The 55,697-nt window shown below is 70.8% G+C and carries 52 protein-coding genes and 5 pseudogenes (2 of these 57 cut by a window edge); 21 read left to right on the forward strand and 36 right to left on the reverse strand.

Translation table 11 applies throughout. From position 1 onward, the window contains the following. On the reverse strand, positions 1-517 hold the 5' portion of the coding sequence (locus OG520_RS03590; RefSeq protein WP_406012142.1) for an ABC transporter permease. 470 nt of this gene lie to the left of the window's left edge; the window shows 517 of its 987 coding nt (coding positions 1-517); it begins with the start codon at positions 515-517; its stop codon lies off the left edge, out of view. Then, positions 517-2,127, reverse strand: coding sequence for an ABC transporter substrate-binding protein (locus OG520_RS03595; RefSeq protein ID WP_406012143.1), 1,611 nt, complete (start codon positions 2,125-2,127; stop codon positions 517-519). Before OG520_RS03595 ends, OG520_RS03590 begins: the two co-directional genes overlap by 1 nt. 239 nt (positions 2,128-2,366) lie before the next feature. On the opposite strand from OG520_RS03595, the gene OG520_RS03600 reads away from it, so the two are divergent. Beyond that, complete coding sequence (locus tag OG520_RS03600; RefSeq protein WP_406012144.1) at positions 2,367-2,933, forward strand: DUF4291 domain-containing protein; 567 nt, start codon at positions 2,367-2,369, stop codon at positions 2,931-2,933. Between the two features lie 63 nt (positions 2,934-2,996). Here the strand turns inward: OG520_RS03600 and OG520_RS03605 are convergent, their stop codons facing one another. The 3 genes from OG520_RS03605 to OG520_RS03615 form a co-directional block, all read right to left on the reverse strand. Continuing rightward, the gene (locus OG520_RS03605; protein ID WP_406012145.1) at positions 2,997-3,233 is read right to left on the reverse strand and encodes a hypothetical protein; all 237 of its coding nucleotides are present in this window, start codon (positions 3,231-3,233) and stop codon (positions 2,997-2,999) included. A gap of 337 nt (positions 3,234-3,570) precedes the next feature. Then, complete coding sequence (locus tag OG520_RS03610; RefSeq protein ID WP_406012146.1) at positions 3,571-4,011, reverse strand: NUDIX domain-containing protein; 441 nt, start codon at positions 4,009-4,011, stop codon at positions 3,571-3,573. Between the two features lie 131 nt (positions 4,012-4,142). Beyond that, positions 4,143-4,652, reverse strand: coding sequence for a DUF664 domain-containing protein (locus tag OG520_RS03615; RefSeq protein ID WP_406012147.1), 510 nt, complete (start codon positions 4,650-4,652; stop codon positions 4,143-4,145). 205 nt (positions 4,653-4,857) lie between these two features. Here OG520_RS03615 and OG520_RS03620 point away from each other — a divergent pair, with 205 nt between their 5' ends. Then, positions 4,858-5,802, forward strand: coding sequence for an aminoglycoside phosphotransferase family protein (locus OG520_RS03620; protein WP_406012148.1), 945 nt, complete (start codon positions 4,858-4,860; stop codon positions 5,800-5,802). A gap of 50 nt (positions 5,803-5,852) precedes the next feature. On the opposite strand, the gene OG520_RS03625 is transcribed toward OG520_RS03620, so the two are convergent. Next, positions 5,853-6,962: a hypothetical protein gene (locus OG520_RS03625; protein ID WP_406012149.1), complete on the reverse strand. Its 1,110-nt coding sequence runs from the start codon at positions 6,960-6,962 to the stop codon at positions 5,853-5,855. A 451-nt stretch (positions 6,963-7,413) separates the two neighbouring features. On the opposite strand from OG520_RS03625, the gene OG520_RS03630 reads away from it, so the two are divergent. Next, positions 7,414-7,725: a hypothetical protein gene (locus tag OG520_RS03630; RefSeq protein ID WP_399329944.1), complete on the forward strand. Its 312-nt coding sequence runs from the start codon at positions 7,414-7,416 to the stop codon at positions 7,723-7,725. Positions 7,726-7,752: 27 nt separating this feature from the next. Here OG520_RS03630 and OG520_RS03635 read toward each other — a convergent pair whose 3' ends face one another. From OG520_RS03635 to OG520_RS03655, 5 genes are all read right to left on the reverse strand, one after another. Continuing rightward, complete coding sequence (locus OG520_RS03635) at positions 7,753-8,790, reverse strand: MsnO8 family LLM class oxidoreductase (protein WP_406012150.1); 1,038 nt, start codon at positions 8,788-8,790, stop codon at positions 7,753-7,755. A 98-nt stretch (positions 8,791-8,888) separates the two neighbouring features. Continuing rightward, the gene (locus OG520_RS03640) at positions 8,889-9,080 is read right to left on the reverse strand and encodes a DUF6381 family protein (protein ID WP_399329942.1); all 192 of its coding nucleotides are present in this window, start codon (positions 9,078-9,080) and stop codon (positions 8,889-8,891) included. A gap of 69 nt (positions 9,081-9,149) precedes the next feature. Next, positions 9,150-9,611: a hypothetical protein gene (locus OG520_RS03645; RefSeq protein ID WP_399329941.1), complete on the reverse strand. Its 462-nt coding sequence runs from the start codon at positions 9,609-9,611 to the stop codon at positions 9,150-9,152. A 179-nt stretch (positions 9,612-9,790) separates the two neighbouring features. Then, on the reverse strand, positions 9,791-10,609 hold the full coding sequence (locus OG520_RS03650) for a hypothetical protein (RefSeq protein WP_406012151.1): 819 nt from the start codon (positions 10,607-10,609) through the stop codon (positions 9,791-9,793). 12 nt (positions 10,610-10,621) lie between these two features. Continuing rightward, positions 10,622-10,903 (reverse strand): hypothetical protein, encoded by a 282-nt coding sequence (locus OG520_RS03655; protein WP_406012152.1) that lies wholly within the window; start codon positions 10,901-10,903, stop codon positions 10,622-10,624. Between the two features lie 593 nt (positions 10,904-11,496). On the opposite strand from OG520_RS03655, the gene OG520_RS03660 reads away from it, so the two are divergent. Beyond that, positions 11,497-12,561, forward strand: a complete 1,065-nt coding sequence (locus OG520_RS03660; RefSeq protein ID WP_406012153.1) for a tetratricopeptide repeat protein — start codon at positions 11,497-11,499, stop codon at positions 12,559-12,561. Beyond that, entirely contained in the window at positions 12,558-13,610 is a 1,053-nt protein-coding gene (locus tag OG520_RS03665; protein WP_406012154.1) for a polyprenyl synthetase family protein, read from the forward strand. Before OG520_RS03660 ends, OG520_RS03665 begins: the two co-directional genes overlap by 4 nt. Before the next feature lie 73 nt (positions 13,611-13,683). Here OG520_RS03665 and OG520_RS03670 read toward each other — a convergent pair whose 3' ends face one another. Further along, complete coding sequence (locus tag OG520_RS03670; RefSeq protein ID WP_399329936.1) at positions 13,684-14,565, reverse strand: LysR family transcriptional regulator; 882 nt, start codon at positions 14,563-14,565, stop codon at positions 13,684-13,686. Positions 14,566-14,640: 75 nt separating this feature from the next. Between OG520_RS03670 and OG520_RS03675 the strand changes: the two genes are divergently transcribed. After that, on the forward strand, positions 14,641-15,354 hold the full coding sequence (locus OG520_RS03675) for a glutamine amidotransferase-related protein (RefSeq protein WP_406012155.1): 714 nt from the start codon (positions 14,641-14,643) through the stop codon (positions 15,352-15,354). After that, positions 15,354-15,545 (forward strand): hypothetical protein, encoded by a 192-nt coding sequence (locus OG520_RS03680; protein ID WP_406012156.1) that lies wholly within the window; start codon positions 15,354-15,356, stop codon positions 15,543-15,545. Before OG520_RS03675 ends, OG520_RS03680 begins: the two co-directional genes overlap by 1 nt. On the opposite strand, the gene OG520_RS03685 is transcribed toward OG520_RS03680, so the two are convergent. Together OG520_RS03685 and OG520_RS03690 are read right to left on the reverse strand one after the other, a co-directional pair. Continuing rightward, positions 15,515-16,147: a hypothetical protein gene (locus OG520_RS03685; RefSeq protein WP_406012157.1), complete on the reverse strand. Its 633-nt coding sequence runs from the start codon at positions 16,145-16,147 to the stop codon at positions 15,515-15,517. The two genes, OG520_RS03680 and OG520_RS03685, sit on opposite strands and share 31 nt — an antisense overlap. Beyond that, on the reverse strand, positions 16,144-16,884 hold the full coding sequence (locus OG520_RS03690; RefSeq protein WP_406012158.1) for a 2OG-Fe(II) oxygenase: 741 nt from the start codon (positions 16,882-16,884) through the stop codon (positions 16,144-16,146). Before OG520_RS03690 ends, OG520_RS03685 begins: the two co-directional genes overlap by 4 nt. Before the next feature lie 803 nt (positions 16,885-17,687). Between OG520_RS03690 and OG520_RS03695 the strand changes: the two genes are divergently transcribed. Then, positions 17,688-18,179 carry a hypothetical protein gene (locus OG520_RS03695; RefSeq protein WP_406012159.1) on the forward strand — a complete coding sequence of 164 codons (492 nt, stop codon included), beginning with the start codon at positions 17,688-17,690 and terminating at the stop codon, positions 18,177-18,179. Between the two features lie 295 nt (positions 18,180-18,474). Here the strand turns inward: OG520_RS03695 and OG520_RS03700 are convergent, their stop codons facing one another. After that, positions 18,475-19,260, reverse strand: coding sequence for a hypothetical protein (locus OG520_RS03700; RefSeq protein ID WP_406012160.1), 786 nt, complete (start codon positions 19,258-19,260; stop codon positions 18,475-18,477). A gap of 332 nt (positions 19,261-19,592) precedes the next feature. Between OG520_RS03700 and OG520_RS03705 the strand changes: the two are divergent. Both OG520_RS03705 and OG520_RS03710 read left to right on the forward strand, forming a co-directional pair. Then, positions 19,593-19,802 (forward strand): annotated as a pseudogene (locus OG520_RS03705) (GNAT family N-acetyltransferase); the annotation flags it as partial. Further along, positions 19,705-20,166 carry a GNAT family N-acetyltransferase gene (locus OG520_RS03710; protein WP_406016416.1) on the forward strand — a complete coding sequence of 154 codons (462 nt, stop codon included), beginning with the start codon at positions 19,705-19,707 and terminating at the stop codon, positions 20,164-20,166. The pseudogene OG520_RS03705 and the gene OG520_RS03710, both read left to right, overlap by 98 nt. A 213-nt stretch (positions 20,167-20,379) precedes the next feature. Here the strand turns inward: OG520_RS03710 and OG520_RS03715 are convergent, their stop codons facing one another. Next, positions 20,380-21,174 carry an SDR family NAD(P)-dependent oxidoreductase gene (locus OG520_RS03715; protein ID WP_399329928.1) on the reverse strand — a complete coding sequence of 265 codons (795 nt, stop codon included), beginning with the start codon at positions 21,172-21,174 and terminating at the stop codon, positions 20,380-20,382. Positions 21,175-21,337: 163 nt separating this feature from the next. Between OG520_RS03715 and OG520_RS03720 the strand changes: the two genes are divergently transcribed. Then, positions 21,338-22,939 carry a hypothetical protein gene (locus OG520_RS03720; RefSeq protein ID WP_406012161.1) on the forward strand — a complete coding sequence of 534 codons (1,602 nt, stop codon included), beginning with the start codon at positions 21,338-21,340 and terminating at the stop codon, positions 22,937-22,939. Positions 22,940-23,017: 78 nt separating this feature from the next. Here OG520_RS03720 and OG520_RS03725 read toward each other — a convergent pair. Further along, positions 23,018-23,311, reverse strand: a pseudogene (locus OG520_RS03725) (amidohydrolase family protein); the annotation flags it as partial. Between the two features lies 1 nt (position 23,312). Between OG520_RS03725 and OG520_RS03730 the strand changes: the two are divergent. Then, positions 23,313-23,579 (forward strand): annotated as a pseudogene (locus OG520_RS03730) (cytosine permease); the annotation flags it as partial. A 321-nt stretch (positions 23,580-23,900) separates the two neighbouring features. Here the strand turns inward: OG520_RS03730 and OG520_RS03735 are convergent. Then, positions 23,901-24,815, reverse strand: coding sequence for an NADP-dependent oxidoreductase (locus OG520_RS03735; protein ID WP_399329925.1), 915 nt, complete (start codon positions 24,813-24,815; stop codon positions 23,901-23,903). Between the two features lie 45 nt (positions 24,816-24,860). Here OG520_RS03735 and OG520_RS03740 point away from each other — a divergent pair. Then, positions 24,861-25,285, forward strand: a pseudogene (locus tag OG520_RS03740) (hypothetical protein); the annotation flags it as partial. 89 nt (positions 25,286-25,374) lie between these two features. Then, positions 25,375-26,022: a class I SAM-dependent DNA methyltransferase gene (locus OG520_RS03745; protein WP_406012162.1), complete on the forward strand. Its 648-nt coding sequence runs from the start codon at positions 25,375-25,377 to the stop codon at positions 26,020-26,022. A 251-nt stretch (positions 26,023-26,273) separates the two neighbouring features. On the opposite strand, the gene OG520_RS03750 is transcribed toward OG520_RS03745, so the two are convergent. Beyond that, positions 26,274-27,500 carry an MFS transporter gene (locus tag OG520_RS03750; RefSeq protein WP_406012163.1) on the reverse strand — a complete coding sequence of 409 codons (1,227 nt, stop codon included), beginning with the start codon at positions 27,498-27,500 and terminating at the stop codon, positions 26,274-26,276. Between the two features lie 784 nt (positions 27,501-28,284). Between OG520_RS03750 and OG520_RS03755 the strand changes: the two genes are divergently transcribed. Both OG520_RS03755 and OG520_RS03760 read left to right on the forward strand, forming a co-directional pair. Next, complete coding sequence (locus OG520_RS03755; RefSeq protein WP_266430446.1) at positions 28,285-28,440, forward strand: hypothetical protein; 156 nt, start codon at positions 28,285-28,287, stop codon at positions 28,438-28,440. Positions 28,441-29,094: 654 nt separating this feature from the next. Beyond that, positions 29,095-29,430: pseudogene (locus OG520_RS03760) on the forward strand (phosphotransferase); the annotation flags it as partial. Positions 29,431-29,670: 240 nt separating this feature from the next. On the opposite strand, the gene OG520_RS03765 reads toward OG520_RS03760, so the two are convergent. After that, positions 29,671-30,750, reverse strand: a complete 1,080-nt coding sequence (locus OG520_RS03765; RefSeq protein ID WP_406012164.1) for a CU044_5270 family protein — start codon at positions 30,748-30,750, stop codon at positions 29,671-29,673. Then, on the reverse strand, positions 30,747-31,427 hold the full coding sequence (locus OG520_RS03770) for an RNA polymerase sigma factor (protein WP_406012165.1): 681 nt from the start codon (positions 31,425-31,427) through the stop codon (positions 30,747-30,749). The genes OG520_RS03765 and OG520_RS03770 overlap by 4 nt, the downstream gene beginning before the upstream one ends. A gap of 142 nt (positions 31,428-31,569) precedes the next feature. On the opposite strand from OG520_RS03770, the gene OG520_RS03775 reads away from it, so the two are divergent. Beyond that, complete coding sequence (locus OG520_RS03775; RefSeq protein ID WP_406012166.1) at positions 31,570-33,135, forward strand: serine protease; 1,566 nt, start codon at positions 31,570-31,572, stop codon at positions 33,133-33,135. Positions 33,136-33,489: 354 nt separating this feature from the next. Further along, positions 33,490-34,524: a metallophosphoesterase family protein gene (locus OG520_RS03780; RefSeq protein ID WP_399329919.1), complete on the forward strand. Its 1,035-nt coding sequence runs from the start codon at positions 33,490-33,492 to the stop codon at positions 34,522-34,524. A gap of 118 nt (positions 34,525-34,642) precedes the next feature. Here OG520_RS03780 and OG520_RS03785 read toward each other — a convergent pair whose 3' ends face one another. The 5 genes from OG520_RS03785 to OG520_RS03805 all read right to left on the reverse strand — a co-directional run bounded on the left by OG520_RS03785 (position 34,643) and on the right by OG520_RS03805 (position 41,863). Beyond that, positions 34,643-35,611 carry an ABC transporter substrate-binding protein gene (locus OG520_RS03785; protein ID WP_406012167.1) on the reverse strand — a complete coding sequence of 323 codons (969 nt, stop codon included), beginning with the start codon at positions 35,609-35,611 and terminating at the stop codon, positions 34,643-34,645. Next, a complete protein-coding gene (locus OG520_RS03790; RefSeq protein WP_406012168.1) occupies positions 35,604-37,562 on the reverse strand; it encodes an ABC transporter permease in 1,959 nt (652 codons plus the stop codon). The genes OG520_RS03785 and OG520_RS03790 overlap by 8 nt, the downstream gene beginning before the upstream one ends. Before the next feature lie 85 nt (positions 37,563-37,647). Further along, positions 37,648-38,697 carry a glycine betaine/L-proline ABC transporter ATP-binding protein gene (locus OG520_RS03795; RefSeq protein ID WP_406012169.1) on the reverse strand — a complete coding sequence of 350 codons (1,050 nt, stop codon included), beginning with the start codon at positions 38,695-38,697 and terminating at the stop codon, positions 37,648-37,650. After that, positions 38,697-40,220 (reverse strand): GMC family oxidoreductase, encoded by a 1,524-nt coding sequence (locus tag OG520_RS03800; RefSeq protein ID WP_406012170.1) that lies wholly within the window; start codon positions 40,218-40,220, stop codon positions 38,697-38,699. Before OG520_RS03800 ends, OG520_RS03795 begins: the two co-directional genes overlap by 1 nt. Before the next feature lie 155 nt (positions 40,221-40,375). Continuing rightward, positions 40,376-41,863, reverse strand: a complete 1,488-nt coding sequence (locus tag OG520_RS03805) for an aldehyde dehydrogenase family protein (protein ID WP_399329914.1) — start codon at positions 41,861-41,863, stop codon at positions 40,376-40,378. Between the two features lie 461 nt (positions 41,864-42,324). Between OG520_RS03805 and OG520_RS03810 the strand changes: the two genes are divergently transcribed. Beyond that, positions 42,325-42,648: a hypothetical protein gene (locus OG520_RS03810; RefSeq protein WP_406012171.1), complete on the forward strand. Its 324-nt coding sequence runs from the start codon at positions 42,325-42,327 to the stop codon at positions 42,646-42,648. Here OG520_RS03810 and OG520_RS03815 read toward each other — a convergent pair. From OG520_RS03815 to OG520_RS03850, 8 genes are all read right to left on the reverse strand, one after another. Beyond that, positions 42,634-43,290: an SGNH/GDSL hydrolase family protein gene (locus OG520_RS03815; protein ID WP_406012172.1), complete on the reverse strand. Its 657-nt coding sequence runs from the start codon at positions 43,288-43,290 to the stop codon at positions 42,634-42,636. The genes OG520_RS03810 and OG520_RS03815 overlap by 15 nt on opposite strands. Before the next feature lie 40 nt (positions 43,291-43,330). Then, on the reverse strand, positions 43,331-44,182 hold the full coding sequence (locus tag OG520_RS03820) for a sugar phosphate isomerase/epimerase family protein (protein WP_399329911.1): 852 nt from the start codon (positions 44,180-44,182) through the stop codon (positions 43,331-43,333). 111 nt (positions 44,183-44,293) lie between these two features. Continuing rightward, the gene (locus OG520_RS03825) at positions 44,294-45,721 is read right to left on the reverse strand and encodes a chondroitinase-B domain-containing protein (protein WP_399329910.1); all 1,428 of its coding nucleotides are present in this window, start codon (positions 45,719-45,721) and stop codon (positions 44,294-44,296) included. Between the two features lie 125 nt (positions 45,722-45,846). Then, the gene (locus OG520_RS03830; RefSeq protein ID WP_406012173.1) at positions 45,847-47,280 is read right to left on the reverse strand and encodes a polysaccharide lyase 6 family protein; all 1,434 of its coding nucleotides are present in this window, start codon (positions 47,278-47,280) and stop codon (positions 45,847-45,849) included. A 46-nt stretch (positions 47,281-47,326) separates the two neighbouring features. Further along, on the reverse strand, positions 47,327-48,649 hold the full coding sequence (locus tag OG520_RS03835) for an alpha-L-fucosidase (protein ID WP_399329908.1): 1,323 nt from the start codon (positions 48,647-48,649) through the stop codon (positions 47,327-47,329). Between the two features lie 97 nt (positions 48,650-48,746). Further along, positions 48,747-49,613 (reverse strand): carbohydrate ABC transporter permease, encoded by an 867-nt coding sequence (locus OG520_RS03840; RefSeq protein WP_399329907.1) that lies wholly within the window; start codon positions 49,611-49,613, stop codon positions 48,747-48,749. Next, a complete protein-coding gene (locus OG520_RS03845; RefSeq protein ID WP_399329906.1) occupies positions 49,610-50,572 on the reverse strand; it encodes a carbohydrate ABC transporter permease in 963 nt (320 codons plus the stop codon). Before OG520_RS03845 ends, OG520_RS03840 begins: the two co-directional genes overlap by 4 nt. Further along, positions 50,569-51,897 (reverse strand): extracellular solute-binding protein, encoded by a 1,329-nt coding sequence (locus tag OG520_RS03850; RefSeq protein ID WP_406012174.1) that lies wholly within the window; start codon positions 51,895-51,897, stop codon positions 50,569-50,571. The genes OG520_RS03845 and OG520_RS03850 overlap by 4 nt, the downstream gene beginning before the upstream one ends. Before the next feature lie 481 nt (positions 51,898-52,378). On the opposite strand from OG520_RS03850, the gene OG520_RS03855 reads away from it, so the two are divergent. Further along, on the forward strand, positions 52,379-53,389 hold the full coding sequence (locus OG520_RS03855; protein WP_406012175.1) for a hydroxyacid dehydrogenase: 1,011 nt from the start codon (positions 52,379-52,381) through the stop codon (positions 53,387-53,389). Positions 53,390-53,744: 355 nt separating this feature from the next. Then, entirely contained in the window at positions 53,745-53,885 is a 141-nt protein-coding gene (locus OG520_RS03860; protein ID WP_406012176.1) for a hypothetical protein, read from the forward strand. A gap of 132 nt (positions 53,886-54,017) precedes the next feature. Here OG520_RS03860 and OG520_RS03865 read toward each other — a convergent pair whose 3' ends face one another. Then, a complete protein-coding gene (locus OG520_RS03865) occupies positions 54,018-54,254 on the reverse strand; it encodes a hypothetical protein (protein ID WP_406012177.1) in 237 nt (78 codons plus the stop codon). Between the two features lie 344 nt (positions 54,255-54,598). After that, positions 54,599-55,697 carry the final stretch of a cobaltochelatase subunit CobN gene (cobN, locus tag OG520_RS03870; protein WP_406016417.1) on the reverse strand. It continues 2,498 nt past the right edge of the window, so 1,099 of the gene's 3,597 nt are visible here — the last part of the coding sequence; the start codon falls outside the window, past its right edge — the gene reads right to left on this strand; it ends in the stop codon at positions 54,599-54,601.

A 55,697-nucleotide genomic window follows, 5' to 3' on the forward strand; every position in this document is an offset into this window, starting at 1 on the left:
CGATCAGGCCCACCGCCAGCAGGAATTCGGGCACCGCGCCCAGGAACCCGGTGACCCCGGTGAAGGCGAGTTCACCGCGTCGCCTCCGGCCGTCCTTGGTCAGTACCGCGGCCGTCATGCCGACGGGAACGGCGATCAGCAGGATCAGCACGAACGCGGGGACGGCGATCTGCAGGGTGGCCGGGAGCCGGCTGGAGATGATCTCGGACACTGGCATCTGGGCGCCGATCGACTCGCCGAGCCTGCCCTGGAGGAGGTTCCCGACGAAGTCGCCGTACTGCTTCAGGAGCGACTGGTCGAGGCCGAGCGACTGTCTGCGGGCGGCGACCAGGGCCGGGTCGGCGGTGGTGCCGAGAGCCGCCCGGACCGGATCGCCGGGGATCAGGTGGATCATCGCGAATGCGGCCGTGACCAGCGCCGCGAGCGACACCAGCAGCCGCCAGGTGCGACGCAGGGCGAATCCGATCCACGGGTTGCGGACCCTCGCCCCCAGGGAGTCCAGGGTGATCGTCGCCATCAGTCGGCGCTCCGGCGCAGGGTGCTCGGGACGATGCCGCTGCCGTCCACCTCGAAGGTGACGCCCTTGCCGTAGTACTGGTTCGCCTTGCTGACGATCGGCACGATGTCGACGTTCTTCACCAGGGCGGCGTCGGCCGCGTCCCACAGGGCGCAGCCGGCGGCGCCGGGCTCGGCCGCGGCCTGGGCGGTGATCCGGTGGTACTCGGGGTTGGCGATGGAGCCGAAGTTGTTGCCCTTCGGCGGCGGCGGACCGTCGTAGAACTGGGTCAGCTGGTCGGGGAGCGTGACTCCGATGGGCGCCCAGGCGATGTCCCAGTCGCCGCCGCCGAGGGTGCTGACGATGCTGCCGGAGCCCTTGGGTTCCGCCTTCGCCTTCACGCCGAAGGACGTCCACTGCTGAACGGCCAGTTCGACCGCCGAGCCGACCTGCGGCCCCTGATTGGTCGCGTAGCTGAGCCCGACGGTGAGCGGTTTGCCGTCCTTGGTCCAGGTGCCGCCGCTCTTCACCCAGCCCGCCCCGGTGAGTGCGGCGGCTGCCTTCGCCGTGTCGTGGGCGGGGAGGTTGCCCTTCACCGTGTCGCCGGAGCAGGGGGTGGGGGCGATCTCGCCTATGCCGGTCGCCGGCCTGCCCTTCCCGCCGGTGGCGACGTTTCCCAGCTGTTCGAGATCCAGCACGGAGACCAGCGCCTTGCGTACCGCGATATCGGCGGTCGGACGGCCGGCGGCCTGGTTGAACAGGAGCTGTCCGAACAGCGCCTGCAGGCTCCGCTTCTTCACCTTGGCCGCGTCCAGCCGGTCCTGGTCGGCACCGTTGATGAGGGCGACATTGATCTGACCGGCCATCAGGAGGTTGGCCGCGGTCGACTCGTTGACGACCACCTTGACCACCACCTTGCCGGGAAGGCCGGCACCGGTGGATCCACGGGGCCCCCAGCTGTACTCGTCACGCTTGACGTACGTGTAGTGGTCGCCCGGGACCGCCTCGGTCAGCCGGTAGGGGCCGCTCGCGTCGGTGGCCCTGGCCAGTGCGGTCGGCGTCGCCAGGCTCTTCTTGCACAGCAGCGGCAGCAGCCGGGCCATCTGCACGATGAACGGGGCGGGCTTCGTCGTGGTGACGGTGACCGTCCGGGCCGCCTTGTCGGCCTTGGCCACAGCGGTGACGGGGACGGAGAGGCCGAGCATCGGCGACTGGTTCTTCGGATCGGCGATGTGGTTGTACTCGGCGGCCACGTCCTCGGCGGTGAGGGCCGAGCCGTCCTCGCAGGTGACTTGGGGGCGGATGGTGAACTTCGCCGAGGTGGTCGTGGCGGACCACTTCTCGGCCACTCCCGGCACCAGCGAGCCGTCGGCGTCGATGTGCACGAGCGTGTCGTACGCGAAGGAGTTCATCGCCAGTGCGGTGCTGGCCAGCGCCGTGGTGGGGCTGAGGCTGCCCGGATCACCGGAGATGGCGACCACCACCGTCGAGCCACCGACACCCCCTGCGGATGAGTCGCCGCCGCATGCGGTCGCGGTGCCGACCAGGCCGAGCGCCGTGACCACCGCGGCCGCCGCCCGGGACCTGCGGGCCGTTCTGTTCCTGGTCTCCGTGCCTGCGGTGCTGGCCATGGTCACCTCCGAGGGAGCGGCACGCCGCCGCCGAGTGAGGGAACACTAGGCAACGCCGGACCGGCCCCGAGTGGTCGCGCCGCACGAAAAACCGGCTCCCCGACGGTGCTCCGCACCGAAGACGGACGCGAGGACGAGGTGATTCCGGACGGCGGAGTTCCGGCGCGGAGCCCCGGCGGAGCCCCGGCGGAGAGAAAATTCGATCGCCATGAATTCCGCTGACTGAAAATCTGTGGCGCATGACTTCGCAGCACCGGATACGGGCCGACTACGACGCCCGGACGATCGTCGTCTATCAGGCGTACTCGCCGGCGGTCGCCGGTCCGGCCCTGCGGGCGAAACGGTTCGTACCGCCGTTCTCGTTCAACCGGATGACCTGGATCAAGCCGTCGTTCCGCTGGCTCATGCACCGCAGCAACTGGGCGCAGAAGTCGGGCCAGGAGCGGATTCTCGCGGTACGGATCACCCGGGCCGGATGGGAGGAGGCCCTCGCGCAGGCCGTGCTGACGACGGCCGGCCCGTCGGCTGTCGCCCAGGCTCCCGTGCACGTCCAGTGGGATCCCGAACGCTCACTGCGGGGAGCCGCGCTCAATCACTACAGCATCCAGGTCGGGGTGGGACGCGGTCTGATCCGCGCCTTCGCCGAGGAGTGGGTCGTCGAGCTCACCGACATGACGCCCCGGGTCCAGAAGATCGCGGCGCTCAGACAGAGCGGCCGGACCACGCAGGCCCAGCGACTGCTTCCGCCCGAGCGGATCTATCCGGTGCCCCCGGCCGTCGCGAAGGGCCTTCGGATCGATGCCTGAGGCCACGGCGGCCCCGGTGCGCACACCCGCGGCGACGCACCGGCGCCACCGCGCCTCATCGCGCTACTGCATCACCTGGAGCGCGGTGTGCCGGAAGGAGCGCTCGCAGAAGTAGACCTGCATGGTGCAGCCCCGGCCGATGGTGACCTGGGTGGGCTCCTGCGGCTGCGGGTACGCCACTTTGGGTGCCGCGTCGGCGGCTTCGTCCTCGACGGGGCGCCAATGCTTTTCGTTGTCCCATTCACCGCTGTCCACGGTCAGCAGCGGGCGGACGCCCCCACCGCAGTCCGGGCACTCCATGGGCCACGGATCGCAGAAGCTCCGGTTTCCCCAGCCAGCCCGCGCTTTCCGCGTTGCGGACCCCGCCCACACTGCTGGACGCGCCGGGGAAGAGCCGTCCCCAGGAGCAGGCCCGGCCGATCGCCCCGAGCCGCCAGGCCAGACCAGTCCTGCCGTTCCCAGGGCGTCACCGCGTCCTGGTACCGCCCTCGGTCCACCACGGCCGGCGCATCACTTCGCATCGCACCATCCCATCACCGTGCCGGTCCGGTCCTCATCCGAATTTCCGGCGGCGGTACGCGGTCAGGCCCCGCACAGGGCGCAGGCGGCCTCTTCCGGACCGGGCAGGGCGAGCGGCCTACTGACGTACCGGCTGCGCGCCGATCATCGCGAGACCGTCGATCGCCGCGGGGGACAGCCGTGACTCCTCCAAGCCCGACAAGGGCATCCAGCCGACGTCGGAGGTGGAGTCATCGGTCTTGGTGACCGCGAGCTGTCCCGGTTTGAGGTCGACCACGTAGAAGAGCCCCACGAGATGCCAGTTCACTCCGAGCCGGTGCGCGGTGTACGACCGCGCGTCCACCAGCCGGGCGTCGAGAAGCTCCAGGCCGGTCTCCTCGTACAGTTCACGGGCCAGCGTCTCGCGCGGCTGCTCACCGGGATCGATGCCTCCGCCGGGCAGGTGCCACAGTCCGGGCATGAAGACCGGTGAGCTGTCCGAGAGCCGGGTCAGCAACAACTGGTGATCCGCGACGGCGAGCGCATATGCCGAGATACGTGAACGTACGTCACTTCCCACGGGTGTCCTCCGGTCATCGAGGTCCACGGCTCCGACCGAGCCGTTCGGGACAACCTATCGATCACACAAAGGAGTTCGGACACGGGACCGCCGGCTGACGGTCGCCGGCGGTCCCGACCGCGGGCCCCGGTCTACCGGCGCTCCAGCGCCCCCCGGACGAAGGCGGCCTGACCTGCGTGCTGCAGATCGTCCGAGATCACGCTGATCAGACGCACGCCGAGGCTGACCGGCGGCGACCACGCCTCGTCGACGATGCGGTCCAGAGCCGCGTCGTCGAGCCCGCGCACGAACCCGACGGTCCGCTCGTGGACCGCGTCGTGGTAGCCGAGCAGCAGGTCGGCCGAGCCCACCCGCACGGCCGCGACATCCGCGCTGCTGTGTCCGTACCCGGTGGCCTCCTTCGCGAAGGGCAGATCGAAACGGGAGGCCCAGTCCTCGGAGAACCAGACCTGCTCGACACCGGACGCGTCCGAGACATGGTCGTCCTGGATCCGAGTGAGATGCCAGACGAGCCAGCCGATCGAGTTCGCACCGTCGTCGAGACGAGCATGGAGGTCGGCGCGTGAAAGGCCCTCGACCGCCGAGTGCACCGTCTCCCGGACGCGGCTGAACGCGTCGGTCAAAAGGTCAGCACTGTTCATGCCATCACCTTCGCCGCTGCCGGGCCCCTCCCCCGCCATCGACACGCACCGCGCACCGCAGCCGCTCCGTTCACCGGCCGCGGTCCCGGCAGCGTCCGGGCATGCGCATAGGGTGGCAGCATGCTTTGACGCCTGCCCGGAAGCCGGGCACCACCATGACCTTCGTCGTACCCGATCGATTCCGGAACCGACGAAGGAGAGACACATGAGTGCCACCCACCCCATCGACGTCCCCGCCGCGTTCGCCGCCTCCTACGGCACGAACGGTGGTGCGTCCGGCCGTGCCTGGATCGCCGCGCTGCCCGGACTGGCCGCGGACTTACTGGACCGCTGGACCCTGCGGCTGGACGGCCCCGCAGCACATGGCATGGCCTCGCTGGTGCTGCCGGTGACCCGCGCGGACGGCATGCCCGCGGTGCTGAAGCTCCAGCAGGTCTCCGAGGACAACATCGGCGCCGCGCCGGGCCTGCGGGTGTGGGACGGCAACGGGGCGGTGCACCTGCTCGACCACGATCCGGGCACCGGCACGATGTTGCTGGAACGGCTGGACGCGGCGAGGCCGCTGTCGGCGGTGACGGACGACACGGCCGCCGTGCAGATCCTCGCCGAGCTGATGGCCCGCCTGGTCGCGGTGCCCGCGCCGCCGGGCTTCCGGCAGTTGGCCGACATCGCCGCGGCCATGCTCGACGAGGTGCCGCGTGCCGTGCCGATGCTGCGCGACCCCGCCGAACGGCAACTGGTGCGCAGCTGCGCGTCCGCGGTGGCCGAACTCCTCGGCGAACCGGGCGACCGTCTGCTGCACTGGGACCTGCACTACGACAACATCCTCGCCGGACAGCGGGAACCGTGGCTGGCCATCGATCCCGAGCCGCTGGCCGGCGACCCGGGTTTCGAGCTGTTACCGGCGCTGGACAACCGCTGGGCCGAGGTCGTGGCGACCGGTGACGTGACCCGCACGGTGCTCCGCCGCTTCGACCAGCTGACCGAGGTGCTCGGCCTGGACCGGCAGCGGGCGACCGGCTGGACGCTGGGCCGCGTCCTGCAGAACGCACTGTGGGACATCGAGGACGGCAGGACCGCCCTTGAGCCGACCCAGATCATCATCGCCACGGCCCTGTTGAGCCGTCAGGGACGGGAGCACCGCCGATAGACCGGATTCGACGCCGGTTCGGTCCGGCAGGACGCCTTCGCGGCCACGCTCTACAGCATGGTGAACCGTCGGCGCACCTCGTCGAACAAGCGCGGGTAGTCGCTGCCGTACGTGACCGCCGCGGCGAACAGCGCGTCGAGCGCGGCACGCAACGGGTCCGTCTCCGTCGCGTCGAACAGGGCGGGCACTGCCATGGCCTGCTTCAGGATCCCTCCCCGGCCGCCGTCGGGCGAGTCCACAAGCGTGTGCGGGATCGTCCGGTCGGCGAAGAAGCGGTCCCACGTGCGCCGGAGATCGTCGAACGGCGCCGGCAGGTCGTGCCCGAGGTCGAGTGCCGCCAGCGCGGGGGCGATCCAGTCGACGCCGCTCAGACCCGCTTCCTCGTACGCGCGGTGGGCGGCCCAGCGGGCGATGGACCGCTGGGCCGCCGGTCCCGCCGCGTCCACCGCGTGCAGGAGGTCGCTGTCCAGGCGCAACAGCCCCGCCACATTGCCGCCGACCTCCCGCAGGCTCCGGCTGGGCAACCGACCGCCCCATTCCTGGGCTTCGGCGCGCCTCTGCGCGGCCTCCTCCGCTCGCGCCTGCTCCGCTGCCCGGCGGCGCTCGGCCTGGGCGCGCTCTTGTGGTGACGGGGGTGGCGGCAGGAGGCGTGCCTGCCGATGCCAGTAGTCCGCGGTCTCCGCCGTCTGCCTGACGATCTCGTCGGGGCGGGGTGCCGCCGGCCAGAACTGCAGCAGGTACCGATCGGCTGTCGCCTCACCGGCGAGAACGGCGAGTTCGTCCTCACGCGCGCGGTCCATGTCACGCCCGCAGTAGCGCACCCGGTAGTCGGCCACGGGTAGATCCAGCGACACCAGGGGGCCGTCGCCCCACGGCAGGACGACCGTGGACCCGGAAGCGGGCCGGAACGGAACCTCGACCACGTCCTCCCAGCCGGCGTCGAGCGCAGGTGCGGTGTCGTGCACCTCGACGGTCAGTCCCACTTCCCCGGTGTGCAGGCCCGTGATCAGAAACAGATATCCGGGCACCGCGGCTCCGCAGAGCCCATTGGCCTGCCCGGCGCAGGGCTCCGGCCCATCCGGGTCGTCCTCGTCGGGCCTGCTCTCCACATAGAACTGCCCATAACTGACGTGTAGTTCCCCGCAGTACACAGTTCGCATGCCCACCCCTCTGCCGGTTCCCGGTATCCGGGCCAAAGTATGCGGGCCGGGTCCGACAGGGCCGGTGGTCCCGGAGCATCGCGGCCGGGAGACCGCTCCGCCGCCGGCCTCGGGCGGCCCTCTGCCTGCCGGACCGCTCGGCCACTCTCCTGCTCAGCCGGATCTGAGTAGCCGTCCCCACGCGCCGACCGTCACCCGTCTCCTAGCGTCCGCACCATGAGTTCCCTTCACCCCGCTGTCCGCCTCTTCCGATCCGCGCCGATGTCGCGCGCCTCCCGGCCGGCCGTCACCACGGCCGGTGCGGAGGCCGGCTCATGCTGACGAGGAAACCCGTTCTCCCGATTCTGTGGTTCACCGGCCCCTTGCTCGTCGTCGCGATGGGTCTGGCGTGCGGGAAGCTCCCGGACGGGTTCGGCGCGTACGCATGGCCGGATTCCGAGTGGAGCCCCAGGTGACGGAGGATCGAGGTCGGAACGGTACGTGCTCGCTGCTTCTGGGCATCGGTGGTGCGGCCGCGTCCGGATGTCCATTGCTGCCGTCCGTCGTCTCGTCGTGGATCCGGTTCTTCCCCGTCTACCTGGTGGTGCCCCTCGGGATCTGTGCGGTCGTCTCCGGCGTCGGCGCGTTGCGCGACATGCGGGGGCCGGCAGGTGCCGACCGCCTCCGTGCGCGGGCCGGGGTCGTTCTCGGCTCGATGGCCATCGTCGTCCCGGTCGCGGTCGTTGCCTGGGCCTGGTGGGCGCTCAGCCATCTGCACGGCTGACCGGGCCGCGCCGCTCGTCGGGTGCTGTCACCGGAGTGCGCCGGGCGCTCCGTGCCGAGGGGGCAGCCGCGCGATCCGGGCCAGCCGGCGCAATGAGCCGACCAGAGCCGCGCGGTCGTACGTACTGGTCGTGACGAGCACCTCGTCGGCGCCGGTCTCCTTGATGACCGTTTCGAGCTCCGTGGCGACTTCGTCCTCCGTACCGTGGAGGTGTCCGCGCAGCCCGTCCTCGTAGAATCGGCGCTCCTTCTCCGTCATGCTCCGCGCCTCGACCAGCTCGGCGGGGGCGAGCGGCGGGAAGACGCCGTGGGTCCGGGAATGCGCCATGGACCACGCTTCCGGGATCAGGATTCGACGGGCCTCCGCCGCGCTCCCGGCGAGCGCGATCGTGCCCGCCACGACCACATAGGGCTCCGAGGCCCAGGAGGAGGGGTGGAATTCCCTGCGGTAGCGCTCGACGCCGCGCAGCAGCTTCTCCCGGCCGCGGAGGTCCCCGACCACCAGCGGCAGGCCGGCCGCGGCCGCGATGCCCGCGCCCTCGCCGGTGGCCAGCAGGAACGGGGGTATGCGCAGGCCCTCGGCGGGCAGGGCATGGACCTGCGGGTGGGCCCGCTGCGTGCCGTCCAGCCAGCCGAGCAGTTCGGTGAGCTGCCCGGCAAAGTCCTCGGCGGCCGACTTGTCCCGGCCGAGCGCCCTGCGGATGCCGTCGGTGAAGCCCACCGAGCGGCCGAGGCCCATGTCGATCCGGCCGGGGAACAGGGACTCCAGCACGCCGAACTGCTCCGCCACCAGCAGCGGTTGATGATTAGGCAGCATCACACCGCCGGTACCGACCCTGATGGTGGAGGTGGCGGCCGCGACGGCCGCGGCCAGTACGGTGGGCGCCGATCCGGCGACGCCCGGCACGCTGTGATGCTCGGAGACCCAGAACCGGTGGTACCCGAGCTTCTCGGCCTCCTCGGCGAGGCGCACCGAGTCGCGCAGCGCCTCCGGGCCGTCGTGCCCCTCACGGATGCGGGAACGGTCGAGCACGGAGAACCGGGTGGATGCGATCACTGAACTCACATCCTTGTTCAACGCCCGGGGCGCGTCAGGATTCCCCCGGCCCCGTGCGGAGTCCTGCCGGTACGGGGCCGGGGGAACGGCAGCAGGCCTTCCCGGCTTCACTCCATGGGGTAGATGTCCCCACTCGCCATGCCGCTGACCTGCTCACTCTCCGATTCGATCCGGCTGGCCTTCTCCTTCAGACGCCGGCGTTCCTCGGGGTCGGTGGTGCGTTCTGCTTCGTCCTTCAGGTCTTTCGCCTTGGCTCGCATCTGCCGCACGCGACTGCGCAGTTCGTCCGACTCACTCATGATCACTCCTTGGATGTGCGGGACCCGCCACGGGACCGGGCGTCGCCCGTCCGGTCCCCGGCCGACGTGTCAGGATCGGGACCGGCGCCATGGGCAACTGGACGCACGCGCGCGTGAGCAGCGGGCCTTGGAGCTCAGGAAACCCAGACCGATGCCCAGCATCCAGAAGTCCTTGGCCATCAGGATGCCGTTCTGGGTGGGCCGGAGGCTTCCGGGCTCCCGCAGCCCGGGAACCCGCAGATACAGACCGATCAGGCCCCCGGAGAATCCGGTCAGTGCCAGCCCGGCCAGCCGGGTCGGCACGAATGGGGCGAGCAGCGTTCCGCCGACCGCGATCTCCGACCAGGCGAGCAGTCGGGTGAACCGCTCGGGCTCGATCTTCTTCAGGAACGGGTAGGCGACACAGGCCATGCCGTGCAGGCCCTCGGCCGTTTCCGCGTCGGCTTTCAGCATGTCCAAGCCGGAGTTCAGGATGAACGCGCCGGTGGCGAGGCGAGGGGGCACATCACGCGGTTCGACAGTCGTCGTCATGGGAGCCTCCGTCCTGTACTGGGCCCCTCGTCGAGCTTAGCCAGTAGGTGCCGGTGGCGCTTCACAAGGAGAGCCCCGACCGCGGGCCCGGCGTCGTGACCTCCGCCGGACCCGCCCCGGATCAGGTGGTCGGGCCCGACCCGGAGGATCGGACGAGCCATGGTTCCGGCTTCAAGGATTCAGCCCGTTGTGGGCGCTGCCGCCGCGGCCGCATTGCCCGCCACCATGACCTGCCGTCCCCGGCTCGTGGTCTGCGAGGTGGTGCTCAGGCAGCTTCCGGACGACGGATCGGTGACCGTGGGAAGGCTGCCCGTATGGGCCACGCCCGCCTCGGTGCCGACCGGTTTTCCGTACGTCACGGTGATCCGCTGGCCGCAGCCGGCCGAGAGGTAGGGCTCGATGAAGCCCTGATCGGCAGGCTTGAACCGGCCGGAGGCGGACGGAAGCCCGAAACTGCCGATGTGTGCCACCGCCGCTCCGGTCGCCGTCTCGACGACGTCCCCGGTCATGAGCTGCGTCGCCCCGCTCACGGAGGCCCGCTTGAGCACCAGGGAGTACATCGTCCCCGGTGCGTAGCGGAAGCGGACCGCACAGCTCACTCCGGCGCCGCCGTCGGCTCCGTAGGTGCAGTGGTCGTCCGTTGTCGTGGCGTCGGCGTTGAAGGAGCTGAAGATCGCCTGAAGTACGCGGTTCCCGTTCACGTCGACGGGCTTGGGCTGGAAACCGGCGTAGGGGCGTGTGCCGCTCTCCAGGGTGGTGTAGTAGGCGAAGTAGATGCCGGACGCGTCCGGCGCGGAGTCCACGGCCATCGGAAGCGTCAGCGTGGTCACGGGCGTGGGTGCGTTCGTGGTCCAGCGCAGGGTGGGCGTCGAGGCCCACGACTGCCCTGCCGCGCCGACGGCGAGCAGTGTGGTGGCGGCGAGGACCGTGCCCGACCGCACGAGGCGGCGCAGCTGTCTGCGGGCGGGGGTCCCGGAGTGTGCGCTTGTGGTGCTCATGTCATCTCCTCTTCAGTCGGTGAGCTTGCCCGGATCGACGGGCGGCTTCGGCAGCCCCAGCGCGGCGAGTGCGGCAACTCCCGCGGAGGCGATCGGGAGAGCCCACTGGCGGACGAAGAAATCGGTGAGGTCGTATCCGGCGGTGCGGGCGGCATAGGTGGCCAGGGCCAGGTACTGACGGGCATTGATGGCGGGGTCGCACATGTAGTCGTCGACCGGGGCGTCGTGTTGGTGCTCGCTGCGCACGAGGCGGCGCAGCTTCGGCCAGAAGTCCTCGCCGAACGCCAGCTCCAACCGCCGGAGCGGGATGAGCTTTTCGTACGCCCCGAAGGTCCTCTCGTAGGTGATTCCGCTGGTGCCGAGTTTCGGCAGGGCGGTCCGGAAGTGGTTCAGCCCCCGCCTTCGGGTCGACCGTCAGCAGGTTGGAGGTCCGGCCGAGGGTGCGCTGCGCGGCCAGTGAGTAGATGTTGAGTGTTGTGCGGGCTGCGCGCCAGCATGTAAGCGATTGCCATGGGGCGCAAGGGGCCTTCAAATGTTTCTGTCTTTTACTATGGCCAGGACATACGCGGGCGACAGTAACCGCTAACACTCTTCGACATTACGGGTGGACTTGGCGACGCCGGGGCGATTTTGGCCGGATGGCGAGGAATCGGCCACCGGCCCGCAGTCTCTCCGTACCGGCGATGTCGACTTCTGTTGATCGCGGAGCAACCTCGGACGCGCGACCGTCGTCTTGATCCACAGCAAGGCGGTTCGCCACAAGCGACAAAAACCGCCTCCGACCCCCACGAACACCCGGGTCCGCCCATCAGGTAACTATGCATGCAATGTATACATTGAGTGCATAGTCGTTCCCGTCCCGATCCGGCCGCGCATGAAAGGCCCCCATGCACAGCAAGGCACTGGCGCCCGAGTACCAAGGCGCCCTCACCAAGATGTCGGTGAACTCCTCTCTCACAGACGTATTGGCAGAAGGAGTACGTCACTTGAGGGAGGCCGAGCTCTCCGGTTCGCAACAGGAGGTGGCCCGGTGCGGGCTCGCCGTCGCCGAGGCGCACCGCAGGCTCGGCAATGTGGCGGAAGCCGATCGGGCCTGGAAGGCCAGTTACCGGTCCGCCCGCTCGGCCGGTGACCTCGGGGCGATGGCCTGGGCACTGTGGAGCGGGGGGACGCTGGCCCGACAGCGCGGTGAACTCAGGCTCGCCTTCCGGCTGTTGGGGCTCGCGGCCGACATGGGCAAGCGCGGCGGGGACATCGTCGCCCGCGGCTACTCCCTCGCCGGCCTCGCGGAGACCGGTCGAATACAGGGCGACTACCGGACCGTCGCCGCACTGCACGAACAGCTGCTCGCCGAAGCACGCGCGCGCGGCGAGGCGCGTCACACCGTGTGGGCGCTGGAGGGAATCGCGCAGATCCACCGCAACACCGGCTCGCTCGACACGGCCCTGGCCATGTTCGAGGAGGCGGCCGAACTTGCCGGCAACGCGGACGACCGGCGCGGCCGGGCGTGGGCCCTGCGCGGCATGGCCGACATCATCTCCCTGCGGGACGGCGACACGGAGCGCGCCCTCGCTCTGCTCTCGGAGGCCGAACTCACCTGCCGCGAGATGAATCTGTCCAGTGCGCTCGCCTACAACCACAAGATGCGCGCCAATGTCCTCTTCCGCGCCCGCCGTTACGAGGAGGCGCGCGCGGTGTACGAGGAAGCGCTCGCGGAGTTTCGCGCCATGACCGAACCCCGGGGTGAGGCGCTGGCCCGGCTCGGTCTCGTCAAATCGCTCGCCCGGCTCGGCCGCGACCGCAACGACACCGCGGCGGATCTGCACGAGTTGCGCAGCACCCTCAGCCGGATCGGTCTGCTCAACGCCCGGGACATGGTGGACAAGGCGTACGCCGAACTCGGCGTGGCCCCGGTCGACGGCGACACGGACGAGGAGAGCGGACGACGATGACACCACCGCCCGCAACCCGACAGGCCGCGGCGCCGGAGGTGCTCGCACGCTGCCGCGACCTCGTGCGCCCGGCGCTCGCACAGGCCGTGCGGCGCCTGCATCCGTGGCACGCGGAGATGGCCGCCTTCTCCCTCGGGTGGGACGCGGCGGACGGCAGCCCCGCCCCGGGCTCACAGGGCAAGGGGATCCGCCAGACCCTCGCGCTGCTCAGCGCCGAGGCCGCCGGGGCCCCGGCAGAGGACGCGGTGGTCGGCGCGGTCGCCGTGGAACTGATCCACGTCTTCACCCTCCTCCACGACGACATCATGGACGGCGACGAGACCCGCAGACAGCGCGCCACCGTGTGGAAGGCGTACGGAACCGGCCCGGCGATCCTCGCGGGCGACGCGCTCTTCGCGCTGGCCGTGCAGACCCTGGCCGACTCGCCCGGAAGCCACAGCGCGACGGCGGTCCGGCATCTGGCCGGGACGCTGGCCGACCTGGTCCGCGGCCAGGCCGACGACCTGCTCTTCGAGTCCCGGCCGTGGAGCGGGCCCGAAGCGGTCCAGCCGCACGAGTACCGGTGGATGGCCGAACACAAGACAGGTGCGCTGCTCGGCTGCGCGGCGGGCCTGGGCGCGGTGTTCGCAGGTGCCCCGACCCCGACCGTCGACGCGCTCGCCCGAGCGGGCCGGCATCTCGGGGTGGCTTTCCAGGCGGTGGACGATCTGCTCGGGATCTGGGGCGATCCCGAGGTCACCGGCAAGCCCGTGCACAGCGATCTGCGCCGGCTGAAGAAGACCTACCCCGTCCTCTCGGCCCTGGCCACGGACCATCCCGCCGCCCGACGGCTCGCCACACTGCTCGGCACCGGAAATCCGCTCGACGGCGCCGACGCCCGGCGGGCGGCCGAGCTCGTCGAGGAGGCCGGCGGACGCTCCGCCACCCTGGCCGAGGCCCACCGGCAGCTGGACGGCGCTCGGCGCAGCCTGGAGAGCGTTCCGCTCGCTCCGGCCGCGCTCGGCGAGATCCGCGCGCTGCTCCCGTTCCTCATCGACCGCACCGGCTGACCCGGGTCCGGCTGACGGTCCCTTCTTCTGCTCGTCTGCTCCTCCTTCTGCTCGTCTGCTCCTCCGCACCTCGTCAGCCGGTGAGCCCGGCGATGAGCTCCTGCGCGACGGCTGCCGGGGCCCTGGGATGGAGCAGTTCGGTGCGGTGGACCAGGCGAGGGGCGGAGAGCCGGATGCCGGTCGTGCCCGGCAGGTCGGCGGTGAGGGCGAGGGGCAGGGCCGCCAGTCCGTGTCCTGCGGCCACGAGCAGCCCGAGGCCGTACACATCGGTTCCGCGGTACGTGATGTGCGGGCGGAACCCGTCGGTGTTGGCGGCGGCACGCAGCTGGGCGAGGGGAACGGCGGTGTCGGGGGCGTCGATCCAGTGGGCGTCGGCGAGGTCGAGGAGGCGCAGGGAGCGCCGCTGCGCCAGCGGGTGGCCCGCGGGGAAGAGAACGGCGAGGGGCTGCTCGGCCACGGCCAGGCCGGTCATGGGCCCCGCGTCGGGCACCGGCAGCGGGTCGCTGGGGGCCGCCGCACCGTCGATCAGGCCCAGGTCCACGGCTCCGGTGAGCACCGCCTGCGCCACCGCTGCCCGTCCGAGCACCTGGACGTCCACGGCGAGTCCGGGCGTGTCGGTGCGCAGGCGGGCCAGCTCACCGGCGACGGCGGGCGTGAGTGCCGCGGGGCCGCAGGCGAGGGTCAGCCCGGTGGGGTGGGTCCGTCCGACCCGGGCGACATCGGCACGGGCCGCGTCGAGGCGGAGCAGTAGTGGTGAGGCGTGTTCCATGAGCCTCTCGCCCGCCGCTGTCGGCCCGACGGGACGGCGCTCCACCAGCCGGGTGCCGAGATCGTTCTCCAGGGCGGCGATGTGCTGGGACACGGCGGACTGGGTGTAGCCCAGCGCCTGGGCGGCGGCGGAGAAGGAGCGTTGTTCGACGACGGCGACGAAGGTACGCAGCAGATGCGGGTCCATGGGTATCAGTATCGCTAATGCTGGATGCGCAGATCATCGTTGGACGTGATGCGGAAGCTGCGATTCGATGGGGCCATGACCCACACCGCACGTATCGCCCTGGTCGGCGACCGGGATCCGGCCGTCCGCTCCCATACCCGCGTCCCTGTTCTGCTGGACTCCCTGCGCAACCGCGACGGACTGGACCTCGACGCCTACTGGATCCCCACGCAGGAGGCCGTGGAGGGCGTCGAGGGGTTCGACGCGGTCTGGGTGCTGCCCGGCAGCCCGTACCGCAGCGAAGCGGGGGCGCTCGCGGCCATCCGTACCGCCCGTGAGCAAGGCATTCCCTTTCTGGGCACCTGCGGGGGCTTCCAGCACGCCCTGCTCGAGTACGCCCGCAATGTGTGCGGACTGGCGGACGCCGGTCACACCGAGAACGCGCCACTGACCGCCGCCGAGGACGCGGTGCTCATCCCGCTCGCCTGCTCGCTGGTCGGCCACGAGGGCGCGATCGAGCTCACCGACGGGTCGTGGGCCGCCCAGCTCCTGGGCGCCGAGCGCACGGTGGAGCGCTATTACTGCAACTACGGCCCCAATCCCCACCATCTCGACCTGCTGCGGGCGCATGGACTGCGCTTCACCGGCGTCGACGACGCGGGCGAGGTCCGCATCGCCGAACTGCCGGCACATCCCTTCTTCCTCGCCACCCTCTTCCAGCCCGAACTGCACGGCGACGGCACCCGGCCCCACCCCCTGATCACAGGACTGGCCGAGGCGGCCGTCCGGCACGCGAAGGGCACGCACTGATGCGGATCCAGAACGCCACCTCCAGGGGCTGGAGAACGCGGGCGGCGGCCGTGGTCGCCGCCTATCTGCGAGCCTGCACGGTCCCCGACGCCTGCGCCACCAGCCCCCTCGCGCCGGTTCCGGACGCCGCGCTGACCGCCACCCGCGTCGACGCGCCTGGTTACCCCGATGTCCGGTCCGGGGGCTCGTAGCAGGTGGTCCAGCCGCGGCGCAGGTCCCAGGTGCCTCCGTCGGCGCAGGCGCCGCGCAGACCGTGGACGGTGCCGGCACCGGCGAGTTCGACGAGTCGCGGGGTTCCGAGCGAGGCGAAGCCGAAGGTGCGGTCCGCCGCCCAGTCGGTGGACCGGCGCAGGCGCCGGGTCAGCCGGGCCACGCCGCGCGGAGCCCCGGCCAGCACCCACGCGTCCGGGGACTGGGCGGTCAGCCGCCGGGCCGGACGGAGCCACGAGGCGGCGTCCTCCGGCCAGTCGACGACGACGAGCACGTCCTTGTCCAGGTCCAGCCAGCAACGTACGAACGCCCGCGCGGCGTCGACGGATTCGGCGTCGCGACCGTGTCCTACGGCGACGGACCGGATGCGCGAACGCGGCGCGGTCAGCAGGCCGATCAGAGCGGCCAGCTCCGCCTCGGTGTGTGCGTGCGGTGCGGGGCTGTCGACGTCAGAGGTACGGAGGCCGGGTGACGTACTCCGCGCGGCATCCGTGAAGTGCCCTCGGGCGACCGTCCGTTGTGCGGAGGGGCGGTCCAGCCGCCCGTACGACCGCCCGGGGCGGGGCTCGGTGGCGTCGTTCACCGGGCATCGTGGAAGACGAGGCCGAGGGTGCGGCGCCGGCCGGAGCGGACGGTGCTGACACCGTGCCGCATGGGCGCGATCGACCAGCCGCGCTTGGAGGCGACCGGCCGGTCGCGGGTGGTGAAGACCAGCCCGTGGCCCTGGAGAAGGGTGGTGGCCGATCCGCGTGACTGTGCGCGGGGCCGCTGTTCGGTCATGAGGAACTCACCACCGGTGTAGTCGGTGCCGGGCACATCGAGGCCGATGACGACCTGGAGCGGGAAGAGCATGTCGCCGAACACGTCTCGGTGCAGGGCGTTCCAGTCCCCGGCGCCGTAACGCAGCAGGATCTGGGCGGACTTGGACTGCCCCGCCGCATGACACATGCCGAGCCACTCGGCCAGTTCGTCGGGCCACGGCGCGGACGTGCCCAGCTTCGCGGACCAGTCACGGGCGATGTGCAGCAGGTGCGGATAGAACGCCTCACGCAACTCCCCCACCACTTCGGGCAGATCGTGGGTGAAGTAGCGGTACTGGCCGGAGCCGAAACGGTGGCGGGCCATGTCGACGGTGGAGCGGAAGCGCTCGGTCTCGTCGTACAGAGCGGCGATCTCCCGGCACTGGGCGGGGGTGAGCAGCCGCCCGGTCGGCGCGCTGCCGTGGGCGGCGAGTTCGTCGGTGAGCGCGGTCCAGTCGGTGGCGTCGACCAGGTCGCGCACGGTTCCGGCCGTCCGGGTCGGGTGTGTGGTGTCGGTCATGGGTCTGGTTCCCTGTTCCCCAGGCTTCCGCCTGTCGGTCGTGCGCTCAGCGGGCATGGTGATGGTGCCGTGCGGAACGGGGTGCCATCGACAGCCGTTCCTCCCCCGGACCGGCCGACGGCGGCCCGGGACGCCTCGTTCGCTGGCCCGGCTCCGGCTCCTCCTCGATGGGGTGTGGTCGTCCCCACCCGGCGTCGCGACGGGTGGCCACGTGATCCATGCTCGCTGACCGCCGGCACCGGATCTGGCGCTATTCGGACATTGCGCTGCGCAGTGTCCGCCGTGCGAGACGCGACCTGAGAGGTGCGACGTGCGCTGCACGGACACGGTGTTCTCCCGCTGGTACAGCCGTACGGGAGACTCGCTCGGCCGGCCGCGGGCGAGCGGTCTGCGCGCCGGGTCCTGCCTGACGTGCGACGGTGGAAGGACACCGTGCGTCCGATGCGGGAGGTCCCGGATGCCTGCGCAGCCGCTCGACGAGAGCACGCTGAAGGAATTGGTCGCCGATGCCACCGCCGCCCCGTCCATGCACAACGCCCAGCCTGGCGATTCCCATACCGGCGCTCCCCCCGGACGCTCACGCTCCGGGCGGAGTTCGACCGTGAGATGCCCGAGGCCGACCCCTCCACTCGCGGCCTTCACGTGGGGTGCGGCGCGGCACTGCTGAATCTGCGGGCGTCGGCATCACACCGGGGCCTCGACGCGGTGACCACGCTGCTTCCGGTTCCCTCCGATCCCGAGCGGCCCACCACGAGGGGGTCGAATTCGCGTTTCTGCCGCCGAAGCACCTGGAGGGGGTGCTCGTGCTGATCCGGGACGGCGAGGGATTCGGTCTGCGCGACCCGGCGAGGGAGGCGGAGCAGCGCTACTGGACCCGGGACACGAGCATGGAGGCACCGGTCGACGGCGTCCCGGACTACGCCTTCGGCCCCACCGACGCGTCGGGCAGAGCACTGAACCGTGACTTCGCCGGCACGGACATCGTCCCGGGCCGGGCTGGCGCCCCGTTCGAGGACCGGCCGCAGCTCGCCCTGCTCCGTACCGCGCGCGACCGTCCGGCCGACTGGCTGCGTGCCGGTCAGGCCCTGGAGCGCGTCCTGCTCACCGCCGTGCTGCACGGGCTCGTCGCCTCGTTCGCGACCCAGCCCCTCGAATGGCCGGAACTCCGGCATCTCCTGCGCGTCCCGGCCCTCGGCACGGGACACCCGCAGATGATCGTGCGCCTCGGATACGGACCCGAGGGGCCGTGCACGCCTCGCCGCCCCGTGGCCGAGGTGCTGACCATCGAGCCCTGACGACCGGAGGCAAGGCCGCTCCGTGCGACATCATCGACCGCGGCATCACCCGGGAAAGCATCTTCATGGACGCAGGCACGCCGGGCGGGTGCAGCAACGGCTCGGAGACCATGAAGTCAATGAAGTCCTGCACATGGCAGACAGCCCGATTCGGCGACCCAGACGCCGACATGGACGGCTGCTGCACGCTGGTGTACGCACCGAGCCGGCAGGTCGTTGCGTGCCGGGTCCGGCACGAGGGGTTCCGGCACGAGGGGTGGCCCGTCGGCGGGCCGGTTCCCGGCCCGCCGCGAGATCACTTCACCGTGACGGCATCACCCGTCGAGACGACCTTCATGGTCGTGTTCGTACCGAGGAATGCCCAGCGCCAGCTGCCCGAAGCGGCGGCCTTCACCGTCGTGCGGAGGTGGCCCTTGCTGTCCGTGGTCGCGGTCTTCACCGTGTTGTACCTGCCGCCCGGCTTCTTGTACTGAAGCTTCACCACCTGCTTGGTGAACGCGTGGTACTTCAGGTCCGTCCAGTTGGCCCGTGACAGCTTTCCGGTGACGGTGAGCGTGCCGCCCTTCCGCACGGGCTCGGGCGCGGCGTCGGTGGTCAGGGTCGCGGCACGCTTCATCTTGAACGAGGCGATGCTGTCCGAGATCCAGTAGTCCCCGTCATTGGCGTGGACCGTGGCGTCGACCTGCCAGTCACCCGCGACCGCGTTGGCGTCCCAGCCCTCGTTGCCGCTTCCGTAGGAGTCGATCCACGACGGGTCGAACTCCATCGTCGCGGTGCACACGGAGGTCGTCGTGCTGGTCTTCCTGCATGTCGTACCGAGGTAGTCCACCGGCCCGTAACCATTGGTCCGGTTGATCGCGGACACCGAGCTGACCTTCTTCACCCCCGAGTTGTCCTTGATCGTCATGGTGATCGGGAATCGCTTGACGTTCTTGATCCCGACGATCACGCTGCCGCCGTCATTCACGACGGTCTTGGTGACCCGGATGTCACCGCGCCCCTCCGCGTGTGCGGCCGGCGCCACCATGGCCGTGGCGGCAACCGCTCCCACCGCGGCGAGCGCGGCGATTCTTCTGTGCATGTCCCACCCCTGTTCTGCCCCGCCCGGTGGCGGGGCAACAGCGTAACGATCACCGTGTGGCGTTCCGCACCGGGGCCGCCTGCAGTCCGGCCGCCGCACGTGCGACCTCGACCAGAGCCGCGCCTCAAGGCCGTTCCGGCTTCCGGGCGCCGGGACAACCGACGACCGTCATCGGTGAGACATGCCGAGGGGAACGATGGGGACTGCACTGCACGGTCGCACGTGGCCTCCGGCTGCTGCGCGGCGGCCACGGAGTGTGGCTGCCGCGAAGTGCCGTGGTGCGTCGACCGATCCGGTGGTGCCGCCCCGGGCCAGCGGGGACAACTGACGAGATGCGTGATCGAATTCTTCTGCCGGCAGGAATGGTCCTGCGCCCTTGGGAAATCTCCGATGCTCCCTCGGTGCTGAAGGCGTTCGCGGAACCGGTGATGGAACGGCAGGCCGATGCGTCCATCACCACTGCCGCAGACGCCGAACAATGGCTCCAGCGCCGGAAGGACCAATGGCGCCGACGAGTTGCCTACAGTTTCGCCGTCGCGGACAGCACCGACACGGCACTGGGCAGTGTCGCGGTCAGCAACGTCGATCCCCGGCACGCCACCGGATGGGGTCTCCTACTGGACCGCCTCCGCTGCCCGCGGCAGGGGCGTGGCAACCCACCGCTGCCGGGCGCTGGCCGACTGGTGTTTCGCCGATCTGGGACTGTTCCGCCTGGAACTGGGGCACCGCACCGACAACCCCGCTTCCCGCGCGGCAGACGGCAGTTTGACGGCAGGGCCGAGAACCAGGCCGTCCACCCGAAGGCGGCGGGGTACGCCCGCCGCGTCGCCGCCGATCCGCGGACACCCTGAACGAGCACGGCCACCAGCGCCACGACGAACAGTGCGGCGAAAACGCCTGCCGTGAGAAGGCCGACCCCGACACCTGCGAGCCGGCTCACGAGTGCACTCACGGCAACCGCGATACACAGACCGACATGCGCGTCGGGCAGGTCCGCCCGGGTCAGTCCCGCCAGCCTCCTGCGATCTGCCCGGAGATCGGAGTCGTACCGTTCGCGTGCCCGTTCCGGGTCGGCGGCGGGACCTTCCGGCCATTGATCCATCCTCGTCCCCCAGTTGGTCACGGCACCAGCGCGATGCCCCCGTCGACCCGCAGGTCGATCCCGTTGACGTAGCCGGCGAGCGGGCTGGCCAGAAACGCGACCGCAGCCGAGATGTCGTCGGCGGTACCCAGCCGCCCCGTCGGGTTCGGTGCGTACTCGGCCACCACCAGCGGCTCCAGCTCGGACCACTCCCCCGGCCAGCCCCGGTCGATCGCGCCGTCCTCGAACATCTTCCGCAGGCCGTCGGTGACGATCACCCCCGGGCTCACCGTGTTGGCGGTGACCCCGGATCCGGCCAGGTGACCGGCCAGGCTGGTGGTCATGTTGACCACCGCCGCCTTCGCCGCCGAGTACTCGACCATGTTCGGCAGCGGAGTCGTCGCCGCGCGGCTGCCCACGTTGATGACCCGGCCCCACCCGCGCTCCCTCATCCCCGGCGTCAGGGCCCGGATCATCCGCACCGCGGACAGCACGTTGCCGTTCATCGCCTCCAGCCAGGCAGAAGGCTCCGCGGACTCCCAGCCGTGTTCGACGAACGGGCCGGCGTTGTTCACCAGCACGTCCACGCCCCACTCGCGGGCCCGACGGGCCACCTTCGCCGCGGCCTCGTCATCGGCAAGGTCTCCCAGCACGATGTCCGCCACCGCGCCGGCGGCTCCCAGCTCCGCGGCAACCCCCTCGGCCCGTACGGGGTTTCGGCCATGCACCAGGACGGCGCACCCTTCCTCGGCCAGCCTCCGGGCCATCGCCGCACCGATTCCTCCCGTGCTCGCCGTCACCATCGCACGTCGTCCCGCAAGTCCGAGATCCATGCTCCCGAGGCTAAAGCGTGTTGCTGAAGGCTGCGACATCCGGCCCCGGCCGACGGGACACAGCACGCCCCGAACCGCCCCCCTGTATCTACTAATTCGTATTAGTACCTTGACTTCTTCCATCGGCTGGTTCGAAGCTGAGCGCCACCCACCGTGAGCACGCATGAGTGAGGACGCCATGAGTGAGATCACCCGCAGAGGGTTCGGCCGCATGGCCGGGCTGGTTGTGCTGGCCGCAGGATTCACCGCCGGGACGGGAGCCGCGAGCGAGGCCGCTGCCGCCGCCACGGCCCAGGAACCGTTCGAGGTGCGCCACCTCAGTTCGTTCGACCAGCGGCGCTACTTCACGTACCCCACCCACAACGGCTTCGTCGATGCCGACCGCATCGTGCTCGGTCAGCGGGAGACCGGGGCCACGAGCCTGTGGGAGGTGAATCTGCGCTCCGGCAAGGAGCGGTTCCTGGCGCGGTTCGTCACCCCGGCGGACGACCGGAATCCGTTCGTCTGGTGGAACATCCACTCCGGACGCCTCGTCACCTGCGCGGAGAACGCGGTCTGGCTGATCGACCTGGCCGATCCCTCGCCCGTCAAGCTCTACTCACCGCCGCCGGGCCGCGCGCTCAGCGTCGTCGTCAATCTGCATCCGGCGGGCGACCGGGTTCTGTGCAGCCACTACCCGGCACCGATCACCGCCGGACCGACCACAGCGGTGGAGGTCGAGCTCACGGGCGGCCGGGTCCGAGAGGTCTTCTCCGGGGGCGTGTTCGCCACCCACTTTCAGTACAGCGCCCACGATCCCGAATGGATCGGCTATTCACTCGGCGGCAACATCCTCGCCTGGGCGCTGCATCCGGTCCACGCGCCGCACGGCAAGATGATCTGGGACCAGGCCGCCGCGGGCGTACCGGTCGGGACCCACAACGTGTGGAATTCCGGTGCCGACACCGGCTGCCTCGCCGTGGCCATCGGCGGCAACGCGTCAGGACTGTGGATGATCCACCCGGACGACCGGCCGGACCGGCTGCTGGCGCCGGGTCCCTCGGGCACGAACGGCGCGTACAACCACTGCGGCATCTCCGCCGACGGCCGCTGGGCCGTGACCGACACCAACGGCAGTAACGGCTCGGCGCGCGGGCAGGTGGGGGCGGTGGCCCTGGTGGACCTGACAGGCGTACACCCACCGCGCACGCTCGGCACGGTGGGCTGGGGATCCGCCCATCCCGGCCACCCCCATCCGGCCTTCTCGCCCGATGGCCGCATGGTCGCCTACACCGACACGGAGGCCGCCACCGACCGCACCCGGGTGGTGCTCTGCGACTCGCGCGGCAGCTGGACGCCGCGCCCCCTGGACTGGATGGCAGAGGCGGAGGCGCTCGCCTTCACCGCCTCGGGCGGCCGCGCCGAGGTCTTCGCCGATTCCCAATGCGGCGCCGGTCACGGGCTGTTGTTCACACCGGCCGCCACCGGCGATGCGCTGACCTTCGAGTTCCAGCAACCGGAAGCCGGCCTGCGAACCCTGCGGTTGCGGGTGAAGCGGCACTACTCCCGGGGCATCTACCGGCTCTCGGTGAACGGCACCACGGTCGGAGAGCCACTCGACCTCTACAGCCCGGTCATGACCTACGCCGAGCCGGAGTTCGCCCAGGTCGCCCTGCGGGCGGGGCGCAACACACTCCGCCTGACCCACCTCGGTCAGCACGCCGACAGCACCAGTGTCCCCGGGACGTGTGCCGTCGACCGTATCGGCGTGCGACACCCCGGTTAGGCGTTCAGCCGAACGAGGAATGAAGTGAGGGGTGAGAGGCGAGGGTCTTCCGGGGATGCCGCCTCGCCCCTCGCGCCGTCACAGGCCGGAGTCGCGGTGGGTGGTGCGGCCGTCGACCACGGTGAGCACGACGGGAAGGCCGACCAGGTCGACCGCGGGCGTGGTGAGCGGGTTCTCCGCGAACACGGTGAGGTCGGCGCGGTGGCCGATGGCCAGGCGTCCCGATTCGTGTTCCTCGCCTGCCGCGTAGGCGGGGTCGAGGGTCACGGCCTGGAGCGCTTCGAGGGCGGTGAGAGCCTGGCCGGGGCCGTGCGGGGGCTGGGTGAGGTCGCGGGTGGGGCGGCGGTGGCGGGCTCCGGCCATCACCGGCAAGGCCGTCTACGCCACCGACATCCTGCTGCGCCGCAACCGGTACGACGGCCGCGCGCTCACCGACGAGACCCCGGGCGGAACGTACTGGTACACCGCCGGCGTCAACCGGGCCGGCGTCACTGCTCTGGCGACCGGCACGGCAGCGGCCGTCCTGTGTGTCAGCACGGAGCTCTACGTGGGCCCGCCGGCCCGCGCAGCCGGCGGAATCGACCTCGCGCTCCCGGTCGGCATGGTGGTCGCCGCCACCGTCTACGCCCTCCCGACACGCCGCCGCCACCGTCTACGCCCTTCCGGCGCGCCGCCGCCTCACCGCAGCCGTCTCCCGGCCGCACTGACCACCCTTCCCCGGCACGGTTGTCGACCGGCCGAGCACGGCATCCTGCGCGGGAGGGGGATCGACAGCGCCGGCCTGGCCCTGCACTTCAACATGCTCGGACACCGTCAGGACGGCGTCGGCGGCATGCCCGTGTGTCTGCTCGCCGCCACCGTGCCGGAGGAAGCCGCGACGGTCGAGAAAGCGCTCGAACTCGTCCGGGCCGCGGGCCGGGACGGCGCGGGTCCGTCCCGGCCCGCCCCCGATGCCCGGCGGTCAGGGCAGCAGTACCAGCTTTCCTCGTACGTGCCCCTCCTCGCTCAGCTCCTGCGCCTTCGCCGCATCGCCGAGTGCGAAGGTCTGCGCGACCGGCACCGTCAGGCGGCCCGCCGCGGCGGTCCGGGCGTTCTCCGCGAGCCGCTCGCCGGCCCGCTCGATGCCTCCGCCCGAGAAGGCCACTCCGTACTTCGCCGCGTCCGCGTCGGCGATGGTGACGATCCGCTCGGTCGTGCCGCCGCGCAGCTCGATGGAGTCGGGCAGCGCGCCCTGCCCTGCCGCGTCGAAGACCGCGTCCACTCCTTGCGGGGCGGCCTCCCGTACCCGGTCCACCAGCCCTTCTCCGTACGCCACCGGAATGGCACCCAGCTCGCGCAGATACGCGTGGTTCGCCGGAGAGGCCGTCCCGATCACCGTCGCGCCGCGGGCCAGCGCCAGCTGGACGCCGGCCGAGCCGACGCCTCCGGCCGCACCGTGCAGCAGCAGGGTGTCACCGTCGCCGACCGCGAGCTCGTCGAGCACTCGCGCCGCCGTCTCCGTCGCGATGGGCAGGGCGGCCGCGTTCTCCCAGCTCAGCTCGGACGGCTTGAGGGCCACGGTCCCGGTGTCGGCCAGCGCGAGGCTGGCGTAGGCGCCGGTGGCACTCCAGCCGAGGACCTCGTCACCGACCACGAAACCGGTGACTCCGTCACCCACCTCGTCGACGACCCCGGCGAACTCGCTGCCCGGCGTCGCGGGGAGGACGGTGGGAAACATCTGCTCCATCCAGCCCCTGCGGATCTTGTAGTCCAACGGGTTCACTCCGGCGGCCCGCACCCGCACCCGGATCTGCCCGGGGCCGGGGTGCGGATCGGGTGACTGCACGAGGTGCAGCACATCAGGTCCGCCGAACTCCTCGAAAACAATCGCTTCCATCCCTGTCTCCTATGTCGACATGCCGCGTGCCCGGACAAGCCGCGTGTGATCCAGCGTCGATCCTCCCGGCTGCGGACCCGGCCCGCCCTCCGAGCGGTTCCACCTGGCCGAAAGGCAGTCCGCGCGGGTGACGCCGGTCGGGTTCGAGGAACATCCGCGTCGGATCGAACGCCGACCCTCCGTCGGTCCACGTGGGAGGCCGACGGCGAGGCCCTGGAACTGCTGCGGGGCAAGGCAGCCGTGTACACCTGACGCACCCGGCGCGGCGCGGTGCTGTCCTGGACCGGCTGGTGCGCCGAGTGCGGCTATGACGGGCCGGTGGTCCCGGCCCGGGTGAAGCGGCTGCCGCCGCCGGACTCCGGCACCCGCGGCACCCCGGCACCCCGGTGCGCTCGAAGACGGCGATCGACCGGCTGATCGCCCGCCGGGACGTCCACCTGCGGGCGAAGATGCCGTGGCAGCTGCTCCATTCCCTGAACCGGCGATGGCCGGGCGAACCGGCGGGGGGAGATCGTGATTCTCCCGGCTCGCCTCAGCGCCGGGAACTACTGTGGCGAGCATGGTCGAACACGATGCCCACAGCGCCACCCGCGAGGCCTACGATGCTGCCGCCACCACCTATGACCAGCTGTTCCGCGACACTCTGCGTGACAGGCCGTTGGACCGCGCGATCTTGAGTGCCTTCGCCGAGGTCGTACGTGCGAGTGGGGATGGTGAGGTCGCGGACCTGGGGTGTGGGCCTGGGCATATCACCGCTCATCTGGACCGGTTGGGGCTGGCGGCGTTTGGCGTCGATGCCTCTCCTGCGATGATCGAGTTGGCTCGACAAGCCAATTCGGACCTACGGTTCGACGTGGGCTCGATGGCCGCGTTGAACATCGCTGACGGCGTGCTGGGCGGCGTACTCTCACGTTGGTCCATCATCCACACTCCGCCGCATGAACTCCCCCTCATCCTGGCGGAGTTCCACCGCGTGCTGGCACCTGGCGGCCACCTTCTGATCGGCTTTTCGGCCAGCGACGGTCCGTCTCACCCGACGCAGGTCTTCGATCACGCAGTCGCGCCTGCCTATCGGTGGTCGCCTGATCACCTCGCCGCGATGCTGCGCGAGTCCGGGTTGACCGAGGTGGCCCGGATGGTTCGCGAGCCTGAGCCCACCGACCGACGGCAGTTCCAGGAGATCCAACTGCTCGCCCGCAAAGCCTAGGTCGCGGCTGTCCGGCCGAACGCGCGACCGCGTCCAGCTTGCCGGAAGGCGCCGAGCCCGATGACCGCGTCGGCCGAGGCAGGAAGCTCCTGGTACCGAAGTGCTGGAGTCCGCTCGGCCGGCTCCGCGCAAGAAGCCGGCCTCCAGCGCGACACGGCTGGATCCCACTTGCGCGGCTCGCCGGGATCTTCGGCCGGCTCTCCTCGCCCCTGCCGTATGCGAAGACCCCGGCGACGACCCTGCGCTCACTGTCAACTCGTGGCGTCGGGGGCGGACGCGGGCGCGGGTTGGGGAACATCGCGCATGCGGCGGAGCGGGGAGAAGAACACGAACCAGCCGGCCGCCCAGGAACCGATGAACGCCAGCCAGAGTGCGGGCCGCACCCCGATCAGCGTGCCGAGTACCCCGCCGAGGGCGCCGCCGAGCGGCAACGTGCCCCACACGACCCAGCGGACGGCCGCGTTCATCCGCCCCATCAACTCCGGCGGTGTCACCGATTGCCGGTAGCTGAGCTGGGCGATGTTGTAGACCATCCCCGAGAAGTACGCGATGCCCCAGCCCAGCGGGAACAGCAGCACTCCCCAGCCCTGCCAGGCGGCCGCCGCGATGACCTGCGGCGCGCTGAAGACCAGCATCGACACCCAGATGATGCGCGCCGAGCCGACCTTCTTGGCGAGCCGGCAGGCGAACGCTCCCCCGGCGATCCCGCCGATGGCCGCGCCCGCCATGATCAGCCCGGTCAGCGCGGGACGCACGTGCAGCACCCGGACGAGGAAGACCATCGCCAGCGCCGTACTCATGCCGCTGAACAGGTTCGCGGTGCCCGTGCACGCCACGACCCTGCGCAGAATGCTGTGCCCGAAAACGAACTTCAGCCCCTCGGCGATCCGGCGCCGCAGTGTCTCGTCCGCCGGCCGCTCCGGCGGCGGCTCCTCCCGGGTCCTGATCCCGAGGATCGACAGGGCCGAGACCGCGTAGGAAACCGCGTCGGCCGTCATCGCCCCCGCGGCGCCGAACAACCCGACCAGCCCGCCGCCCAGACTCGGTCCCCCGAGCTGCGCGAACGCCTGGGTGGTCCCGAGCTTGCCGTTGGCACTCATCAGGTCGTCGGAGCGGATGAGTGACGGCACATAACTCTGGTACGAGACGTCGAAGAACACCGAGCACACGCCCGCCGCCACCGCGACCACGTACAGCTGCGCCATCGTCAGGACGCCGAACGCCGCCGCCACCGGAACCGAGCCGATGATCACCAGACGGAGAACGTTGCAGACGATCATGATGGAACGCTTGGCAGCGCCGTCCACCATCGCACCCGCCGGCAACGCGATCACCGCGAACGCCAGCGTGGTGGCCGCGGTCAGCAATCCGACCTGGAACGTGCTCGCGTTGAGCGCGACGACCGCCAGCAGTGGTAGAGCGACCTGGGTGACCGCCGATCCCATCTCACTGACCGTCTGGCCACTCCACAGCAGCATGAAATCCCGCTGTCCCCATAGGCTCGGCCCATCGGTCTCCGACCCGACGTCCTGCACATCCTTCGCCAATTCCGTCACAGCACCAACTCCGTTCTCAGGTCCACGGCCCGGACCATGCCGCTGGTCACCAACACGCCGACACGGTGCTCTCGGTTCTCGCCGACATCTCCCGGCGTCCCGATCGAGAACCGATACCAGAACACCCCGACACCCGCTGTCCGCCCTCACCTGCACAGCCAGCAGCCGGGCCTGCCGGGTCACGCCCGCATGCCGTTCGTCCGCCTCGCCCACGGCCGGCTCGTCATCAACCCCGGCAGCATCGGCATGCCCCACGGAAGAACCGGAGCACACTGGGACCTCCTGGGCCCCGGCGTCGAACTGCGAACCACGAACTTCGACATCACTGCCGCCGCCACCCAGGTCGGTCAGGACTCGTCCTACCCCGAAATCACCGAGTGGGTCGACTACTTCCTGCACGCGCGCGCTACCGACGCAGACACCCCTCGGAGCCTTCGCCCCACGGGACGGACGCGACCACACACCGTGACACCCGCCCCCCTTCCATGCCAACGGGCAGCCGAACACCGACCACACGATCAACGACGCCTACCCATCTCGACCCCCGGTCGTGCGCCGGCCGACACGGCACCGATCGCCGCGTCCGGGTTGCCCGCCCGTCCGCCCGGCTGGCTGTTCCCGGGTTGTGCGGGCAGCCCCGGACCGCCGACGGGACGGAAGCGATACGCTCGTCTTGTAGGCACGCAATCCGATCACGGAGGCGGCCATGAGGGAGAACATCGAGTACCCGACCCCGTCGCAGGCCGAAGGCGAGAGGCTGGACGAGGACAGGGATCCGGCCGAGGAGCGGCACCCCGCCACCAGGCGCACCCAGCCGTCGCAGGCGGAGGGCGAGCGCCGCGCGGAGGACGAGGAGACCTGACAACGGGCGGTATCCGTACGGCGGCCCCCCGCCGTACGGATACGGCTGCGAAGCCCTGCGCCACCAGCGCGGCGGCCGAGGCATGGTCCCAGGCGTTGGGCAGCAGCGGGGCGGCGGCCTGGTGATGCGGACGGGCGAAGGCGGTCAGCGGGCGCTGGAGCAGGCCGTCGGCCAGGGCGTGGGCACGGCCGGGGCAGACGCGGGGTGGGGGGCCGAAGGCAAGCGGTACGGGATGTGCGCGACCGGCCGCCGCGAGATCGAGCAGCACCCGGTCGCCCGCACCTCTCCCCCGGCTCCTGCGGCGGCGGCTCGTTCGGGCGCGCGGTGCCGCCCAGTGCGGGTAGCGGCCGGTGAAGGCGAGGAGGCGATCGGCATGGCTCGCGTCGGCCTCGGTGGGGAGTGCCATGGCGTATGTGCCGAAGGAGTCGTGCACGGAGTCGACGAGCCGTGCGGCGATCTCTTCCAGTCCCTGGGCCGGCGCCTTGCCGAGCGGCAGATCCTGGCCGGTGGCCCGAGCGATGTCCCAGGCATGGATGGCGGCGTCGAGGGCGGCCGCCGAGACCGCCTGTCCGGTGTTGATCACCGCCCGTCGTCCGTCGGACGCCCGGCTGTGGGACCGGGTACGGTGCACAGCCTTCGATCGGGCACGTCCGAGTGGCCCCGGGCCTGCCTCGCCGGTGCCGAGAAGGGATTCCGAGTGCGAACCGTGGTGTTCCCCTCACCACGCTCGCGGACGACTTCGAACAGCGATTCCGGGCCGTCGCCTCCAGCGGTGTCGCCGCCGACGTCCGGCGCATCTGGGACGATGCCGTTGCGGCTCCCGGCCGGCAGGGCGCGCCGGTGCGGATTCACGGTGATCTTCATCCGGCGAATGTCGTCGTCTCGGACGGAACCCTCTCCGGCGTGATCGACTTCGGTGATCTCTGCGTCGGCGATCCGGCCACGGATCTCGCAGCCGCGTGGCTGCTCCTTCCCGCAGGCGCGGCGTCACGGTTCTTCGGCGCGTACGCACGCGCGGACGAGGCGATGATCCGGCGCGCACGAGGGTGGGCCGTCCTGCGCGGCGTTTCCCTCATCGGCATCGGCCAGGCATGGGAACAGGGCCTTCCCGGCGGCCGGCCTGGGGACGCGCGGGCCGGGCAGCGCTCGATCGACTCATGGCCTCCGGCGGCTGAGGGCTGTCGCCGCAATCCCTGGCGGGCATGCGGCGTCAGGGATACGGGACAGCCCTCAGGGAGTCTCACCGGCACGGTCGACGGCGGCCTTGGTGAGGACCGCGGAGGTGCCGACGACGGTTCCCGCCGGGCCTGCGTCGCCGGCTTCGGTGAGGACCGTGCGTTCCCCGAGGAACGCGTACGTGGTCCGGTCGAAGACCCACTGAGTCTGCTCTCCGTGTGCCGTGCGGGCGACGGCAACACCCTCGCGTCCCGTGCCGTCGTGGGCCGCGTGAATCACCGTGACCCCGGGGATCTTCGCGGCGGCCCGGTAGAGCGCGGCGCCGACCCGCGGTGGTGCCCATGTCTCGGCCAGCAGGTCACCGATCGCGGTGAAAGCGCGCTGGTCCGGGTCCTGGCCCTGTCCCCGGCTCTCGTCCCGGATCAGCTTCAGCAGGGCGTCGGGGTCGGTGGGCAGCGATGCGACGTAGGCGTGGGTGGGGTTGCCGACCGACGGGCCCGACGCGTGCAGGGTGCTCGGACGGGGCGTCGCCCCCGGTCCGTCGAGGGTGTCGACGGGCCCGTCGGTGCCGAGCCGGGTGGCGGGCTCGCCCGCCTCGCGCAGCAGGCCGGGGCGACTGCCGTCGGCGGACAGCCACACCTGCCGCGTGTGCACGGGAGGCATCGTCACGGGGCCTCCCCCGGCGCTCTGCGCGGCGTAGGCGACCTTGCTCTCGATGTACACGAACTGGTCGGCGCGGACCGTCGGCTGCTGCTCTCCGGCGGCGGCGAGTGCGATGCGGTCGAGGAGCCGTGTCGCCTCGGGAGCGCCGGTGGCCCCGCCGCCCGCGACCTCGGTGGGGACGGGCCCCGGCGCGTCCGCGAGGTTCATCACCACGACGCCGCCGACGGCCAGTGCGCAGGCTACGGCCGGCGCCGCGAACCGGACCAGATGCCGGCGCGGGCGCGTGGCCCGGGTGGTGAGCCTGCCGGCCGGTTCGACGGGGGCGGCCTCGGCCAACATTGCCTGCTTCAGCAGGAGTTCACGGTCGGGCGTCAGGCCGGGAACCGGTGGCGGGGGCAGCAGACCGGTGAGGCCGAGGCGTTCGTTCTCCTCGGCCGAGTGGTCCGTGGGGTGCGGCGGGGTGGTGTTCATCCGTGGTTCTCCTGGCTGGACGAGCGGACCGCGGGGATGCGACCCGGTACGGGCTTGTCGGGGGTGGCAGAGGGTTCGCAGCCCTCCGCCGCGGCCGGCCGGCCGGCTCCGGACCGCCCGGACCGCCCGGACCGCGCGCGTGCGGCGCGGGCCTCGGCGTCGGCGAGCTCGCGCAGTCGGGTACGGGCGCGGGAGAGGCGTGAGCGGACGGTGCCGACCGGTACGCCGAGTGCCTCGGCCGCCGCCGCGTAGTCCAGGCCTTCCCACACCACGAGGGTGAAGACCTCCCGGTCGCGGCGCCGCAGTCGGGCGAGCGCGGTGTGCGCCGCGCGCAGTTGCTCGGCATCCGCGAGGTGTGCGACCAGGTCGTCGACGAAGTCCGGGACGGAGCCACGTTCCGGGACGCGGGCGAGCGCGATGTCACGGTGCCGGCGGGCGCGTGCGTTGCGGCGCATGATGTTGGTGGCGATGCCCAGCAGCCACGGGCGCAGGCTGTCCCCTTCGGGGCGCAGCTTCTCCCGGCTGCGCCACGCCTCCAGGAAGGTCGCCGAGACGACGTCCTCGGCCTCCGCCCAGTCGCCGGTCACGCGAAGGGCGTAGCGGTACAGCACCTGGGAGTGCTCGTCGTACAGCTCTCCCAGGGCGCTGCGGTCCCCGCGGCGGAAGCGATTCCTCATGAGTGATTCCACACTCTGCTCTGCCACGTCCGTTGCGCCGGTTCCCGTGACGTGCACCACATGCGCCGCCCGGGGCCGTGACCCCGCAGCCGATGTGACGCGGCTCACGGGAACTCCGGCACCTGGCGACGCAGTGCAGGTCATGACCAATTCTTCCCTGCCCCGCCGGAGCGTCCTGCGGACCATGGCTCTCGCCGTGGCCGTGGTCGGCACCGCGACGCCCGCCCTGGACACCACGGCCTTCGCCGCCGAGCCGCAGACGTACGCCCTCACGATCAAGCACCTCGACCGCACCGGCCGCCCGACGGGGTCGTACGAGACGACCGTCACCGGAATTTCCGGTCCGGGTGCCGACGAGGTCGTCCAGCCGCACGACGCCTCCGGCACGACCACTGTGCGGCTGCCCAAGGGCCGTTATCTGCTGGACAGTTCCCTGACCTCCGGTGACGGCGCGGACGGTACGGACTGGATCGTCCAGCCGCGCCTCGACCTGGACCGCGACACCACCGTGACCGTCGACGCGCGGACCACGGCGCCCGTCGACGTACGGCCGCCCGACCGCTCGGCGGGCTTCCTGCACAGCGCGATGGTCGTCGAGGTCGGGCACCAGGGCGCCGAACGGCTCGTCAACCTGATCTCCTCCACGGCGAATCTGCGCGTCGCGCACCTGGGCCCCGACGCCGAGGCCGGATCGGTGAAGCAGTGGTTCGACGCGTACTGGACCACCAAGAGCGTCGACTACGCACTCGGTTACGTCTTCACCGGCACCCGCGCCCTGACCGGGCTCACCCGGCACCCCGCCGCCAAGGACCTGGCCACCGTGAAGGTCCGTGGCGCCGCGCTGCCGGGCACCGCGGGTACCGGGTCCGTCGATCTGCAACCGAGTGCCGGCCTGACCATCGGGGTCTCCCAGGCCCTGCCGACTCCCGGCACCGCCACCTACCTCGTGACTCCGGAACGCGGCAACTGGGACATCACCTACACGGCTCCCCGTGCGCCCGGCGGGGCGGCGAACCGCTACTCCGCCGAGGGTGTCGCCGTGCGCGCCGGAAGCACGACCACCCATGTCTTCGACAACGCCGTCTTCGGCCCCGGCCTCTCCGGCCGCCCCGGCGTCGTGCGCGACGGCGACCGGATCACCGTCGACGTCCCGCTGCTCACCGACGGCGGTGGCCACGTGCCTTCGTCGCCGTCGTACGCCTCGGCCTCGACCACACTGCACCGCGACGGCGTGCTCGTCGGGACGCAGTCCGGCGCCCCCGGCCGGGCCGAATTCACGGTGCCGCCGGGGCGCGCGACGTACCGGATCACCAGCACGGTGAAGCGCACCGGCGCGCCCGGCGCCGCCACCCGCGTGACCGCGTCGTGGACCTTCGCCTCGGGCACGACCACCGGTCCGGCCCCGGTACCGGTGAGCGCCGTGCGGTTCTCCCCCTCGCTCAGCCCCACCGGCACCGCCGCGGCGGACGCCGCACTCCGTGTCCCCGTCACGGTGCAGGGTGCCGCCGCGAACGGAGAACTCCGCTCGCTGGCCGTGTCCGTCTCCGAGGACGGCGGCGCCTCGTGGACCCGCCTGCCGGTCGAGCGCGGCGCCGTCACGATCCACAACCCGGGCGCGGGCACCGGCGTCTCCTTGCGCGCGGAGCTGACCGACACCGACGGGCACACCCTCACCCAGACCATCGTCGACGCCTACCGCACGCAGTGACTCCGCCGGACCCCGTCACCCGGACACACGGCCTCACCGTGCGGTGGTGACCGGAACGGTCCGGAGCAGGCCGGGGTGTCGACGTCGGCGTGGTGCCCGCGATCCGTGGGTTGCCCGCCGCGTCGACACCCCGGCCGGACTCGGATCGTCTGCGGCGCCGCCCCCGGCCGATCCGCAGCCGGGCGAAGAACCCGGCCGACGCCGAGGGTCGTTGAGCGACATCCGTCAGAAACACGCCACCGCTGGACCACACATTTCAAGCCATGGTCATCTGCGGTACCCCGACGGGCCATCCTGAGCGGAGACACTGCCCGCGTCCCATACGCACGGGGTGCACAGACGAAGGAAGTACCGATGGATCGCAGATCGTTCATGGCCACCACAGGCAGCGCGTCGCTGGTGGGCGGTGCGCTCGCCGCCGGCGCGGGACTGGCTGCGCCGGCGGCCGAGGCCGCTCCGCACCGGCCCGACAAGGGCCGGACGGTTCGGTTCAACATCATCAGTGACATCCAGGGCGACCTCGCCGACTTCGGCAAGGCCCTCGACGATCTGCACCGCATCAACCCCGGTAGTGCCGGCCTCGGCATAGCCGGCGACATCACGCCGCGCGGCTACGACTTCGAGTACGCGGCGGTCCGCCAGACCCTCGCTCGGCACCCGCACCCCAAGAACGTCGCGTGGGCCATCGGCAACCACGAGTTCTACGTGCCGAAGTACAGCGACCCGAACACCCTCGCCCAGGACACCTGGCCCAACGGCACCACCGAGGACTCCCTCTTCCGCAGCTTCTACAACTTCGCGGAACGCAACAAGGTCTACTCGGAGACCTCGTTCGGCGGCGTTCCCGTGCTCAGCCTGGGCACCGAGCGCTACTCCCACTACCACGACGCGAAGCTGTGGGACGAGGTATGGATCAGCGACGAGCAGTTCGCCTGGCTGGAGGACCGCCTCGCGTACTGGGCGCGCCGCCGTCGGCCCGTCATGGTGCTGACCCACCACCCGCTGCCCAACACGGTGTCGGGCACGCACAACAAGCTCTACCTCAACGACTACCTCCAGCCCGACCGGCTCCTGTCGATCCTGGGCCGCCACAAGGACGTGTTCCTCTTCTCCGGGCACACGCACTGGGACCTCAATCTGTCCGACTGGGTGGTGCGCCGCGTGGTCCCCGGCACCGGCAACCTCGAAGGGTTCACCGTCGTGAACACCTCGGCCGTCCAGGTGGGCTGGATGGACGACGGCAAGGGCGGCGAGGTCTCCCTCGGCGGTGCCTTCAACCAGGGGCTCCAGGTCGAGGTCGGTCCCCACTCCGTCGTCATCAAGGCCCGCGACTTCACCACGGGCACCTGGCTCAAGCAGCTGACGGTCCCGCTGCACACCAAGTCCTGACACACTCCGGGTCCTGACGCGGACCAGGCCCTGCCCCGCCGCGGGGCGGATGCCGCACCGATGTCCGGTGCGGCATCCGCCAGGGGCACCCGTCGGAACAACGGGCCGAGCCCGAAGCTCACTTCGGCAGCCACGCCCGCCATGTGGACTCGTTCTTCCGCACCCACCGTTCCGCCGCCTCCTCGGGCGACAGCTTCTGGTCCGCGATCATCAGCGCCACCTCGTTCTGTGCCCGTGTCGTCCAGTGGAACTTCTTCAGGAACGCGGCGGCGCTGCCGCCCCCGTCGGCGAACCGGGCGTTGAGGAACTTCCGCAGCGGGGTGTGCGGATACGCGCACGCCACCTTCTTCGGGTCGGCGTCGCAGCCCTCCTTGTACGCGGGCAGCTTCACCTCCGTCATCGGGACCTGCTCGAACAGCCACTGCGGCTTGTACCAGTAGGTCAGGAACGGCTTCTTCTCCTTGGCGAACTGCTTGATCTGCGTGATCTGCGCCGCCTCGGAGCCGGAGAAGACCACCTGGTAGTCCAGGTCCAGATTCTTCACCAGCGCCCTGTCGTTGGTGACGTACGACGGCGAGCCGTCCAGGAGCTGCCCCTTGCCGCCGCTCTCCGCCGTGCGGAGCCGGCCGGCGTACTTGTTCAGGTTCTTCCAGTCCGTCACGTCCGGGTTCGCGTCGGCGAGGTACTTCGGCACGAACCAGCCGATGTGGCCGGTCACGCCGAGCTCCCCGCCCGGCGCGATCGTCTTCTTGTCCGCGACGTAGCGCTCCTCCTGCTCCGGGTGGCCCCAGTCCTCCAGGATCGCGTCGACACGGCCCTGGCTGAGGGCGTCCCAGGCGGGGACCTCGTCGATCTGGACGGTGTCGACGCGGTATCCCAGCTCGTGTTCGAGCAGGTACTGGGCGACGGCGGCGTTGGCCTGCGCACCCACCCACGACTGGACCGACAGTGTCACCGTCCTGGCGCCGTGCGCGTCGGCGTACGGGGACGCCTGCTTGGTCATGTCCGCCGCGCCGCAGCCCGTCAGGGCCGGCAGCCCGAATGCCGCGGCGGCAGCGGCGGCAGCGGCGACGGTGCGCCTACGCATCCCGGGGCTCCTTCCCGGCCGGCTGTGTGACCCGGTCCAGCATCAGTCCGAGGCATACGATGGCCGCGCCCGCGACCAGCCCGGTCGCCAGGTCGCCCTGGGCCAGCCCGAACACCACGAGGTAGCCGAGCGCACCGCCGCCGACCAGGCCGCCGATGATGACGACGGCGAGGACGAGGACCACACCCTGATTGACGGCCAGCAGCAACGCCGGCCGGGCGAGGGGCAGTTGGACCTGGATCAGTTGCTGCCAGCCCGTCGCGCCGAGCGAGCGGGACGACTCCATCGCGACCGGGTCCACGGCGCGCATGCCCTGGGTGGTGATGCGGACGACGGCGGGCAGCGCGTACACCACGGCCGCGACGGTGGCGGGTGCCCGGCCGACGCCGAACAGCGCGACCACCGGGATCAGGTACACGAACTGCGGCATGGTCTGGAAGACATCGAGCACGGGCCGCAGCAGCCGCTCCAGGCGGGGGCTGCGGGCCGCGGCGACGCCGGTGGCGACACCGGCGACGAGGGTGACGGCGACCGCGGCCAGCACCTGCGAGAGGGTGTCCAGCGCCGGGTCCCACACCCCGAGCACCCCGATCGCGGACATCGCGAGCACGGCGGTCAGCGCGGTGCGCCAGGTGCCGATGAGCTGGGCGAGGACCCCCACCAGGAGCAGTGCGGCCCACCAGGGCAGCCACTGAAGACCGTCGCGCACCGGGTCGAGGACCCAGGTGGTGAAGCGGGCCGCCCAGTCGGCGGTGCCGCCGATGACGGGAACCCCGGAGTACAGATGCGCGGTCATCCAGTCGACGGCACGGTTGACGGAGCCCGCGATGTCCATGATCCACGCATCGGGCCACGACAGCCGGCCGGCGTAGCGGCCGGCGAGCGCGACGGCGACCGTACCGACCGCGGCGACCGCCCAGCCGAGGCCGCTCCCCCGGACGTGCACGGCGCCGATCCGCTCGCCCGCGGCAGCGGTGACACGGTCGAGGACGACGGCGAGCAGGACGACCGGCACACCGGCGGCGAGCGCCGCGCCGACATCGACCGAGGCGAGGGCCTGGTACACGCGGTCGCCGAGACCGCCCGCGCCGATCACGGACGCGATCACGGCCATCGAGAGCGCCATCATGATCGATTGGTTGACCCCGAGCAGCAGTTCCTTGCGGGCCAGCGGGAGCCGGGCGGTCAGCAGCCGCTGCCGGCCGGTCGCGCCGAGCGAGGCCGCGGCCTCCAGCACCCCGGCGTCCGCGCCGCGCAGACCGAGCGCGGTCAACCGGGCCATGGGCGGGGCCGCGTAGACGACGGTGGCGAGGACCGCGGCCGGTACGCCGATCCCGAAGACCAGCACGACCGGGAGCAGATACGCGAACGCGGGCAGCACCTGCATGGTGTCGAGCACCGGGCGCAGTGCCCGGTGCACGCGGTCGGACAGCCCGGCGGCGAGCCCGAGCAGCGCACCGAGCAGAACGGACGCGGCGACGGCGACCACCATCAGCGCGAGGGTCTGCATGGTGGGCACCCACATGCCGAGCAGCCCGCACACGGCGAACGCTGCGACGGCGGTGAGCGCCGGGCGGATGCCCGCGAGGCGCCAGGCGACGAGGCCTGCGGCGGCCGTGACCCCGGCCCAGCCGGCGGCGAGGAGCACGAGGTAGACGGCGCGTACGGACAGTACGACGGCGTTGCTGATGTGGCCGAAGAAGTACAGGAAGAGCGGGTGGCTGTCCCGGTTGTCGATGATCCAGTCACTGGCGTCGCCGAGCGGTCCGGACAGGTCGACGGCGAACCGCGCGGGCCAGCTGCCGCCGCCCAGAAGTACGGCGCCGAGGAGGAGTGCGACGAGGGCGACGCCCCCGATGATCGCGGTGCGGTGCCGGGCGAGGGCGTCGCTCAGCGGCACGCGCGCCGGGGGCGCGCCCGTCCCGGCGGCAGTGGTGACGGTGGTGCTCATCCTGTCCGCCTCCCCGGCGTGTCCGCGGCGCGGGCGGGCACGGGCACATGCGGGCCCGACGGTCCCCAGGTGGTGTGCGCGGGCATCAGGCCGCCTCCTTCTGCGGGGCGAGCCCCGCCACCACACCGAGCAGGTCCGCATGGCCGACCACGCCCACGCAGCGGCCGTTCTCGACGACGCGGGCGGTCCGGCCGCTGCGGACGACCGCCTCGATGGCTTCGTGGACCGTCGCGTCGGGGGCCAGCGCCGGGCCGTTGTCCGTCTCGACGGCTCCGGCCGGCCGCATCGCCGAGCGCACCGTCATGACCTGTTCACGCGGCACGTCGCGGACGAAGTCGCGTACGTAGTCGTCCGCGGGGGTGCCCACGATCTCCTCGGGGGTGCCGAGCTGCACGATCCGGCCGTCCCGCATCAGCGCGATCCGGTCGCCGAGCTTCAGCGCCTCGCCGAGGTCGTGCGTGATGAAGACCATCGTGCGGCCCTCCTCGCCGTGCAGCCGTACCACCTCCTCCTGCATGTCGCGCCTGATCAGCGGGTCCAGTGCGCTGAACGGCTCGTCGAACAGCAGTACTTCGGGGTCCACGGCCAGTGCGCGGGCCAGCCCCACCCGCTGTTGCTGGCCGCCGGAGAGCTGAGCGGGGCGGCGGTGTTCCATGCCTTCGAGGCCGACCTTGGTGACGAACTCCGCCGCCCGCTGCCGCCGTTCGGCGCGCGGGACCCCCTGGATCTCCAGCCCGTACGCGACGTTGTCCAGCACCGACCGGTGCGGCAGCAGCCCGAAATGCTGGAAGACCATGGCGGCGCGGTGGCGGCGCAGCTCGCGCAGGCGTGACGCGTCCATCGACAGCACGTCCTCGCCGTCGATGGCGATCGAGCCGGACGTGGGCTCGATCAGCCGGGTCAGGCAGCGCACGAGCGTCGACTTGCCGGAGCCGGACAGGCCCATGACGACGAAGACCTCGCCCTTGCGGACGTCGAAGGACACGTCGCGCACGGCGGCGGTGCAGCCGGTGTGTGCACGCAGTTCGGCGGGGCCGAGTGCGGCGAGATCCGGATCCGCCGGCACCCGGTCGGCCTTCGGGCCGAAGACCTTCCACAGTTCACGTACGGAAAAGACAGGCGGCTCGGTGTTCATCAGGCATTGCCTCCCAGAAGGTCCGCGCATTTCTCCCCGACCATCAGCACGCCGATCATCGGGTTGACGGTCGTCATGGTCGGGAAGACGGACGCGTCGGCGATCCGGATGCCGTCCAGGCCACGGATCCTCAGATCGGGTGTCACGACGGCGAGTTCGTCGCCCGCTCCACCCATCCGACAGGTCCCCGCCGGGTGGTAGACGGTGTGCGCGACCTTGCGCGCGTACTCGCCGAGCTCCTCGTCGGAGGTGACCTCGGGCCCCGGGCAGACCTCGCGCTTGAGCCAGCCGGCGAGCGGTTCCTGCTCCGCGATGCGGCGTGCGATGCGGATGCCGTCGACGAGGGTGCGGCCGTCGTAGTCCTCCTCGTCGGTGAAGTACCGGAAGTCGAGGGCGGGCTTGACCTCGGGGTCGGCGCTGGTCAGGTACAGCCGGCCGCGGCTGCGTGGCTTGGGGATGTTGGGGGTCATCGACACGCCGTGCGGGGGCCGCTGATAGCCCAGCCGTTCGGGGTTGTCGGTGAACGGGATCTGGTAGAAGTGGAACATCAGGTCCGGCCCGTCGGCGTCCGGGTCCCGGCGTACGAAGAGGCCCGCGTCGCTGTCCATCGCGGAATTCTCCGGTATCGGCCCGTCGGTCTCCCAGACGATGACCGACTCGGGGTGGTCGAGGAGGTTCTCCCCGACGCCCGGCAGGTCGTGCACGACGGGGATGCCGAGCTTCTCCAGGTCGGCGCGGGGTCCGATGCCGGAGTGCAGCAGCAGCCGGGGGGTGTCCACGGCGCCCGCGCACACGAGCACCTCGCGCCGGGCCCGTACGACGTGCTCCTCGCCGTCCTTGGTGCGCACGTGCACACCGGCGGCCCGGGTGCCGTCGAGCTCCAGCCCGAACGCCCAGGTCTCCAGGGCGATATGGAGGTTGGTCCGGTCCAGGAACGGGTGCAGATACGCCACGGAGGCCGAGGAGCGCTTGTTGTTCTCCGGGTGGTAGGCGAGGTCGAAGAAGCCGACACCCTCGTGGAACGGCTGCCTGTTGAAGCCCTCGACGCGCGGTACGTCCAGCGCGATCCGTGCGGCGTCGACGAAGTCGCGGGCGATGGCGTTCCGGTCGGCCTCGTCGACGGGGACGATGTTGTTGCGCAGCCTGGCGAAGTACGGGTCCATCGACGCCGCGTCCCAGCCCTCGGCGCCCGCGGCGGCCCACTCGTCCCAGTCGGTCGGCAGGGGCTTGAAGGCGATGAGGGTGTTGTGGGACGAGCAGCCGCCGAGCACCCGGGCGCGGCTGTGGCGGATGTGCGAGTTGCCGCGGGGCTGCTCGGTCGTCGGGTAGTCGTAGTCCAGTTCACCGCCGAGGAGACCCATCCAGCGGCGCAGGGTGAGGACGTCGTCCCGTCCGACGTCGCTGGGGCCGCCCTCGATGACGGCGACGGTGGTGTCCGGGTGCTCGGTGAGCCGGGAGGCGATCACCGATCCGGCGGTGCCGCCGCCGATGACGACGTAGTCGTAGACGTGGTTGTCGGTCATGCGCTCGTTTCCCTCTGCTCCGTCGGGTCCGATGCAAACGTTGCGTCCGTCACGTGTGGTGCGTCCGTCACGTGTGGTGCGTCCGTTGGGTCCAGTGCCCGTGCGCTTTGCTCACGTGTGGCATGTGCGTCGCGCCCGTGCTTCAGCGCTGTGCCTCAGCCCGCGAACCAGCGCACGGGGCGCGGAGCGAGGTTCTGGTAGATGTGCTTGGCCTCGCGGTACTCGGCGAGGCCGGTCGGGCCCAGCTCACGGCCGATGCCCGACTTCCCGAAGCCACCCCATTCGGCCTGCGGGAGGTAGGGGTGGAAGTCGTTGATCCAGACGGTGCCGTGGCGCAGGCGCCCGGCGACGCGCCGGGCGCGGCCCGCGTCGGCGGTCCATACGGCGCCCGCGAGCCCGTACTCGGTGTCGTTGGCGAGGGTGACGGCCTCGTCCTCCGTACGGAAGGTCTCGACGGTCAGGACGGGGCCGAAGACCTCCTCGCGGACGACGCGCATCCGGCGGTCGCACCGGTCGAGGACAGTGGGGCGGTAGAAGTAGCCGGGGCCGTCGGGCCGTTCGCCGCCGGCCCGGAGCATGGCGCCTTCCTCGATGGCGGATGCGACGAAGTCCTCGGTCCTCGCGAGCTGTTGCGCGGAGACGAGCGGCCCGCATTCGACGCCGGGTTCGGTGCCGCGGCCGAGGCGGATCCTGTCGGCGCGACGGGCGAGTTCGGCGACGAAGCGCTCGCGCAGCGACTCCTCGACGATGAGCCGGGATCCGGCGGAGCAGACCTGGCCGCTGTGGATGAAGGCGGCGTTGAGCGCCTGGTCGACGGCGGTGTCGAAGCCCTCGTCGGTGGCGCAGGCGTCGGCGAAGACGACGTTGGGGTTCTTGCCGCCGAGTTCGAGCGCGACCTTCTTGACGGTGTCGGCGGCGGCGCGGGCCACCTTCGTGCCACTGGCCAGCCCGCCGGTGAACGATACGAGGTCGACGTCCGGGTGCTCGGCGAGACGGGCGCCGACAGTGGCACCGGCGCCGGTGACGATGTTGGCGGCGCCCTGGGGCAGTCCGGCCTCCATCAGGAGCCCGATCAGCGCCACGGTGGTGAGCGGGGTGATCTCGCTGGGCTTGACCACGAAGGTGTTGCCTGCGGCGAGCGCCGGAGCGATCTTCCAACTGGCCTGGAGCAGCGGGTAGTTCCAGGGGGTGATGAGTGCGCACACCCCGACCGGCTCATGGACGACGACGCTGTGGATCTCGTCGCTCCCGGCGTCGACGACTCGTCCGCCGCTCTCGTTCATGACGAGGTCGGCGAAGTAGACGAAGGCGTCACGCACGCAGTCGACGTCGACACGCCCCTCTTCGAGGGTCTTGCCCGCGTCCCGGCTCTCCAGGGCTCCGATCTTCTCCCGGTCCCGCTCCAGCAGTGCCGCGACGCGGCGCAGCAGGGCGGCCCGCTCGGCGACGGGCGTGCGCGGCCAGGCACCGTCGTCGAAGGCGGCACGCGCGGCGGCGACGGCGTCATCGGTGTCGGCGACGGCGCCCTCCGCCACAACGGCGAAGACGCCGGCGTCGACGGGGTCGATGATGTCGCGCGTGGCGCCGGAGACGGCCGAACGCCACTCCCCGCCCACGTGGATGGTCTGTTGTGCTGCCGACACGTCGTGTTTGGCCTTTCGGTTCCGGATGTGCGTCCTGCGCCGGTCACACCCCGGCGATCTGGCCGCCTGCCCCGGGTCCGGAGAACCATGCCCTGCTTCCGGCGGAAAGTGACCCGCCTCACGCCGCGACGTGGGACCGCGCCGCTGTTCAGCCCAAATCCGCGCAGCCGCAGGTGGACCACGCCGTCACCTGCGTGTCCCGGCCGGGCCGTACGTCCGCCCCGTACGTCCCGTACGTCCCGTCCGTCCCCGGAAGTCGGCCGGCGCAGCATCGCAGCCCCCTCGGATTTCCGTGGTTCACACCTCGCACACCGATACACGGCCTGCTGCGACGATGGAGGCGATCACTGCTTCGGACCGACAACCGTTGGGGCCTTCACCGTGGACAGATTCGACCGGGCGACACGGACTTCGCCGTCGACCGATCGGAATCGTCGGTCCGGACGGCACCGGACGGCCTGGTGACGGTCGACGTGTGGGGAACCACCGAGGCCCTTGACGCGCAGGGAGACACGGGCCCGTTCGGCTGGGCGATCCATCCGCCGCGTCTCTACCTCACGGCGGTTCCCGCCACCTGGACCGGTGGCGTGGCGACCGTAAAGATCGACGACACCATGTCCGGCCTTTGCGACATCGGCCTCTACCTCCACGAGCACGGCGACGTCACCGGCGAGCTGACGCTCGATCCGGCGCGAACCCTGCGTATCAGCGGATCGGCACAGATCGGCGGACGCGCAGAATCGATCGACGTTCAGGTGGACCTCCCCCTGCTACTCCCCGAGTAGGCGCGAGTCCACCGCAGTGAGCCAGGCATCGGCGACGATCCTGTGGCCGAGGGGACTCGGGTGGACCCCGTCCGGGGCCAGCTCCGCGGCCTCCTTCGTCTCCGCGGCACGGAGCAGGGCAAGGTCCGCGCGGACCACCTGGGCTCCGTTGGCCTGCGCGGCACGGAGGACGGCTTCGGTACGGGGTGTCAGGTCCTCGAACCATTCCTTCTGGTCCGGGGTGACCGGGAGCAGGAACGGGGTGATGACGACCAGTCGTGCGGACAGTTGGCGCGTGGTGTCCGCGAGGAGGCGGTCGAGGCATGCCTCGAACTCGTCGACCGGGCTGAGGAGTCCGCGGTCGTAGCGTCGCCAGGTGTCGTTGATGCCGATCTTGACCGTGACCACGGTGGGCCGGTGGTCGATGACGTCGGTGGTCCAGCGGGCTTCGAGGTCGTACACACGGTTGCCGTTGAGGCCCTTGTTGATGACGGCGGGGCCGGGTCCGTCGCCCGCTCTGGCGTGCAGGGTCTGTGCGATCTCGCGGACGTATCCGCTGCCGAGCGATGCGGAATCCGTACGGTCGCGGCCCGCGTCGGTGATGGAGTCACCGATGAACAGGAGTGTGTCCGTCTCCTTGATGTGCATGTCCGCGATGTGCATGTCTGCCGTCCTTACGTCGGAGTGGTGGGTCGGGCGCCGCTCATCGTCGAGCCGCGACGCGCCGCAGCGTATCGGCCTCGCGCGCCAGCACCGCGGGGTCGTCGCCGGGCACGAACTCCAGGAGCGCCTCCAGGGGGACGCGTCGTTCGTTCAGCAGCTCGAAGACCCCGGTCCACAGGTCCTCACGGTCCGCCAGCCGCAGTCGGCGGTTGCCCGGCCACCACGAGAAGACATGCACCGCGCTGACCCGCTCGACGAGCTCGGAGAGCCCCGCCAGCGCCTCCTCGTCGGGAGCGTCCTGCGGCGGCTGCCAGTAGGTACGGAGGTTGTCCGCGCCCACCTCGTCCAACAGCCGGACGGTCGAGGCGACGGTGTCGGTGAGGGTCCCGGAGTGGAACTCCAGCGCGAGCTCCAGCCCATGGTCCGCGGCGACCCGGGCCGCCTCCCGCAGGCGGGCGGCGGTCCCGCTCCGCTCCTGCGGTGTCGCGGTCAGCGATCCGACTCCGCCCGCCCAGACCCGCACCCGAGGCGCCCCCAGGAGCACCGCGGCGCGAGCGATCTCGGGGAACTCGGCCGGTTCGCCCCGCGTGGCGCGGAAGTAGGAGCCGTACGAGCAGCAGGTGAGCCCGTGGTTGTCGGAGGCCTCGCGGGCCGCGCGGACGGTGTCGGGATGCTCCGGAGGCGCATGCACGTCCGCTCCCCACTCGACCACTTCCAGGCCCGCCTCGGCGGCCCGGCGTGCGACCTCGGCGGCGGGCAGCCGCCGGAAGGTGACCGAGCACAGCCCCGGCCTGGCGACGGTGGTGTCCGATCCGGTCGGCACGAGGCCCGGGGCGCGGTCCGCCGCACCGCGCCCCTGCTCCTCGCGGTCACGGCTCTCCCTGCCTGTCACGGCGTTCCCTCCCTGCGGTCGCCTCGCGGCGGTTCTTCCCTCGCCCTTTCTACGGGCCGTTCCGAAACGGTCCGCCCGCGGTGACGGGCGGACCGGATCACGGGTGACACCTCACGATGCGTTCGGACCCACGTCCGCGGTCGTGAGGGGGTGCCGGAGCGCGGGCGCGGTCGAGTACTCGTCGGCGCCGATGTCTCGGGTGCTGCCTCGCGAGTCGCCGTCGATGTCGTCGGCCACGGCCGGGCTGCCCAGGGTGGCCGCGCCGATCGCCGGGCTTCCCGCCGACAGCCGGGCGATGCCGTCCTGGCCCGTCACCAGCTTCGGGTCGGCCCGGGTGCAACCACCGGACGGGATATTGCCGTTGGACGCCGCACCCCACACCATGTTGCTCTGCCAGGTGAAGTTGGTGGTCGTCCCCATCGCGACGAGGCTCCCGGAGTCACCGACGAGCAGGTTGTCGGCGATGACCACGTCCCGGGGCTCATACGTCCGGGTCTCGCCCGAGAGCGTGCTGGAGTTGCCGATCAGGGTGTTGTGGACGATCACCGCGCGGTCGCAGGCGTCGTTGCCCCGCCGCTCGTCCTGCGTCTCGCCCGAGTTGTGGTCGCGGGTGGTACCGCTGCCGACCACCAGGGCCCGGCTCGACAGTCCGCTGAGGTAGTTGTTGACGATGAGGTGGTCGTTGCCGTACAGCCGCACCCCCTCGCTGCCGCCGATCAGGTAGTTGCCCTCCACCCTGGAGCGGTTGCCGTGGCGCAGCACGATGCCGCCGCGGCTGTTGCGGATCGTGTTGTAGCGGATGATGTTGTCGGAGGACTTCACCGAGATGGCCTCGGGGTCGCCGTTGGCGCGCTCGAACAGGTTGTACTCCACGACCGCGTGGGCGGCGGACAGTGCCCGTCCGCTGACGCCGAGGCGGATCGACTCGCCGCCGTTGTCCCCGGCGAAGGTGTGGTCGGAGAAGTAGTTCCGGAAGATGTGGATGTTCTGGGCCATGTCGGTCGAGCCGGGGCCGTCGACGACGAGGAAGATGCCGGTGGTGGTCTTGTCGTGGAAGTGGTTCCGGTCGATCTTCGTGTCGTTCGCCCGCACGACGAGCCAGTACGGGTCGCCGGTGTCCGCGTGCTGGAAGTCGTTGCGGGTCAGCCGGATCGACGAGCAGTTCACCGGGATCTCCATCGTGGTGCTCTGCCGGAAGGCGAAGCCGCTGACGGTGATGTTGCTCGAATTGGCGAAGACGAAGCTGCGCTCGCCCTTGAGCACCACGCCGCCGCGGGTCGTGGACACGATGGTGATCGGCGCGGCGCTGGTGCCGTTCTTGCCGGAGACGTTGATCGCGCCGCCCGACGGGACGGTGTAGGTGCCGTCGGCCACGACGATCCGGTCGCCGGGTGCTGCGCTGTTGATCGCGCTCTGGAGTGCGGCCAGGGTGCTGACCGGCGTGTCGGCCGCCGAAGCGTCGACCGACATCGAGGTGCTGAGGGGCACGGCGGCGAGTGCTGCCACCGCGGTGCCCCTGAGGAACGTGCGTCGTTGCATGATGCCTCCTGTGGCGACAAGGGGGACGGGCCGGTCCGTACAGCCCCCGCGCTGGACGTGCCGGCTGATCGATGGCGGGGACAGCCGGGGGCGAACCGGACCGGCTGTCCCTCTCGGGCGTGTGCTCAGCGGGCCTGGGGGCCGACGTCGGCCGGGGTCAGTGGCCGGTGCCTGGGTGCCCGCTTCGCGTACTCGTCGGCGCCCACGTCCCGGGTCCGGCCGCGCGGGTCCCCGTCGATGTCGTGGGTGACCGGTGACCGCCTGAGCGTGCCCGCGCCGATCGCCGGGCTGTCCGCGGCCAGCCGGGCCACGCCGTCCGGGCCCGTCACCAGCTTCGGGTCGACGCGGGTGTAGCCACCGGACGGGATGTTGCCGTCGGCGGCGGCGCCCCACAGGATGTTGCCGGACCAGGTGAACCGTACGGTGTTCGCCATCGCGACCAGTTCGCCCGAGTCCCCGACGAGGAGGTTGTCCGCGACGGTCACATCACGCGGCTCGTGGGGACGCTGGCTCTCGCCGGAGAGTGTGCCCTTGTTGTTCACAAGGGTGTTGTACGCGATGAGGACCCGGTCGGGCGCGTCGTTGCCGCGGCGCTCGTCGGGCGTCTCGCCGGGCAGATGGTCGCGCTCCGAACCGCTGCCGATCACCAGGGCCCGCCCGGACAGACCGGCGAGGTGGTTGTTGACGATCACATGGTCGTTGCCGTAGATCCGCACGCCTTCCGTGCCGGCGACGAGATGATTGGCCTCCACCCGGTTGCGGTTGCCGTGCCGCAGGACGATCCCGCCGAAGCTGTCGCGGATGGTGTTGTGCCGGATGACGTTGTCCGAGCTCTTGACGGAGATGGCCTCCGGGTCGCCGTTGGCGCGCTCGAACAGGTTGTACTCCACGACGGCGTGGGCGCTGGACAGTGCCCGGGGGCTGACGCCGAGCCTGATGGGCTCTCCGCCGTTGGACCCGGCGAAGGTGTGGTCGGAGAAGTAGTTCCTGAACACATGGACGCGCTGCGCCATCTCCTCCGTGCCCGCGCCCTCGATTCCGAGGTAGATGCCGAGCGTGGACTTGCCGTGGAAGTGGTTGTGGTCGACCTTGCTGTCGTCCGCACGCACCATCACCCAGTGCACGCCCTCGATGTCGGCGAGCTGGAAGTCGTTGCGGGTCAGCCTGATGTGCGAGCAGTTCGGGGGGATGTCCAGGGTGCTGCTCTGGCGGAAGGAGAAGCCGCTGACGGTGATGTGACTGGACGCGTCGAGGACGAAGCTCTGTTCGCCGTCGAGGACGACGCCGCCGCGGGACCGGGCGACGATGGTGATGGGCGCGCGCTCGGTGCCCTGCTTGTTCCGGATGGTGAGGGGCCGGTCCGACGGGACGGTGTACCTGCCCTCGGCCACGACGATGCGGTCACCCGGTCGTGCCCGGTCGATCGCGGCCTGGAGCTCGTCCAGCGAACCGACGGCGGCCGGGGCCGCCGTCGCGCTCGCGGTCAGGAGACCGCCGGTGGGGGCGACGGCCAGCGCCGCCCCTGCCGCGGTGCCCATGAGGAACGTGCGGCGTTGCATGATGCCTCCGTGAGTGTGGTGGTGGATCGGGGGGCCGGCGACCGTCTCAGCCGGCGGCCGGGCCGGCCGGAGTGTCCAGGTACAGCTCGATGACGGGAACGGGGGTGTCGGGGCGCTGGACGGGGATCTCCAGCGTGAGCGTTCCGGCGGGCTGCCCGCCCATTTCGGTGTTCTGCGCGGGCCGGTCCGGGTCGATGTGGACCCGGTTGATCTCGGAGGCGTCGTTCAGCAACTGGGCGTAGCGCACCCGGCCGGCGAGTCCCGGCAGGTGCAGATGGCGCAGCGGCCAGGCGAGCAGGTGGACGTAGAGCCGGTCGCCGCGCTGGGTGTACCGGCATTCGGCGGGCGCGGTGTACGGGGACGGGCCGCAGCCGCGGACCGAGCGCTCGTGCAGGTCCATCCACCGGCCGATCTCCCCGAGGACGGCGACGGCGCGCGGTTCGAGGTCGCCGCGGCCGGTCGGGCCGACGTTGAGCAGCAGGTTGCCGCCCTTGGACACCCCGTCGACGAGCATGCGGATCAGCAGGTCGGCGCTCTTGTGGTCCAGGTTGTCGCGGTCGTAGCCCCAACTCCCGTTGAGCGTCTGGCACGCCTCCCACAGCACGGGCCGGCCGTCCTTGGTCATGGGTCCCGAAGGCTGGTACTGCTCGGGGGTGATGAAGTCGCCGGGAAGGCCGGTCCTGTCGTTGACGAGCACATGCGGCTGGAGTTCGCGGACCATCTCCAGCAGCTTGGGGGAATCCCAGTCGTCCGGGCCCTTGCCGCCCCACCAGGTGCGGCCCGCGTACGAGAAGTCGAAGAACAGGTAGTCGACGCGTCCGAAGGACGTCAGCAGTTCGCGGACCTGACCGTGCAGATAGCGCTGGTAGTCGCGGATGTCGCGGTCGGCGGCCGCGGCCTTGAACTCCTCGTCGTCGCGCTGCGGATGGGTGCCGTCCACGGGAAAGGACGGGTGGTGCCAGTCGATCAGGGAGTAGTAGAGGCCGACCTTGAGCCCTTCGGCACGGCACGCCTCGACGAACGGCCCGACGAGGTCGCGGCCGTGCGGGGTGTTGGTGACCTTGTACTCGGTGAGGGCGCTGTCCCACAGGCAGAAGCCGTCGTGGTGCTTGGCGGTCAGGACGACGTACCGCATGCCTGCCGCCCTGGCCGCCCTGGCCCACCGGACCGGGTCGTAGCGGTCGGGGTCGAAGTGGTCGAAGTAGACCTGGTACTGCTCGTCGGTCAGCTTCTCCCGGTTCTTGACCCACTCGTGCCGTGCGGCGAGCGAGTACAGGCCCCAGTGGACGAACATGCCGAACCGGTCGGTGGTGAACCAGGTCGTGTCGGGGGCCGGCGCGGGAGCCGGGGTCGCGGCGCTCGGGGTCATGGGGCATCGTTCCTTGTCGTCGGCGTCCGGTGGCGTGTCCGGGGCGCTGTCGGCGGGCTGGTCGTACGGGGGTTCGTGTGCGGACGGGCTTGCCGGGTCAGCCCTTCAGGGCACCGGAGGTCAGGCCGTGCACGAAGGAACGCTGGAAGAACAGGAACACGATCACGGAGGGGAGCAGGGCCAGCAGGGAGGCGGCCATCACCACTCCGGGAGTGACGGCGGGGTCGATCCGCAGGGTTCGCAGCGCCAGCGGGAGCGTGTACGAGGAGGAGTCGGTGGAGACCAGGAGGGGCAGCAGGTACTGGTCCCAGATCATGGTGAAGCCGAAGACTCCGATGACCCCGAGTGCGGGCTTGCACATCGGCAGGATGATCTGGGCGAAGATGCGCAGGTCACCGGCGCCGTCGATGCGGGCGGCCTCTTCGAGTTCCCGGGGCACGTCCTTCATGAACTCGGTCATCACGAGGATGGAGAATCCCCAGGCGCCCAGCGGGACGATCATTCCGGCCAGGGTGCCGATGAGGTTGAAGTGGACGACCGGCAGGTCGGAGAGGATCACGGACAGCGGGAGGGCCAGGATCTCCTCGGGCAGCATCAGCGTCGCCAGGATGGCGACGAGCACCAGCGTCATCCCCGGGAAGACCTTCCTGGCCAGGGCGTATCCGGCGAGGACGGAGACGGCCACCTGGAGCAGCAGCCCGAAGCCGACCACGAAGAACGAGTTCAGCAAGTACGCGAGCACGCCCTGGTCGAAGGCGATCCTGAAGTTGTCCAGAGTGGCGCCGGAGGGAATGACGCTCAGCTGTGTCGGGTCCTTGACCTGGCTGAAGGCGCCGACCAGCAGGGCCAGCAGGGGCCCGGCGAAGACGATCAGGACCAGCAGATAGGTGACGGCCTTCAGGATCCGCCCGCCCGGACTCCTGCTCTCCGTCAGGCCCAGCGCGGTCTCGGTCGGCGCGTTCATTTGCTCTCTCTCCGTCGCAGCAGGTGGACGACGACTGTCAGGATCAGCGTCGCGATGAACAGCAGGACGGCTCCCGCCGCGCCGACGCCGAGTCTGTTCTGCTCCAGCCCGAGCTTGTAGATCAGGGTCATCACGACCTCGGTGGAGCCGTCGGGCCCACCGTTGGTGAGCAGGAACACCTCGGTGAACACGCGCAGTCCGCGGATCGCGGCGAGGATGAACAGGATCGAGAACACCGACCGCAGTCCGGGCACTGTCACGTGCCAGACCCGCTGCAGCCTGGAGGCGCCGTCGACCTTCGCCGCCTCGTAGAGACCGCGGTCCACACTGGTGAGGCCGGCGAGGAAGATCATCATGTCGTAGGGGGCGCCCCGCCAGATGCCGGTGAGCATGATGGAGGCCATCGACGAATCGGGGTCGTTGATGAATCCCGAGGGGCCGAACCCCACCAGGCCGAGGATGGAGTTGAGCATGCCGTCCGCGGTCGGGTGGTACATGATCCGCCACAGTTCGGCGACGACCGCGATCGGCACCACTACCGGCAGGAACACCGCGGAGCGCACGAATCCCAGCCGGCGGCCCTGGCCTTCCATCAGCAGCGCGAGAACGAGGCCGAGGGCCATCGAGCCGGCCGTCTGCCCGGCGGCGAGGACGACGGTGTGCCACGCGGCCTCACGGAAGCCTGCGGACTGGAGCACCGTGGCGTAGTTCTCGGTGCCGACCCACCTGTTGCCGAGGTAGGGCTGGACATCCTGGAAGGACATGGTCAGCGCACTGACCATGGGGATGAACTTGAAGTACAGGAAGAGGAGCAGTGCCGGTGCCAGGAACAGCCACGGCGTCCACCACCGGCCCGACCGGCGGTCGTGCCCGCGGCGGCCGGTGGCCGCGCGGCCCGTTTTCCGGGTGGCGGGTCCGGCCGCCGGGAGGGCGGCCGGATCCGCCTGGTCAAGACTCATGACGCGGCGATTCCCTGTTCCTTGAGGATGTCGGCGAGCTGCTTGTCGAGCTCCTTCAGCTTGGTCCCGGTGTCCAGGTCGCAGTCGGCCATCAGCGCGTTGACGGTATCGGCGGTCGTCTGCCGCACCGGGGTCCAGTTCGGGATGGACGGCGCGTACCGACCGGAGTTCTGGTAGATCTCGGCGTAGGTCTTCCAGCGGGGGTCGGGACGGACCTCGGAGATGTCCACCGTCTTGTTGACGGGCAGCTGCACGGTGAAGCCGATGTCGCCCTCCATCCCGGTCTTCTGGCCCTCGGCGGAGAGCGCGAAGTCGGCGAAGGCGTCCTGGCCGGCCATGTTCTCGGAGCCCGCCATCAGGTAGACGGACCCGCCCTCGGCGAGCACGGTGGCGTCCTTCGGCCCCTTGGGCATCGGCACGACCTCGTACTTGTCCTTGCCGAGGGTCTCGTCGAAGCGAGGCAGCAGATACGGGCCGACGACGAACATGCCGGTCCGGCCGGCCTCGAACGTCTCGTTCGTGGGCGGGGTTTCCATGGTCACGGCGCCCGGCTGGATGACCTTGTTCTTGCAGCCGAGGTCGCGGAACCACTGCACGGCCTGAACCGATTCCTTCGTGGTCATCGCGGGCTTGTACTTGCCGTCCCCGGCCTCGGTGATGAAGTCTCCGCCCGCCGCCCAGAGGAAGTTGGAGAAGTACCAGGAGGCGTATCCGCGCTTGGTGGACAGCGGAGCGGCGAGTCCGTACGTGTTCTTCTTGCCGTCGCCGTCGGGGTCCTTGGTGGTGAAGGCTGCGGCCATCGCGGCGAAGTCGTCCCAGCTCTGCGGGACTTCGAGCTTCAGCTTCTCCCGCCAGTCCTTGCGGATGAGCAGCGCGGACGCCTGCGCCGAGTACGGCAGGCCGAACTGCTTGCCGTCCACGCTCTTGCCGGAGTCCAGCCCCTGGCCGACGACCTGCTTGCTGTTCTTGATCTTGTCCAGGTCGATCTCCCGGAGCAGGCCCTGGCTGTGCATGGCGCCGAGCTGCGTCACATCGTTCATGACGATGTCGGGCAGGTTCTTCTGCGCGGCCCGCTGCTGCAGCTTGGTCTCGAAGTCGTCGAAGATCGCCGTGACCTTGACCTCGAAGCCCGTGGTCTTCCCGAAGGCGGCAGCGAGCTTGAGCGCTCCCTGCTCTCCCGGTCCGCCCGGTGTGGTCCGGATCCACAGTTCGAGCGGTGCCTTCGAGTTCTGCTTGGCATCCACTCCCGCAGGCCCTGATGTACAGCTGGTGAGGACCAGTGCGGAAGCGAGAACACCCGCACCGATCCACCGCGATCTCTGCATGACAACTCCTGTTTTCGCCGCATCACAGCCAGCCTGGAAAGCGCTTGCTGGGACGCTAACGGGGTCCGAATCCGTGGTCAATAGTCCGATGAATGCAAAAATCTTGCGATGGCTCACGAGAGCCTCGCAGGACTCGCCCGCACTCGGCCCCTGCTCGCCGACACCTCCGCACGAGGTTCGGTCACCTCGCGAAAGCACCTGACAGGCTGACAGTTCTGCCGCCTGAGGCAACGATCGACCGACCGCACATAGATACCGCCCGAACGCGACAGCCGCCAGGACGGCAAGCATCGGACGACTGAGCTTCATCCGAGGTCATTTCAATCATCCGATGTATCGTGATGCAAGCACACTGACCAAGGCAACGGACAAGCCACGCCAATCTTCAACATCCGGTCAGACATTTCCCCACGCACCCGATCAGGGTTCACAGGCCGATTCACTGACGGCCTGTCAGCGGAGAGCTGAGGAGCGCAACGCCATGAACGAGCCGGCCCGCAGACCGACAGCCCTGTTGGTCATGGAGGAAGAACGCAGGGCGGACGTCTACCCCCGTGAGGTCCTAGCCGAAATCGAAGGTCTCGTGCACCTGCAGGGTCCACCTCTCACGCGACAGCGGCTCGACGAGGATCCCGACGTGCTGCGAGAGGTCGATGTCCTGCTCACGGGCTGGGGCGCGCCCGTCCTCGATGCCGCCTTCCTGTCGCATGCCCCTCGGTTGCGGGCGGTCCTCGTCGCCGCGGGCTCCGTACGGCACCTGACCACACCCGCGTTCTGGGCGCGCGGCATTCCGATCGCCTCCGCGGCCGCGGCCAATGCCGTCCCGGTTGCGGAGTTCACTCTCGCCCAGGTCCTCCTCGGGCTGAAGCAGGTACACCGCATCACCCGAGAGGTGGCGAGCAGTCGCCGCTTCCCCCACAACCCCCAGGTGCCCGGCGCCTACCGGTCACGCGTGGGCCTGCTGGGGCTCGGGCACATCGGCCGTCTCGTGGCGTCCCACCTGGGCCGCTTCGACATCGAGATCCTCGCCACGGACCCCATCGCCTCCCCGGACACCGCCCGGCGGGCGGGCGTCCGGCTCGTCGGCATCGAGGAGCTGTTCGCCACCAGTCATGTCGTGAGTCTCCACGCCCCCCTCCTGCCCGAGACCCGCGGCACGATCGGGGCCCGGCTGCTGAACTCCCTGGGGCCGGGTGCGACGCTGATCAACACCGCGCGTGGCGCACTCGTCGACGAGGCCGCCGCGGCTGCGGTCCTGCGCGCCAGACCCGACCTCACCGCTGTACTCGATGTCACGCACCCGGAGCCTCCCGCCCATGACTCGCCACTCTTCACCCTTCCCAACGTGGTCCTGACACCCCACCTCGGCGGTGCCCTCGGGGCCGAACGTCATCGTCTCGGAGAGCTTGTGCTCGACGAACTCCGACGCTTTATACATGACCAACCTCTCCAGCACGCCATCGACCCCGCTCGCGCGGCATCGTTGGCCTGAGGCCGCGGAAGGCGTCGCCGCAGGTGCGGCCCCGGCACGGCGGGGCCGCACGCACGACGTCAGCGAAACGTCAGCGAAACGTGCGCGGAACGTCAGCGCGGGGCAGGAGAGTTCGGGGCCCGTCGGTGTGTTCGCGTGGTCGGTTTTCGCGTGCCCCGGCGAGTCGGCCGTCGTCGCATCGCCGAAGGAGTCCGTCATCAACCTGCGGAGGACCAGGGCCGCCGTTGTCGCAGCCACTGCCGCGGCGGGAATTCGCGATCGGTACCCATCGGGCAGTGTGGACGCGCCGGAAGGACACCGTCGGCAACTGGACCTCGTGGCCGTCCACGGGCGGAGTGGGACGAGCGGAGTCACCGTGGAACCGCTCCCCCACGACACCTTCTCCACCGTCATCACCGGCACCGGCACCGGCACCGACGGCCAACGGTGGGAACGCCTGCGCCACAGCTGTCCCGACGGTGCCTGGTCGGACCGCTGGGAGCCGTGCCGCGGCTGACCGGTGATCCGGGGCGAGGCACCCGGGGCGCGCAGCCGCACCCTGCACGCACCGGCTGACACGCGCAGCCCGGCGCCCCGCCCGCACCTCATCTGCGCGTGCCGCCGTGCCGCACGATCGCTGCGGTAACTCTCAGTGCGGCCTCCAGGTGAACTTGCCGCCGCCCACCCACCGCACCACGCCGGGATCGTCCAGGTCATGGACCCTGATTCCTGCGGCCGAGGCGGCGGCGAGCACATCCATCATCGATGTTGCCGCGCTGACGATCTCCCCGTCGATCTCCACAAGGCGGAAGGGCGGGTCACCGGGCTGTACCCCCAGCACGATGATCCGAGCCGTCGAGATATAAGGACTGCCACTTTCGGTCATGCGTAGATCGCTTCCACGCCACGGGCGACACTATGCCCGGCGGTGGAACGGGTGACGCCCCTACGCGGAACAGTGCGTCTACCTGGGGCAACGGCGCTGGGCTCGCGGGGCTCACCGCGTGCGGCAGGCACGATCCGGTTCACCGGACCGAACGGCTCCCCCGTGTGCACGTCGATGCCCCACGTCCGGCCGAGTGCTTCACACAGGCCGCCGACCGTTGCACCGGCGCAGGTCGTCCGCATCAGCCCTGTCCGCGTCACGAACAACAGCCGAGCCCCGGCCGGTGTCGCGGCCGGGGCTCGGTCACATGTCGCTGCCCGGTGGTCCGGTACCGGGCCGGGGGGTCAGTCCTCGCCCTCCAGGTTGCCCTCCGTCTCCAGGTATGCCTGGCGCAGGGCTTCGAGGACGGCCGGGTCGGGCTTGGCCCACATGCCGCGGGATTCCGCCTCCAGGAGGCGTTCCGCGATGCCGTGCAGGGCCCAGGGGTTGGCCTGCTGGAGGAACTCCCGGTTGGTCGGGTCCAGGACGTACGTCTCGGTGAGCTTGTCGTACATCCAGTCGGCGACCACGCCCGTCGTCGCGTCGTAGCCGAAGAGGTAGTCGACGGTGGCGGCCAGCTCGAAGGCGCCCTTGTAGCCGTGCCGCCGCATCGCCTCGATCCACTTGGGGTTCACCACCCGGGCGCGGAAGACCCGCGAGGTCTCCTCCACCAGGGTGCGGGTGCGGACCGTCTCGGGGCGGGTGGAGTCGCCGATGTACGCCTCCGGGGCGGTGCCGCGCAGGGCGCGGACGGTGGCCACCATGCCGCCGTGGTACTGGAAGTAGTCGTCGGAGTCGGCGATGTCGTGTTCGCGGGTGTCGGTGTTCTTGGCCGCGACCGCGATCCGCTTGTACGCCGTCTCCATCTCCTCACGGGCCGGGCGGCCGTCGAGTTCGCGTCCGTAGGCGTAGCCGCCCCACACCGTGTAGACCTCGGCGAGGTCCGCGTCGGTGCGCCAGTCGCGGGAGTCGATCAGCTGGAGCAGACCGGCACCGTACGTACCGGGGCGGGAGCCGAAGATACGGGTGGTGGCGCGGCGTTCGTCGCCGTGGGCGGCCAGGTCGGCCTGGGTGTGGGCGCGTACGTGGTTCTGCTCGGCCGGCTCGTCCAGGGAGGCGGCCAGGCGGACCGCGTCGTCGAGGAGGCCGATGGTGTGCGGGAAGGCGTCGCGGAAGAAACCGCTGATGCGGAGGGTGACATCGATGCGCGGGCGGCCGAGTTCGGCCGGCGGGATCGCCTCCAGGCCGGTGACACGGCGCGAGGCGTCGTCCCAGACCGGGCGGACGCCGAGCAGGGCGAAAGCCTCGGCGACGTCGTCGCCGGCGGTGCGCATCGCGCTCGTACCCCACAGGGACAGACCGACCGAGGTGGGCCAGTCGCCGTTGTCGGTGCGGTAGCGCTCC

Origin of the sequence: Streptomyces sp. NBC_00984 (assembly GCF_045162475.1) — a bacterium.
Classification (GTDB): domain Bacteria; phylum Actinomycetota; class Actinomycetes; order Streptomycetales; family Streptomycetaceae; genus Streptomyces.

What these genes read in the sequence shown, in the direction of transcription:
- OG520_RS03595 (WP_406012143.1), bottom strand. Translation starts at nt 2,127, where the DNA reads ATGGCCAGCACCGCAGGCACGGAGACCAGGAACAGAACGGCCCGCAGG.
- OG520_RS03600 (WP_406012144.1), top strand. Translation starts at nt 2,367, where the DNA reads ATGACTTCGCAGCACCGGATACGGGCCGACTACGACGCCCGGACGATC.
- OG520_RS03605 (WP_406012145.1), bottom strand. Translation starts at nt 3,233, where the DNA reads ATGGAGTGCCCGGACTGCGGTGGGGGCGTCCGCCCGCTGCTGACCGTG.
- OG520_RS03615 (WP_406012147.1), bottom strand. Translation starts at nt 4,652, where the DNA reads ATGAACAGTGCTGACCTTTTGACCGACGCGTTCAGCCGCGTCCGGGAG.
- OG520_RS03620 (WP_406012148.1), top strand. Translation starts at nt 4,858, where the DNA reads ATGAGTGCCACCCACCCCATCGACGTCCCCGCCGCGTTCGCCGCCTCC.
- OG520_RS03625 (WP_406012149.1), bottom strand. Translation starts at nt 6,962, where the DNA reads ATGCGAACTGTGTACTGCGGGGAACTACACGTCAGTTATGGGCAGTTC.
- OG520_RS03640 (WP_399329942.1), bottom strand. Translation starts at nt 9,080, where the DNA reads ATGAGTGAGTCGGACGAACTGCGCAGTCGCGTGCGGCAGATGCGAGCC.
- OG520_RS03645 (WP_399329941.1), bottom strand. Translation starts at nt 9,611, where the DNA reads ATGACGACGACTGTCGAACCGCGTGATGTGCCCCCTCGCCTCGCCACC.
- OG520_RS03650 (WP_406012151.1), bottom strand. Translation starts at nt 10,609, where the DNA reads ATGAGCACCACAAGCGCACACTCCGGGACCCCCGCCCGCAGACAGCTG.
- OG520_RS03660 (WP_406012153.1), top strand. Translation starts at nt 11,497, where the DNA reads ATGCACAGCAAGGCACTGGCGCCCGAGTACCAAGGCGCCCTCACCAAG.
- OG520_RS03665 (WP_406012154.1), top strand. Translation starts at nt 12,558, where the DNA reads ATGACACCACCGCCCGCAACCCGACAGGCCGCGGCGCCGGAGGTGCTC.
- OG520_RS03670 (WP_399329936.1), bottom strand. Translation starts at nt 14,565, where the DNA reads ATGGACCCGCATCTGCTGCGTACCTTCGTCGCCGTCGTCGAACAACGC.
- OG520_RS03675 (WP_406012155.1), top strand. Translation starts at nt 14,641, where the DNA reads ATGACCCACACCGCACGTATCGCCCTGGTCGGCGACCGGGATCCGGCC.
- OG520_RS03680 (WP_406012156.1), top strand. Translation starts at nt 15,354, where the DNA reads ATGCGGATCCAGAACGCCACCTCCAGGGGCTGGAGAACGCGGGCGGCG.
- OG520_RS03690 (WP_406012158.1), bottom strand. Translation starts at nt 16,884, where the DNA reads ATGACCGACACCACACACCCGACCCGGACGGCCGGAACCGTGCGCGAC.
- OG520_RS03700 (WP_406012160.1), bottom strand. Translation starts at nt 19,260, where the DNA reads ATGCACAGAAGAATCGCCGCGCTCGCCGCGGTGGGAGCGGTTGCCGCC.
- OG520_RS03710 (WP_406016416.1), top strand. Translation starts at nt 19,705, where the DNA reads ATGCGTCCATCACCACTGCCGCAGACGCCGAACAATGGCTCCAGCGCC.
- OG520_RS03715 (WP_399329928.1), bottom strand. Translation starts at nt 21,174, where the DNA reads ATGGATCTCGGACTTGCGGGACGACGTGCGATGGTGACGGCGAGCACG.
- OG520_RS03720 (WP_406012161.1), top strand. Translation starts at nt 21,338, where the DNA reads ATGAGTGAGGACGCCATGAGTGAGATCACCCGCAGAGGGTTCGGCCGC.
- OG520_RS03735 (WP_399329925.1), bottom strand. Translation starts at nt 24,815, where the DNA reads ATGGAAGCGATTGTTTTCGAGGAGTTCGGCGGACCTGATGTGCTGCAC.
- OG520_RS03745 (WP_406012162.1), top strand. Translation starts at nt 25,375, where the DNA reads ATGGTCGAACACGATGCCCACAGCGCCACCCGCGAGGCCTACGATGCT.
- OG520_RS03750 (WP_406012163.1), bottom strand. Translation starts at nt 27,500, where the DNA reads ATGCTGCTGTGGAGTGGCCAGACGGTCAGTGAGATGGGATCGGCGGTC.
- OG520_RS03755 (WP_266430446.1), top strand. Translation starts at nt 28,285, where the DNA reads ATGAGGGAGAACATCGAGTACCCGACCCCGTCGCAGGCCGAAGGCGAG.
- OG520_RS03765 (WP_406012164.1), bottom strand. Translation starts at nt 30,750, where the DNA reads ATGAACACCACCCCGCCGCACCCCACGGACCACTCGGCCGAGGAGAAC.
- OG520_RS03770 (WP_406012165.1), bottom strand. Translation starts at nt 31,427, where the DNA reads ATGAGGAATCGCTTCCGCCGCGGGGACCGCAGCGCCCTGGGAGAGCTG.
- OG520_RS03775 (WP_406012166.1), top strand. Translation starts at nt 31,570, where the DNA reads ATGACCAATTCTTCCCTGCCCCGCCGGAGCGTCCTGCGGACCATGGCT.
- OG520_RS03780 (WP_399329919.1), top strand. Translation starts at nt 33,490, where the DNA reads ATGGATCGCAGATCGTTCATGGCCACCACAGGCAGCGCGTCGCTGGTG.
- OG520_RS03785 (WP_406012167.1), bottom strand. Translation starts at nt 35,611, where the DNA reads ATGCGTAGGCGCACCGTCGCCGCTGCCGCCGCTGCCGCCGCGGCATTC.
- OG520_RS03790 (WP_406012168.1), bottom strand. Translation starts at nt 37,562, where the DNA reads ATGAGCACCACCGTCACCACTGCCGCCGGGACGGGCGCGCCCCCGGCG.
- OG520_RS03795 (WP_406012169.1), bottom strand. Translation starts at nt 38,697, where the DNA reads ATGAACACCGAGCCGCCTGTCTTTTCCGTACGTGAACTGTGGAAGGTC.
- OG520_RS03800 (WP_406012170.1), bottom strand. Translation starts at nt 40,220, where the DNA reads ATGACCGACAACCACGTCTACGACTACGTCGTCATCGGCGGCGGCACC.
- OG520_RS03815 (WP_406012172.1), bottom strand. Translation starts at nt 43,290, where the DNA reads ATGCACATCGCGGACATGCACATCAAGGAGACGGACACACTCCTGTTC.
- OG520_RS03825 (WP_399329910.1), bottom strand. Translation starts at nt 45,721, where the DNA reads ATGCAACGACGCACGTTCCTCAGGGGCACCGCGGTGGCAGCACTCGCC.
- OG520_RS03830 (WP_406012173.1), bottom strand. Translation starts at nt 47,280, where the DNA reads ATGCAACGCCGCACGTTCCTCATGGGCACCGCGGCAGGGGCGGCGCTG.
- OG520_RS03835 (WP_399329908.1), bottom strand. Translation starts at nt 48,649, where the DNA reads ATGACCCCGAGCGCCGCGACCCCGGCTCCCGCGCCGGCCCCCGACACG.
- OG520_RS03840 (WP_399329907.1), bottom strand. Translation starts at nt 49,613, where the DNA reads ATGAACGCGCCGACCGAGACCGCGCTGGGCCTGACGGAGAGCAGGAGT.
- OG520_RS03845 (WP_399329906.1), bottom strand. Translation starts at nt 50,572, where the DNA reads ATGAGTCTTGACCAGGCGGATCCGGCCGCCCTCCCGGCGGCCGGACCC.
- OG520_RS03850 (WP_406012174.1), bottom strand. Translation starts at nt 51,897, where the DNA reads ATGCAGAGATCGCGGTGGATCGGTGCGGGTGTTCTCGCTTCCGCACTG.
- OG520_RS03855 (WP_406012175.1), top strand. Translation starts at nt 52,379, where the DNA reads ATGAACGAGCCGGCCCGCAGACCGACAGCCCTGTTGGTCATGGAGGAA.
- OG520_RS03865 (WP_406012177.1), bottom strand. Translation starts at nt 54,254, where the DNA reads ATGACCGAAAGTGGCAGTCCTTATATCTCGACGGCTCGGATCATCGTG.